42 protein-coding genes and 1 pseudogene (1 of these 43 cut by a window edge) are annotated in these 42581 nt (G+C 65.5%); 27 read left to right on the forward strand and 16 right to left on the reverse strand.

Annotation, left to right across the window (positions count from 1 at the left end):
• The 12 genes from BR47_RS0117310 to BR47_RS0117365 all read left to right on the forward strand — a co-directional run.
• Positions 1 to 343, forward strand: partial view of an MlaD family protein gene (locus BR47_RS0117310; RefSeq protein WP_020103080.1) — the final stretch only. It extends 1175 nt beyond the left edge of the window; only the last 343 of its 1518 coding nucleotides appear in the window; the start codon falls outside the window, past its left edge; it ends in the stop codon at positions 341 to 343.
• Complete coding sequence (locus BR47_RS0117315; RefSeq protein ID WP_020103081.1) at positions 340 to 1389, forward strand: MlaD family protein; 1050 nt, start codon at positions 340 to 342, stop codon at positions 1387 to 1389. Before BR47_RS0117310 ends, BR47_RS0117315 begins: the two co-directional genes overlap by 4 nt.
• Positions 1386 to 2450 (forward strand): MCE family protein, encoded by a 1065-nt coding sequence (locus BR47_RS0117320; protein ID WP_020103082.1) that lies wholly within the window; start codon positions 1386 to 1388, stop codon positions 2448 to 2450. The genes BR47_RS0117315 and BR47_RS0117320 overlap by 4 nt, the downstream gene beginning before the upstream one ends.
• Entirely contained in the window at positions 2447 to 3649 is a 1203-nt protein-coding gene (locus BR47_RS0117325) for an MCE family protein (RefSeq protein WP_020103083.1), read from the forward strand. Before BR47_RS0117320 ends, BR47_RS0117325 begins: the two co-directional genes overlap by 4 nt.
• Complete coding sequence (locus BR47_RS0117330) at positions 3646 to 4782, forward strand: MlaD family protein (RefSeq protein WP_029120279.1); 1137 nt, start codon at positions 3646 to 3648, stop codon at positions 4780 to 4782. Before BR47_RS0117325 ends, BR47_RS0117330 begins: the two co-directional genes overlap by 4 nt.
• Before the next feature lie 47 nt (positions 4783 to 4829).
• On the forward strand, positions 4830 to 6038 hold the full coding sequence (locus BR47_RS0117335) for an MlaD family protein (RefSeq protein WP_231506730.1): 1209 nt from the start codon (positions 4830 to 4832) through the stop codon (positions 6036 to 6038).
• A 25-nt stretch (positions 6039 to 6063) separates the two neighbouring features.
• Positions 6064 to 6690 carry an Rv1363c family protein gene (locus BR47_RS0117340; protein ID WP_036427511.1) on the forward strand — a complete coding sequence of 209 codons (627 nt, stop codon included), beginning with the start codon at positions 6064 to 6066 and terminating at the stop codon, positions 6688 to 6690.
• Complete coding sequence (locus BR47_RS0117345) at positions 6687 to 7289, forward strand: Rv1363c family protein (RefSeq protein ID WP_029120282.1); 603 nt, start codon at positions 6687 to 6689, stop codon at positions 7287 to 7289. Before BR47_RS0117340 ends, BR47_RS0117345 begins: the two co-directional genes overlap by 4 nt.
• Complete coding sequence (locus BR47_RS0117350) at positions 7258 to 8085, forward strand: hypothetical protein (protein WP_138158475.1); 828 nt, start codon at positions 7258 to 7260, stop codon at positions 8083 to 8085. Before BR47_RS0117345 ends, BR47_RS0117350 begins: the two co-directional genes overlap by 32 nt.
• A 287-nt stretch (positions 8086 to 8372) precedes the next feature.
• A complete protein-coding gene (locus BR47_RS0117355; protein ID WP_029120283.1) occupies positions 8373 to 9122 on the forward strand; it encodes a TetR/AcrR family transcriptional regulator in 750 nt (249 codons plus the stop codon).
• A 154-nt stretch (positions 9123 to 9276) separates the two neighbouring features.
• On the forward strand, positions 9277 to 10512 hold the full coding sequence (locus tag BR47_RS0117360; RefSeq protein ID WP_404822193.1) for an MFS transporter: 1236 nt from the start codon (positions 9277 to 9279) through the stop codon (positions 10510 to 10512).
• Between the two features lie 91 nt (positions 10513 to 10603).
• Complete coding sequence (locus BR47_RS0117365) at positions 10604 to 10957, forward strand: DoxX family protein (protein WP_029120285.1); 354 nt, start codon at positions 10604 to 10606, stop codon at positions 10955 to 10957.
• Between the two features lie 71 nt (positions 10958 to 11028).
• Here BR47_RS0117365 and BR47_RS0117370 read toward each other — a convergent pair whose 3' ends face one another.
• The 4 genes from BR47_RS0117370 to BR47_RS0117385 are packed head-to-tail and all read right to left on the reverse strand — an operon-like array spanning position 11029 to position 15223.
• Positions 11029 to 11880, reverse strand: coding sequence for a hypothetical protein (locus BR47_RS0117370; RefSeq protein ID WP_177127318.1), 852 nt, complete (start codon positions 11878 to 11880; stop codon positions 11029 to 11031).
• 39 nt (positions 11881 to 11919) lie between these two features.
• A complete protein-coding gene (locus tag BR47_RS0117375) occupies positions 11920 to 13509 on the reverse strand; it encodes an FAD-dependent monooxygenase (RefSeq protein ID WP_029120287.1) in 1590 nt (529 codons plus the stop codon).
• Entirely contained in the window at positions 13506 to 14402 is an 897-nt protein-coding gene (locus BR47_RS0117380; protein ID WP_020103094.1) for an alpha/beta fold hydrolase, read from the reverse strand. The genes BR47_RS0117375 and BR47_RS0117380 overlap by 4 nt, the downstream gene beginning before the upstream one ends.
• A gap of 2 nt (positions 14403 to 14404) precedes the next feature.
• Positions 14405 to 15223, reverse strand: a complete 819-nt coding sequence (locus BR47_RS0117385; RefSeq protein ID WP_020103095.1) for an alpha/beta fold hydrolase — start codon at positions 15221 to 15223, stop codon at positions 14405 to 14407.
• 165 nt (positions 15224 to 15388) lie between these two features.
• Here BR47_RS0117385 and BR47_RS0117390 point away from each other — a divergent pair, with 165 nt between their 5' ends.
• Positions 15389 to 16015: a cutinase family protein gene (locus BR47_RS0117390; protein WP_020103096.1), complete on the forward strand. Its 627-nt coding sequence runs from the start codon at positions 15389 to 15391 to the stop codon at positions 16013 to 16015.
• A gap of 48 nt (positions 16016 to 16063) precedes the next feature.
• On the opposite strand, the gene BR47_RS0117395 is transcribed toward BR47_RS0117390, so the two are convergent.
• The 4 genes from BR47_RS0117395 to BR47_RS0117410 all read right to left on the reverse strand — a co-directional run bounded on the left by BR47_RS0117395 (position 16064) and on the right by BR47_RS0117410 (position 21857).
• The gene (locus BR47_RS0117395) at positions 16064 to 17458 is read right to left on the reverse strand and encodes an amidohydrolase family protein (RefSeq protein ID WP_036427513.1); all 1395 of its coding nucleotides are present in this window, start codon (positions 17456 to 17458) and stop codon (positions 16064 to 16066) included.
• Between the two features lie 193 nt (positions 17459 to 17651).
• Positions 17652 to 18851, reverse strand: coding sequence for a BTAD domain-containing putative transcriptional regulator (locus BR47_RS30810; protein WP_081831327.1), 1200 nt, complete (start codon positions 18849 to 18851; stop codon positions 17652 to 17654).
• 88 nt (positions 18852 to 18939) lie between these two features.
• Positions 18940 to 20079, reverse strand: coding sequence for an acyl-CoA dehydrogenase family protein (locus BR47_RS0117405; RefSeq protein ID WP_029120289.1), 1140 nt, complete (start codon positions 20077 to 20079; stop codon positions 18940 to 18942).
• Positions 20080 to 20096: 17 nt separating this feature from the next.
• Entirely contained in the window at positions 20097 to 21857 is a 1761-nt protein-coding gene (locus tag BR47_RS0117410) for an AMP-dependent synthetase/ligase (protein WP_029120290.1), read from the reverse strand.
• A gap of 186 nt (positions 21858 to 22043) precedes the next feature.
• Here BR47_RS0117410 and BR47_RS34135 point away from each other — a divergent pair.
• Both BR47_RS34135 and BR47_RS33800 read left to right on the forward strand, forming a co-directional pair.
• Positions 22044 to 22286, forward strand: a pseudogene (locus BR47_RS34135) (TetR/AcrR family transcriptional regulator); the annotation flags it as partial.
• 15 nt (positions 22287 to 22301) lie between these two features.
• Positions 22302 to 22727 carry a hypothetical protein gene (locus tag BR47_RS33800; protein ID WP_225433625.1) on the forward strand — a complete coding sequence of 142 codons (426 nt, stop codon included), beginning with the start codon at positions 22302 to 22304 and terminating at the stop codon, positions 22725 to 22727.
• A gap of 16 nt (positions 22728 to 22743) precedes the next feature.
• Here BR47_RS33800 and BR47_RS30815 read toward each other — a convergent pair whose 3' ends face one another.
• From BR47_RS30815 to BR47_RS0117440, 5 genes are all read right to left on the reverse strand, one after another.
• Entirely contained in the window at positions 22744 to 23433 is a 690-nt protein-coding gene (locus BR47_RS30815; RefSeq protein WP_051634863.1) for an Abi-alpha family protein, read from the reverse strand.
• Between the two features lie 78 nt (positions 23434 to 23511).
• The gene (locus BR47_RS0117425; protein ID WP_036427515.1) at positions 23512 to 24351 is read right to left on the reverse strand and encodes a short-chain dehydrogenase/reductase; all 840 of its coding nucleotides are present in this window, start codon (positions 24349 to 24351) and stop codon (positions 23512 to 23514) included.
• Complete coding sequence (locus tag BR47_RS0117430; protein ID WP_029120292.1) at positions 24348 to 25865, reverse strand: flavin-containing monooxygenase; 1518 nt, start codon at positions 25863 to 25865, stop codon at positions 24348 to 24350. The genes BR47_RS0117425 and BR47_RS0117430 overlap by 4 nt, the downstream gene beginning before the upstream one ends.
• Positions 25866 to 25896: 31 nt before the next feature.
• Positions 25897 to 26979, reverse strand: a complete 1083-nt coding sequence (locus tag BR47_RS0117435; protein ID WP_029120293.1) for a PDR/VanB family oxidoreductase — start codon at positions 26977 to 26979, stop codon at positions 25897 to 25899.
• Positions 26976 to 27872, reverse strand: a complete 897-nt coding sequence (locus BR47_RS0117440) for a metal-dependent hydrolase (RefSeq protein ID WP_081633504.1) — start codon at positions 27870 to 27872, stop codon at positions 26976 to 26978. The genes BR47_RS0117435 and BR47_RS0117440 overlap by 4 nt, the downstream gene beginning before the upstream one ends.
• Positions 27873 to 27966: 94 nt before the next feature.
• Here BR47_RS0117440 and BR47_RS0117445 point away from each other — a divergent pair, with 94 nt between their 5' ends.
• Positions 27967 to 28575 carry a TetR/AcrR family transcriptional regulator gene (locus BR47_RS0117445; RefSeq protein WP_020103107.1) on the forward strand — a complete coding sequence of 203 codons (609 nt, stop codon included), beginning with the start codon at positions 27967 to 27969 and terminating at the stop codon, positions 28573 to 28575.
• Between the two features lie 17 nt (positions 28576 to 28592).
• Here the strand turns inward: BR47_RS0117445 and BR47_RS33165 are convergent, their stop codons facing one another.
• A complete protein-coding gene (locus BR47_RS33165; RefSeq protein ID WP_155987073.1) occupies positions 28593 to 29027 on the reverse strand; it encodes a hypothetical protein in 435 nt (144 codons plus the stop codon).
• Positions 29028 to 29118: 91 nt separating this feature from the next.
• On the opposite strand from BR47_RS33165, the gene BR47_RS0117460 reads away from it, so the two are divergent.
• The 6 genes from BR47_RS0117460 (at position 29119) to BR47_RS0117485 (ending at position 34582) form a co-directional block, all read left to right on the forward strand.
• Complete coding sequence (locus BR47_RS0117460; RefSeq protein ID WP_029120295.1) at positions 29119 to 29547, forward strand: nitroreductase family deazaflavin-dependent oxidoreductase; 429 nt, start codon at positions 29119 to 29121, stop codon at positions 29545 to 29547.
• Between the two features lie 356 nt (positions 29548 to 29903).
• Positions 29904 to 30650: an ABC transporter permease gene (locus BR47_RS30820; protein WP_167542199.1), complete on the forward strand. Its 747-nt coding sequence runs from the start codon at positions 29904 to 29906 to the stop codon at positions 30648 to 30650.
• Positions 30647 to 31435, forward strand: coding sequence for an ABC transporter ATP-binding protein (locus BR47_RS0117470; RefSeq protein ID WP_020103113.1), 789 nt, complete (start codon positions 30647 to 30649; stop codon positions 31433 to 31435). The genes BR47_RS30820 and BR47_RS0117470 overlap by 4 nt, the downstream gene beginning before the upstream one ends.
• Positions 31432 to 32403: an ABC transporter substrate-binding protein gene (locus BR47_RS30825; RefSeq protein WP_051634865.1), complete on the forward strand. Its 972-nt coding sequence runs from the start codon at positions 31432 to 31434 to the stop codon at positions 32401 to 32403. The genes BR47_RS0117470 and BR47_RS30825 overlap by 4 nt, the downstream gene beginning before the upstream one ends.
• The gene (locus BR47_RS0117480) at positions 32400 to 33356 is read left to right on the forward strand and encodes an asparaginase (protein WP_020103115.1); all 957 of its coding nucleotides are present in this window, start codon (positions 32400 to 32402) and stop codon (positions 33354 to 33356) included. Before BR47_RS30825 ends, BR47_RS0117480 begins: the two co-directional genes overlap by 4 nt.
• The gene (locus tag BR47_RS0117485) at positions 33353 to 34582 is read left to right on the forward strand and encodes a M20 family metallopeptidase (protein ID WP_029120296.1); all 1230 of its coding nucleotides are present in this window, start codon (positions 33353 to 33355) and stop codon (positions 34580 to 34582) included. The genes BR47_RS0117480 and BR47_RS0117485 overlap by 4 nt, the downstream gene beginning before the upstream one ends.
• Here BR47_RS0117485 and BR47_RS0117490 read toward each other — a convergent pair.
• Positions 34579 to 35475 carry a LysR family transcriptional regulator gene (locus tag BR47_RS0117490; RefSeq protein WP_020103117.1) on the reverse strand — a complete coding sequence of 299 codons (897 nt, stop codon included), beginning with the start codon at positions 35473 to 35475 and terminating at the stop codon, positions 34579 to 34581. The genes BR47_RS0117485 and BR47_RS0117490 overlap by 4 nt on opposite strands.
• Before the next feature lie 77 nt (positions 35476 to 35552).
• Here BR47_RS0117490 and BR47_RS0117495 point away from each other — a divergent pair, with 77 nt between their 5' ends.
• The 5 genes from BR47_RS0117495 to BR47_RS0117515 all read left to right on the forward strand — a co-directional run bounded on the left by BR47_RS0117495 (position 35553) and on the right by BR47_RS0117515 (position 41686).
• Positions 35553 to 37889, forward strand: coding sequence for a CehA/McbA family metallohydrolase domain-containing protein (locus BR47_RS0117495; protein WP_029120297.1), 2337 nt, complete (start codon positions 35553 to 35555; stop codon positions 37887 to 37889).
• A 39-nt stretch (positions 37890 to 37928) separates the two neighbouring features.
• Positions 37929 to 38957 (forward strand): ABC transporter substrate-binding protein, encoded by a 1029-nt coding sequence (locus BR47_RS0117500; RefSeq protein ID WP_029120298.1) that lies wholly within the window; start codon positions 37929 to 37931, stop codon positions 38955 to 38957.
• Positions 38958 to 39025: 68 nt separating this feature from the next.
• A complete protein-coding gene (locus BR47_RS0117505) occupies positions 39026 to 39757 on the forward strand; it encodes an ABC transporter ATP-binding protein (protein ID WP_029120299.1) in 732 nt (243 codons plus the stop codon).
• The gene (locus BR47_RS0117510; protein ID WP_231506732.1) at positions 39747 to 40589 is read left to right on the forward strand and encodes an ABC transporter permease; all 843 of its coding nucleotides are present in this window, start codon (positions 39747 to 39749) and stop codon (positions 40587 to 40589) included. Before BR47_RS0117505 ends, BR47_RS0117510 begins: the two co-directional genes overlap by 11 nt.
• Positions 40586 to 41686, forward strand: coding sequence for a hypothetical protein (locus tag BR47_RS0117515; protein WP_029120301.1), 1101 nt, complete (start codon positions 40586 to 40588; stop codon positions 41684 to 41686). The genes BR47_RS0117510 and BR47_RS0117515 overlap by 4 nt, the downstream gene beginning before the upstream one ends.
• A 1-nt stretch (position 41687) precedes the next feature.
• On the opposite strand, the gene gap is transcribed toward BR47_RS0117515, so the two are convergent.
• The coding region (gene gap, locus BR47_RS0117520; RefSeq protein ID WP_029120302.1) for a type I glyceraldehyde-3-phosphate dehydrogenase at positions 41688 to 42581 on the reverse strand (894 nt) is incomplete at its 5' end.

Consider the following 42581-nt stretch of genomic DNA (forward strand, 5'->3'; position numbering starts at 1 on the left):
TGCGCCGCCGCGCTTTTCGGTTCCGATCGTGCCGGAATTTCCGGGTCCGCCGGACCCCAACGCGCCACCCGCGCCGCAGGCCGCGCCCGCGCCTGGCCCGCCGGTTGCGCCCGCACCTCCCGGCCCGCCGCTGCCCGCCGAAGCCGGCGCACCCGGCCAGGTTCAGCAGCAGTCCGCGCCGCTCTACGGCGGCACCGTCGGGCCCGTCGGTAGCCAGAACGAGAAGGACCAGTTGAGCCAGATCGTCGGTGGCCCAGCCACATCCGCCACTCAGTTACTGTTGGGCCCGGTGGCCCGGGGGCAGGACGTGCACGTCGCTCCGATCCCGGAGGGACAGCCATGAAATTGAAGCGCAGCACCGTCGTGTTCCTCACGCTGTTCCTGGTCTTCTCCGTGGCCGTCACCTGGATGGTCTTCGCGACCTTGCAGCGCAACGTCGCCGGCCCCACCTCGAGCTATTCGGCGATCTTCAGTGATGTGTCGGGATTGGCTGAAGGCGACGATGTCCGGGTGGCCGGCGTGCGGGTTGGCCGGGTCGACAAGATCGAGCTGACGCCGGACAACCAGGCCAAGGTCTCGTTCCAGGTACGCAGCAACCAGACGCTGTACACCAACACGCTGGCCTCGGTGACCTACCAGAACATCATCGGGCAGCGGTACCTCGGCCTGAGCCAGGGTGAGGGCGACAAGCGCAAACTGGCTGTCGGAGCGCAGATTCCGGAGAGCCGGACCAATCCGTCGTTCGACATCTCCTATATGCTCAACGGTTTCGAGCCGCTGTTCACCGAGCTCGACCCGCAGCAGGTGGACAACTTGACCAACGCCATCATCAAGGCGTTCCAGGGCAACGAGGGCTCGATCCTGACCCTGACGACCCAGGCCTCGGTGCTGACGCAGACGCTGGCGGGTCCCGATGCGGCACTTGGGGATTTGATTGCGAACCTGGACCGGCTGATGACGACACTGGCCGCGCAGAGCACCAACCTGCAGACGATGCTGCACGAAACCTCGGCGTCGATCGCCGCCCTGAACAGCCGGCGCGACGAACTGGTCTCCTCGGTGGGGTCCATCACCGCCAACGTGACGCGACTCTCGGCGATCGTCAACGCGATCACCCCGCAAATGCAGCAGTTCATCGACCGCGATCCGGGCTTCCTGAAGTACAGCGTGACCGACGGCAAGGCCCGCCTGGCGTACGCAGTGGCCAATGTGCCGTTGCTGCTCAAGGGACTTGCGCGCGCGGGCCAGGAGGGCACCTACATCGACGTCTACGTCTGCGACCTCGATTTCGGCCTGTGGCGCGGCCTGCTCAACTGGTTCCGCCGGTTCGTCGTCGCGGCCACGCCGGGCAACGGCAACGAGACCTGGCACACGGCGGTGTGCCGATGAGCAGCCTGTTCGGTGGCCCGCTCCGCCCGAAGAACATCCCGGGTGGGCGCAAGCGAGTCCTGGAGGACTACAACAAATTCTGGCTCGGCGTCATCGGCCTGACGGTCATCATCGTCATGGTCGCCGCCGTGGTGCTGGTCAGCATCCTGGACATCGGCAAGAAGCAATACACCGCCGAGTTCGCTCAGGCCGCCGCGATCAAATCCGGCAACGCGGTGACCATCGCGGGCATCAACGTCGGTGAGGTGCAGAACGTCGAGCTGGCCGGCGACCACGTGGTGGTGACGTTCAAAGCCGACAAGAACGTCCGGCTGGGCACAGAAACGCATGCGGCCATCAAGCTCACGACCATCTTGGGCTCGCGGTACCTGGAGATCAGCCCGGCCGGTGCGGGCCATCTCCCCGGCAACACCATCAAATTGAGTCATACCGAGGTGCCGTATGACCTGCAGAAGACGCTCGAGGGTGCGACCAGCACCCTGTCGCCGCTCGATGCGGACAAGATCGCGGAGTCGGTGCGCGTGATGAGCGGCAGTCTGCAGGGTGTGCCCGACGCCCTGCCGGAGGCGCTCACCAACCTCAAGTCACTGGCCGGGGTCATCCAGTCGCGCCGCGACCAGCTCGGCACGCTGATCACCAACGCCGACACAATCGCCGCGCTGTTGCATAGGCAGAAGGCCGACCTCGGCGCACTTGTGTTGCAGGGCAATCAGATTCTCGGTGAGATCACCACCCGGCGAGCTGCGATGCAACGGCTGTTCGACGGTGTGACACTGCTTGCCGACCGCGCGCATACGCTTCTGGCCAACGAGCCGCAACTCGACGCACTGATCGCCAACCTGCACGAGTTCGCCAAGCTGCTTGCCGATCACGACGCTTTGGTCCGCAGCATCCTGCAGGTCGCGCCGGTCACCGCACGCAACATCGCCAATCTGACCGGTAGCGGCAACGGTGCCGACATCACCCTGCCCGCGGGCATCATGGTCGACTCCTGGATGTGCGCGATCAGCGGCCGGGCCCGCCAGTTCAACATCGTCGAATACTTCAAGGACTGCAAATGAGTAAGCGCGCCTTGATGATCGGGGCGATCGCTGTTATCGCGATCGTCGCCCTGGTGACGACCGCGGCCGCCGTGGCGCCGCGCATGTGGCACCGCAACATCACCGTGACGGCGCACTTCCAGGATGCCGTTGGGTTGTATCCCGGCAACGCGGTGTCGGTGCTCGGCATGCAAGTGGGCAAGGTCGACTCGGTGGTGAACAAGGGTGGCTACATCGAGGTCACCATGGACATCGACAAGAAGGTCCCGATCCCCAGCGACGTCACGGCCGCCACGGTCTCCGCCTCGATCCTCACCGACCGGCACGTCGAGCTGACCCCGCCCTACCGCGGCGGAAACAAACTGCGCGACGGTGACCTGATCGCGTTGGGCCACACCAGGACTCCGGTGGAGTTCGACAAGACGCTGTCGATGATCGACAAACTGGGTACCGCTCTGAAGGGCAACCCGCAGGGCGGTGGGCCGCTGGGCGATCTGGTGGACTTGGGGTCTCGGATCAGTTCCGAGAACAGCACCCAGATCAAGTCGACGCTGACCAAGTTGTCGGAGGCCCTCAAGGTGGGTCCCGATGGTGGCGCCAAGACCGAGAAGAACCTGCAGGAAATCATTCGCAGTGTCTCCGATCTGACCCAGTCCGCGGCCGAGAACGATGACGCCATCCGCAAGTTCGGCGGCAACGTTCATCAGCTGAGCGATATCCTCGCCGACCAGAATCTCGGCTCGGGGCGCACCGGAGCCAAGGCCAACGAGATCCTCGAAGAGGTCAGCGGGTTGCTCGAGCGCCACCGCGATCAACTCAAAGGCTCGTTCGGTGATCTGAACACCGTGGTCCGGTCGCTGTCGGACAACAAGCGTGAGCTGGAAGAGACGCTGGACGTTCTGCCGCTGACCCTGGACAACGTCTACAACGTCCTGGATCCGGTGGGCGGTAGCATCCGCGGACACCTGGTTACCGACAAGCTGTTGGCGTACAACCAACTGAACAAAGAACTCTGCAACCTGATGGGCCTGAAGCAATTGGGCTGTGCCACCGGCACATTGCAGGACTACGGCCCCGACTTCGGCTTGACCTCGATGATGGATCTGATGGCCAACGGTATTGGCCCGTCCGGTCAGGGCGAACCGCCCAAGCCAGGTGCTGCCGCGGCCACGCCGTCGCCCGCGCCGGCCGCGCCCGCGCCGGGAGGACCGACGCGATGAGCGTGAAATCTGTTGTGCGGGGCGCACGCTGGACAGGAGTCCTCGGCAGTGTCCTGTTGATGACCGGCTGCGCCGCGGGCCTGGACAGCGTACCGTTGCCGTCCCCGGGATCCAGGGGCGGGACCTACGAACTCAATGCGGTGTTCACAGACGCTCTGAACCTGCCGTCGAAGGCGAAGGTGCGCTTATACGGGGCGGACATCGGCGAGGTCACGTCGATCGATGCCGTGGACTTCACCGCGAAGGTGTCCATGCGGATCCGTCAGGATGTGCCGCTGCCGGTGGGCAGTACTGCCGAATTGCGTTCGGCCACACCGCTGGGCGACGTGTTCCTCCAGATTCGCCCGCCCGAAGATCAAGCGCCGGGCAAGCCCGCGACAGAGCCTCGCGGGTTGCTGCGGGGCGGCGACACCATCCCGCTGGGGTCGACGGCGGCGGCCCCGACAGTCGAGGAACTCCTCAATTCCCTGGCGATGCTGGTCAACGGAGGTGCCATCCGCGCCCTGACCACCGATGTCAACGGCGCCGGTCGGGTTGTCGGTGGCCGCGGCGACAAGCTGGCCAGCCTGATATCGGAGACCAACCAGTTCCTGGCGAAGATGACGGCGCGGACGGCGCAGTTGGACGCGACGTTGCGCAGCACGTCGAACATGGCGGCCGAGGTGTCCCGGCACCAGCAGAGCATCGACACGGCGCTCTCCGCCGGTGCCCCCGCCCTGGCGGTCATCTCCGACAACACCACTCGGATCATGGACGTGGTCGACAACGTCGGCCGGATCACGCGGCAGCTGTCCAAGTTCCCGTCGATGCAGGGCACCGACACCCGCAGCGTCGCGGCCGACGTGAACAAGCTGTCGGCGGTGTTCAACGAGATCGCCATGGACCCGAACATCTCGCTGACCGCCTTCAACCGGCTGATCGGCATCCTGGTCAAGGCCACCACTTCCACCGCGGTGCACGTGGAGGCGGAGATCTCGAAAATTGCGATCGGTGCGCTGCCCGACAAGAACTACGCGGGCGACCCCGGCATCCACGGACCCGACGGCACCGACTGGCACCTGATGATCGGCAGCCTGCGTTACGAGTGGAACATGCTGCTCGGCCGCATCTACGGATCGGACCGCACCCGATGAACGCGCTGAACAGCCTGGTGGCGTTTATCATTCGGATCGTCAAAGCGGTGGCGAGCCGCAAGGTCGTGCTGGCCCTGTTCGGCCTGCTGCTCACCGCGGTGATCGCATTCGGCTACATCGCCATCGACGGCCTGCGGTTCAACCCGTTCCACCGGACCATCGCCATCCGGATCATGCTGCCCGAATCCGGTGGCCTGCTGGCCAATCAGGACGTCACGTTGCGCGGCATCCCGATCGGTCACGTCGCGGCGGTCAACCTGACCAAGAACGGCGTCGAGGCGGTCGCCTCGGTGGACTCATCGGCCCACATCCCGACCGACAGCCCGGTGCGGGTCTCCGGCCTGTCGGCGGCGGGGGAGCAGTACCTCGACTTCCGGCCGGAGCACGGCGGCGGACCGTATCTCACCGACGGTGCGGTCATTTCGGGCAAGCAGGCCAGCATCCCGGTGACCCTGCCGCACATCATCGACCACAGCCGCGGCGCGCTGGCGCAGCTCGATGCCGAGAAGCTCGGCAAGATGTTCAACGAGTTGCACGTCACGAAGGACGGCCCGCGCAAGCTGGCCGCGATCCTGGACGGCGCGAGCTTGTTGGCCAACACCGTGGATTCGGTGCTGCCGGAGACCGTGAGCATGATTCGCACCACCCGCGTCGTGTTCAGCACCGTCGCCGATGTCCGTCCGGGCCTGGCGGCCACGACCAACGACCTGACCAAAGTGCTCGACGGCGTGAACAAGATGGACGGCGGTTTCCGCACCCTCGTCGAGCGCGGAGAGTCACAGCTGGCGACGCTGGACAACCTGATCGCCGACAACCGGCAGAACGTGGTGCAGATCCTCGGCAACCTGACCACGACGTCGCAGGTGATCTACCAACGCATTCCGGGCCTGGAGTACATCTGGCGGCCCGACCGGGACCCGTTCATCGATCGGTTCGCCTCGGTCGTTCACGATGGCGGCGTCTGGGCGATCGGTGACATCTACCCGAAGTACCGGTGCGACTACAACCTGCCGCGGCACGCCCCGTCGGACGCGAGTTTCCCCGAGCCGTACAAGTACACCTACTGTGAGGATCAGGATCCATCGCTGTTGGTTCGCGGCGCCCGCAACGCGCCACGGCCGCCGGGTGACGACACCGCCGGTCCGCCGCCGGGATATGACCCCCACGCGGTGACCGACAAGACGCCGCACTACCCGGGCTACACGATCGACACCCCATACGGCGGTGCGGCGTACCCGTATCCGACGCCGAATTGACGGTCCACGAGACACGCGAGAAGTGATGAGTAAACGAACTGCAAGTACCGACGTGTTCGATCAGGTGCACGACACCGAAAGCGAAGCGGCCGAACCGTCGGTCGAGTCCGATGCCGCCGATGTGACGGAGACGAATTCGGCCGTGGAGAGCGCGGAACCTGCCGCGGCATCGAAGCGGCGGGTCGGTCTGGCCGCAGTGGTGTGCGCGTTGCTGTTCACGATTCTGGTGGCAGCACTGGGCTTCCTGGGCTGGCGGCAGTACGAGCAGTACCGCGTCAACGCCGCGAGTGACGCGGCACTGCAGGCAGCCAAGGACTACGCCGTGGTGCTGACGACGTTGGACGCCAAGAACATCGACGAGAACTACCGCAAGTCGCTCGACGGTTCCACCGGTGAGTTCAAGGACGCCTACAGCCAGGGCGCCACACAGCTGCGGCAGGTGCTGATCGACAACAAGGCCTCCGGCACGGGCATCGTGGTCGCGGCGGCGGTCAAGTCGGCAACGCCCGACAAAGTCGAGGTGCTGCTGTTCGTCGACCAGTCGATCACCAACGCCAACAACCCGAGCCCACGCATCGACCGCAACCGCATCGACATGACCATGGAGAAGGTCGGCGACCGCTGGCTGGCCAGCAGGGTCGAAATCCTGTGACCCACAAGGAGACCGAGGTCACCGACGTCGACGAGGCCCTCGAGGCCGACCCATCCACGCCGCCGGATGCCGCCGAGCCCAAGGCCCCGAAGACGTATACCATCCGGCGCAGCCTCTGCTGGGCCGTGGCCGTCGTGATCATCGCGCTGTCGGCCGCGGCGGGCACCGCGTGGGCACTGGTATACACCCAGCATCAACGAGACGCCGAGGCGGCAGAAGCGCTCACAGCAGCGCGCGCATACGCCGTCACGTTGACCACCACCGACCAGAACACGATCGACAAGAACTTCGCCGATGTGCTGGGTGGGGCGACGGGCGAGTTCAAGGACGCTTACAGCAAGGCCGCGGCGACCATGCGAAAGATGTTGATCGACAACAAGGTCAGCACGACGGGTGTGGTCGAGGACGCGGCAGTCAAGGACGTGCGGGGCGACGACGTCGACGTGCTGCTGTCGGTGAAGCAGGACGTCACCAGTGCCGGCGCGAAAGAGAAGCGGACCGACTACGTCAGCGTGTCGATGACGATGCGCAAGGTCGGCGACAGATGGCTGGCGGCCGACGTGCTGCTTGCCGGAGCGGACGGTAAACGTGGCAAGTAGAGTCCGGGCGGCCCTGGCTGCCTTGGGTGCAACAGTGGTTGCTACGACGTCTTTGACCGGTGCGCCCGCCGCCGAGGCGGCGATCGACAGTTTCTGCTCCGGGCTCGGCGCAGTCTGGGACGGCAATGCGTGCACCGCCGTCGTCAAATCCCAGCGGGAAGCGGAAATGCTTCTGACGCTGCGGGTTCCGGCCGAACTGATCGACAACCCGACCGCCGGGCCTGTGTTGCGCGACTACTACACCCGACTGTTCAACGGCTGGCGTGCTACCGGTAACACCACGCCTCGTGACAGCAGTGCGCGTGCCGACTACGAGATCATTCCGGGTCCCGGCGGTCTGCAATCGGTGGTGGTGCACGAGACGTTCGAGCCCTTCGGTATCCAGTCCAACAATGCCTACCGATCTTTTCTCTTCGACATGAACAGCGGCCGCCGGCTGTACCTTCCCGATCTGTTCCGGCCGGGAGTCAATGCGAACCAGGCGGTTTCGGCCGCGGCCGCGCCGGTCCTGCCGCCGGTACTCGACGCCGCCGCGCCGCCGCACGCCCCCGGCACCTATCCGTTCACGGTGGAGGAGTTCCAGCCCGACGGAGACGGCCCCGGGTACTCGGGCAACTACCGCGCCTTCGCGCTCACCGGTGATTCACTGCGTCTCTACATGCCGGACCAGCCGATGTCCCGCGAAAGCCCAAGTCCACGAGACCGTTTCAGTTGGTCCATGGATGGGGGCACTGTCGTCGCCAACGTCCCGCTGGCCTCGTTGGCTGGTCAGCTGAAGCCGCAGTACGGCGGCTGAGGCTGGGCGCGGATCAAGGCTGCCATGACGTGTGTGCGAGTCGGTCCCATAGGCCAGTTCGATTCCGGCGCTCAGGGATGCAACCCGGGCGACCCATCGACCGCCGGAGGCGTTGATCCGGGTCGCGGGCCGAGGGGTGAACGCGGCAACCCTGCCGAGGTCGGGGTGAAAATGATGATCGGGCATGGCATTGCACCCATCCTGATTGGCCCTCGCAGGCTGACACGGTAGTGGCCACAGTGTTTCCATTATTGGGGTGCGCTGTCAAGTACGGTCATACTGCCTGTATGGCACGAACATCGCGCACGCCCGTCGACGCGGCGGCAACTCCCGCAGTCCGCTCGCCCGGCCGCCCCAAAGTTCCGTTTGATCGGATCGTCGCGACCGCACTGCAAATCGTCGACGACGAGGGCGCCGACGCGTTGTCGATGCGCGTCTTGGCTCAGCGGCTCGACTCGGGAACCGCGACCCTGTATCGACACGTCTCGAACCGGGCCGAGTTGATCGCGCATGTCATTGATCGCGTTCTCGGTGAGATCGAATACCCGCCGGATGATTCTGGTGGTCGGACGTGGCAGGAAGACTGCGCCGCCGGCGCGCACGCCATGTTCGACGCGCTCAGTCGGCACAAGAACGTCGCACCCCTGCTGGCCGACCATGTGCCGATAGGGCCGAACGCGATGTTGCATCGCGAACGGGTGTTGTCGCGATTGCTCGCGAGTGGCTTTACGCCAGAATTGGCGGCCAAAACGCATGCGACGGTCGCGCGATACGTCTTGGGTTTCGCGGTGCAGCTGCGAGGAGACGACGCCTCCAACGCGCAGGAATCTGCGGACCTGTCGGCGCACTTCCACTATCTGGACCCGGAGTCGTTTCCCTCGACGTATGCGGTCGCCGATGTGCTGCCGATTCCACTGCACGACGAGTTCGAATTCGGCTTGCGGATGATCATTTCCGGCGTGACGGACCTGTACGACGGCCGCGATCGCCACGCGCGCGGCGGCAAGGCAGTCCGAAGCCGCAAGAAGCCGGAGTAAGCCACGCGGAGCCCCGGCGGGCTCTATCGCGCTACTGCACCCAGATTCGCTGATCCGAATAGGCTCGCGGCGGCCCTGTCTGCCGGGCCCGAATCCGCCGTGAATGTGGCGGACGTGCTGGAGGGTTGTGGCGGCGCCCCTTGGTCCTGTAATAATGGTAACTGTGTTGCCAAAATTAGCGGGTCGCGCACCCGCCGCACCGCCGGACCGCGAAACCGGTTCCCGCCGAGCAGTTCCGGCGTTCCTGTTGGCTTACGCTTTCGCGGCGATCATGGCCGGCACGACCCTGCCGACGCCGATGTACTCGCTCTACGCCCAGCAGATTCATTTTTCGGTGTTGACGACCACCGTTGTCTATGCCGTGTACGCGGGCGGTGTTCTGTTCGCGCTGCTGGCTTTTGGTCGTTGGTCCGATGTCATCGGGCGTAGGCCGGTGTTGATCGCCGGAGTTGCTGCAGCCATTGTCAGTGCGGGAGTGTTTCTTGACGCTGATACCGTGCCGCTGCTCCTGGTCGGTCGCGCGTTGTCGGGATTGTCCGCCGGATTGTTCACTGGCGCCGCGACGGCCGCGATCATCGAAGCCGCACCATCACGCTGGCGTTCCCACAGTTCAGCGATTGCGACTATCGCAAACATCGGCGGCTTGGGAGTCGGGCCGGTACTGTCCGGCATTCTGGTCGAATATGCACCCGCGCCATTGCATCTGACTTTCGTCGTTCACATTGCCTTCGCACTGCTGGCTGGACTGGCGGTGCTGGTGGTGCCGGAAACCTCCACGCGTACTGGTCAACTCAGATTCCAGCCGCCTTCCGTGCCCCCACGGCTGCGACGCGTGTTTGCCATTTCGGCGGCCGCGGGGTTTTGCGGTTTCGCCGTGATGGGGTTGTTCACCGCCGTCGCTCCAACATTCCTCACGAGCCTGATCGGTGTCACCAATCACGCGGTCGCCGGGCTGATCGTCGCGTCGATCTACAGCGCTTCGGCTCTGGCCCAGATTGCCACGGCTCGAGCAGCGCCGCAGCGCGCGATCATGTTCGGTTGCGCCGCCCTGGTCCTGGGCATGCTGATTCTCGCTCTGGCCCTGCAATTTTCGTCCGTGATGGCCCTCATTGCCGCGGCGCTGATGTGCGGCGCAGGCCAGGGCATCAGCTTCAGCAGGGGATTGGCAATGGTTACCGCAGAGGCTCTACCTGAACAGCGAGCCGGGGTCAGCTCGACATATTTCGTTGTGGCCTACGTTGCGATCTCGATACCAGTGATAGGCGAGGGCTTCGCCGCGCACGTATGGGGCTTGCGCACCGCCGGAATGTGTTTCGCTGCGGCGGTCGCCGCTCTTGCATGCCTGTGCCTGTTGATGAGTATCACGGAAAGCCGGCGCGCTACGCACTGAAGATTCCGCTGTCGGGTGAGCAAGCCGTGGGGAAGCCATCGGGCGACCGACAATTGGGCAGCGCCGCTGCCTCGAGGTGAATGGAATAGGTATGAATGTCGAACTGGTCCGGACCATCGTGGCTGTCACCTTCGCCGTGGTGTGCGCCGGCTCCGCTGTGCCAACCCTGGCCGGTGCGCCGCCGATGCGGGATGCTGCACAGCATTTCGGCATCCCTTGGTCGCGCTATCGCTTGACCGGTGTCGCACTGCTCGCGGCCGCAGTGGGCATCGCCGCTGGGTTCCGTTGGCCCGTATGTGGGTTTTTCGCCGCATCGGGCATGGTGCTCTTGCTCTTCGGCGCCGTGTACTTTCATTTCAGGGCGCGCGACCCTCTGGTGAAACTGCTTCCGGCGGTGGTGACCTTGGCCATCGCCACCGCCTACCTTGCCGGCTTCGCGGCCTAGAGGCAGCTCGCGAGCAGCGAATCCTTCTCTGCTGGACCAGGATCTGCACCGGTCCCCGGCGCTGCGCGGCCCTAGCCGCCGTTGATGAAATCCAGAAGGGCACTGGCAGGCTCCAAGGCCGAATCCACACTGGCTGCGACGACCACAAGGACTGCGGCGACAACGACAACAGCGGCGATACCGAAGCCAAGGGCAGTGAACTTGCGCCTGAGATCTGCCCTGTCGATGCTGACGAACGCCCTCCATGCGAACACGCCCGCGCCGGCCATCACTGCAGCGACGACAGAGCCGGCTAGGACCAGCGTCCAGAGATATCGGGCATAGCTACCCACCATCACCGCCAGAGCAGGCCTGTCACCCTCAGGGCTGCCCGGGTCGGCAAGACCCTGCCGAATCTGGCCCAACGTGTGCTCGAGCTCTCCACGTGGCGGATCCACGGGGAGCAACCCGAGCAACGCCGACAGCGGCTCCACCGTCGACTGCACGTTCGCCACCAACACGGCGACCCCGAACAGTGCCAGCACGGTGACCACCGCAGCGGTGACTATGCAACCCACCGCCGAACGGCTGGTACCAGCGCGAAGAAAGCGCTGCCACAACACCGTCGCAAGCAGCGCGAGAACACAAGTCAACGATACCGAAATCAGGACCTTGACGAGGTGCCAGCGGCGCCAATAGTCAACGAGGTCAGCCATCCCGGGAGTCAGGGCCCCGTTACCGCTGTTCCAGTATGCGACCAGGTTGACACCCAGTGCGTGGGTCAAAGGCGCCGCGTCATCGAAGCCGCCGTACCCGCCACCGGCCACCGTGGCAGGGGCAACCCTGAACGCCGCCACGAGCACGACGACGGCACCAACGAGCCACACAATGGCAAAACGGGACCTCACAGGCCCAGACCATATCCCGCGCGAACCGACTATCACACCGGGTCGGTATCCACCCCAGACGCTGCGCTTCCGTGGTCAGCGCATGGTTCGCCTGATGGTGGGTTTGTGGGCCGGGGGAGCAAGCGCGGTGACCGCGGCGGCCGTGACGGCAGCGCTGCCGTCACGGGTCGCGATGCTGGCGATGTAGCCATCGGGCCGGATGAGAATCAGTGTGTCACTGTTGATTCCGTATGCCTTGCGCAGCTTTCCGGCGGTGTCACGCAGATTCTGGGTGTTGTCGTCGAGTCGGGAAGGCGCGTCGACGGTGATGCGTCGCAGTGGGGCGCCACGGTCCGGCCAGGCAAGTTCTGCGAGTTCGCCGGCCGCCTCGGCCCCAACGGCCAGCGCGGTGAAATGCGGCCCGCGATAGAGATCGAACAACCTGACCGATGCGCCTTTGTCATCATGCAGGGACGCGTCGGGGGCGCGGTCGCCGACGTGCAGCGTAGCGGTGTGTTGAGCAGTCGACGGTGCCAGCGGGCCGCAGCGGTAGCTCAGGGCGATCTGTTGTTCGTCCTTGCCCCGGGTCAGGCTCGAGGGGTCGAGTTTCGTCATGCCGTCGTACTTTTTCGTGGCCAGACCCAGCACTGCCGACGCGATCGGTTGGCGTTCGGCTTCGTAGGTATCGAGCAGCTGTGCATCAGCTCCGGCGAGTACCTGCGCGAGCTTCCAGCCCAGGTTGTACGCGTCCTGGACACCGGTGTTGAGGCCCTGGGCGCCAGTGGGGGGATGAACGTGGGCGGCGTCACCGGCCAGGAAAATCCTTCCGCGGCGGTAGTTTTCGGCAAGCCGGATGTTCGGTCGGAACACCGACGTCCACGTGATGCTGTGCACCGCAAGGCGTTTGTTGCCGGTGCGAGCGCGCACGAACGCGGTAGTCGCGTCCTCGCCTACCGGCGGTGCTTCGTTGGGCTCCAATTTGATCATCCATTGGAACTGGTCACCGTGGGGCAGCGGGCAGGCGCCGGTGAATTGGCTGAGATTGGGGAAGCGTCCCGGCCAGACATGCCAGCGGTTCCGGGAAAGACCTCCACTGACGTCGGCATCGAAGATGAACATCCGGTCGGCCTCGTCGGTGGAGCCGAGGAATTCGATTCCGGCGATCTTGCGTACCGCGCTTGCACCGCCGTCGGCGCCCACCAGGTAGCGGGCGGTGAGCGTTTCGGTGCCTGACGGCGTCGTGATCGAAGCGGTCACGCCGTCGGATGTTTCGGTGACGGTGGTCAATTCGTGGCCGTAGTCGATGTCGACGCCGAGAGTCCGCAAGCGATCGTGCAGGGCTCGGTCGGTGCTGAATTGTGGGCTCAGCAAGGTATGCGGGTACGGGACGGTGTCGTCGCCGGCGTACGGGCTACGCAGCATGCGCAGCGGCACCGTGAACGGCCCCAGGTGGAATCCTATCAGCGGGTAGGACGATCCTCTGGTGACGACATCGTCGAGGACACCGAGGTCGTCGAAGACTTCCAGAGTGCGTGGCTGCACACCCTTGGCGCGCGAGCCGTCAAAACTGTGCGTGGCTTTATCGATGATGCGCACGGCCACGCCGCGGCGGATCAGATCGATCGCAAGGGCGCTGCCTACCGGGCCGGCGCCGACGATCAGGACATCGACGGTTTGTTGTTTCATGTGGTGCTCCGATCGGATTGGGCGGCGAGAAATGCCACCAGATGATCAGCGGCTTCGATGGGCCGCTCGTAGGGCGCCATGTGGCCGCAGTCCAGGACGTGTGTTTGTTTGGGGCGCAGGGTTTCCTGCGCGGTATCCCAGCCGGTGATGGGGGTGACGTGATCGTCGGCGCCCCACATCAGCAAGGTCGGGATCTCGCGTCGGCCGGCGGTACGGAACAGTGCGGTGCGGTTCGACAGCGGGAAGTTCTGCAGTGTGGAGAAGAACCCGTACATCGAGCCTTCGTAGCGGTACGCATCGGCGATCATGGCGGTCAGCGGCGCGGTAAGGGCGGGGTCGGCGACGTTGTGCCCGAGATGCCCGAGAAGGATTCGCCGACCGAACAACTGGGCGACGATACGGGCGATCACATCGTTGCGCAGCAGTCGTTGTACACGTGCGTTGTCGGCGCCCAATCCCGCAGGACCTACCAGCGTCAGACTCGCGACGCCGGCGGGGTGATTGACGACGTGGCCCAGCGCGACCAGGGCCCCCATCGAGGTGCCCACGAGGTGCACGTGCTCCGGGATATCAAGAGCCGCAAGTAATTCTTGCAACTGACGACCGAACAGGGCCTCGTCGTAGGCGGTGGCTACGCGGTCGGAGTAGCCGCGCCCGTAGGCGCTGAAGGCCAATGTCTGCAAACCGCGGGCGTGCAGTTCTCCGGCGAAGGTATCCCAATAGGACAAGGGGATGGTCAGCCCCGGCACGAGGACCACCAGCGGTCCGTCGGTGGGTCCGCGTAGTTCGTGGTGGGTGACGCCGTCGGTGAGTCTGATGAAGCTGCCGCGCAGCCCGGTGCGGGTTCCGGCGTTGAGCTTGCGGTCCTCGGAGGCCACGGTGAAGTACTTCATGGTCAGTTCCTTGGGAGGGTCGACAGGAACCCGATGACCTGTTCGGTGAACCAGTCGGGGTCTTCTTCGGGCAACAGGTGACCGGTGTCGGGGTTGACGGCCTGGCGGGCATGGGGGATGTCGCGGGCGAAATGTTGCCCGTCGATGCTTGCGCTGCGCAGCACGAGGGTGGGTACCTGGATGCGGCCGAGTTCGCAAGTGCGGTCGGGTTGGTCGGTGTTGACGAAATCAACGAATGCCCCGCGGTTGCCGTTGTGGTTCCACAACCGGTACACGCGATCGACCATCGCGTCATCGACGATGGTGGACTGCGGACCCACCGCCTGTCGCAGGCCGCCTTCGACCATGCGCCGCGGCATGGCCCTCCGCATCAGCTGTGCCACCGCGGGGTTGCGCGCGAGCCGCATGCCAAGAGGCAACGCCTTCTCGGGGTAGCCGGTTGCGTTGACCAGCACCAGCGCTCGCACCCGGTCGGGGTAGTCCAACGCAAGGTTCCAGGCGACGTTGCCGCCCAACGAATTACCCGCAATCGCGTACCGATCGATACCCAGCTGCGCCATGAATCCAGCGACCGTTCTTGCATAGGTCCGGATCCGGTAGTCGCGGTCGTTCCGTGCCCCGGTGAGGCCGAAACCGGGCAGGTCGGGACGGATCACGTCGAAGTGCCTGTCCAAGATGTCCGTCGCCCGATCGAAGTGCTCGAGCGAGGACGTGCTGCCATGCAACAGGAGCAGGGGCTGCCCGTCGCCTGAGCGCTGGTAGTGAACTCTTACGCCGTCCACGGTCTCGTACAGCGGCTGCTGCGAGTCTCCGTTTTTCATAATGGATACAGTGTGTCCGTAATTAGTGTTGGTGTCAACAGTCCGCTGGTGGGGCGTCGGACACACCTGTCGGGAGTCGGCGATGGCCGCTAACAAATACGCTGTATCCATTGGCCATCCGCGCGCCAATCGGTCTCGGCGACGGACAGACGAATTGGGAGACCTTTGAAGAGCTACATCTCCATTGCCGTGGTCGCGGCGGCATGCGCACTGTCGGTGGCCGACATTCCCGCACCGTCCGCCTCCGCTGCCGAATGCCCGGATATCGAGGTGGTGTTCGCCCGCGGGACAACACAACCGCCGGGGCTCGGCGAAGTGGGACAGGCTTTCGTTGATTCGCTCGCCTCGCACGTGGGCACACGCTCGGTCGAGGCCTACGCCGTCGACTACCCGGCCACGTGGGATTTCGACACCGGGATGCCCGCCGGATCCGCTGATGCGAGCGGTCACATTCAATCCGTCGTCACGACCTGCCCCAAAACCCGGATGGTGCTGGGCGGCTACTCACAAGGCGCGGGCGTCATCAGTATGGCCACCGCGGGGATGCCCCCGCAGATCGCGGACCACGTTGCCGCGGTGGTGCTGTTCGGCAATCTCCGGAGCGCCTACGCGGCCACGCTCATGCATGCCCAGTTGCCCACCGTCGGCACGGCGTATACCGGCAAGACCCTCGACCTCTGTCTGCCCGACGACTTGATCTGCTCTGACGGCCAGGACTGGGGCGCGCACACCGCCTATGTCCGCACCGGCATGGCCGACCAGGCAGCCGGTTTCGCTGCGAGTCGACTCTGAGTGGTCGGTCGAGCTTGTGACTCTCGATCGTGTCGTCGGGCCGCGTTGCTAGCTCTCGGAGCGAGCTTGGTGCCGAAGGTGTCGGCGCACGATCGTGCGGACGACGCGGCGTCGGGTTCGGGCAAGCGGGCCGGTCGCGCGGATCTTGTGGGCGAACCGTTCTCCCGACTCCTGTAGCCGGTCCTTGACTTCATCGATGTCGGTTTCGATCAAGGTGTGGTGCCGCTTGCGCCAGCGCCCGGCGACCATGACCGCTTCGATGTTGGCGATGCTGGCGTGCAGCGCCGCGGTGACCGGGTCATGGGCCGGCCACAGGTTCAGTGCCCGGGCGTCGATGACGACGATGTCGGCTTGCATCCCGGGGGAGAGGTGGCCGACCTTGTCGGCCAGGCCGAGGGCGCGTGCGCCATGGACGGTTGCCCACGACAGCGCCTGTTTGCTGGTGAGCCCCGCGGTGGCCGCGCCCATGCCGGTGCGGTGGAATTCCTGCTCGTGTGCCAGGCCTCGTTGGCGGGCCAGGGTGATGCGGGCAGCGGTGAGGACTTCACCCGATACGGCCGTTTCGGTGTCGGTGCCGAGCGACGGCGCTCCGCCGGCACGCACGAGTTGTTCGGTGATTGCCGTGCAATGTCCTTGACCCAGTTCGTTTTCCGGCGTGGTCGTGAACGTGACTCCGGCGTCGGTGAGCTTCTTCACCCAGTCGTCGGTCAGTCCGGTGCCGTGCACGATGTTGGCGTGTGGACCCCACAGTCCGGTAGCGCCGACCGCGCTCCAGCCGGGTCCGGGCGTTCCGGCGCTCTGGTGCATCGATGCGGTCACGCCGCGTTCGACGGCGGCCCGGAGGTCCGCGATCACCACGTCGGAAGCGGACAATTGCGGACCCTTGATCGCCATTCCCGCGGCAAGCAGCGTGCTGTGGGCGATGGGACCGTTGATGAGGCGGTCGACCTCGGACACGTCATGGGGTTTGGTGGGGCCGCCGTGGGGTGTGCCGTGAAAGAAGACCGCGCGGATGCCGGCAACGTTCAGTGCGTCGATGGCGGCATCGGCGTGCTCCGGAGTCAGGCAGTTGTGGCACCAGTCGCCCACAGTAGTTGTGCCGCAATTGATTTGGTTCAACGCGCCGGCCAGCGTCCCGATGTGCATGTCGTCGGGGCCGTATCTGCGGGCGACGTGACCGTGAGTGTGGGCCAGGTATTCCAGCAGCGACCAGTCACCGCCGACGAACCGTAGTGCGGACTGCCACGTGTGCAGGTGGGCGTTGACGAGTCCGGGGATGACGATGTGGTTCTTGAGGTCGACAACGTCGGCGCCGGTCGGATCGAGGTGGTCGCCCATCGCCGCGATGCGATCGTCCTCGACGAGGATGTCGATGCGTTCGGTGTCGGGGCGATGCGGGGCCATGGTGATGACCTGTGCACCGCGTAGCAATATTCGGCTCACCGTTGTCTCCGATTCTGCGGCTGGGAGTCTCGTCACAGACTGCGCCCTCACGTCGTAGGTGAATCGGGGGCAGCGCGGCGCAACCAGTTGTGGATACACTGTATCCATTAATCTGTCGATGCGTCAACCACTGCTTGGGCTGGCCGCTACCGTCACGTCGGAGTCGTGCCGGCTATCGGCTTGTCAGGCCTTGTCAGGCCTTGTCACCGTCCGGCCCCGTGGCGGGCGGGTAGGTCTGGAAGACGAACACCTGTGCACCGACTCGAATGGTGTCGCCGTCGTGGAGTTCAGCCGTGGCGCGGATGCGCTCGCCGTTGACATGGACTCCGTTGGCAGATCCGAGGTCGGTGATGATGTGGGTGGAGCCGGCATTGTTGATGACGGCGTGGTGCCGGCTGACCTTGTCGTCGGCCACGACAAGGTCATTGTCGGGGCTGCGCCCGATGCGGGTGGCCGCACCCTTGAGCCGATGAAGGCGATCGTGCACGTCGCGCAGGGCCGCGGTGACAGGGTCGATCAGGGTCGTCACAGCGGGTTCGAAGGCGATGATCGTCTGGGCCGCGGCCTGGGCATTGCGCTGTACGTCGAGTGGTTCCTGACGCAGGATTTGCTCGTACAGGGTGCGCAGCGCCGGCGCGGGGTCGATTCCGAGGTCATCGGACAACGTTGTCTTGAGCCGGTGATAGGTGTCGAGTGCATCGGATTGGCGGTCGGTGAGGTAATACGCCGTGATCAGTTGTGCCCAGAGGGGTTCGCGGTAGGGATGTTCGCCGACCAGAGTTTCGAGCTCACGAACGACGGTATGGGCTCGGCCACAAGCGATCTCGGCGTGGGCGCGTGCGGTCTGCGCAACGATTTTGTCCTCGGCTAACGCGTTGCTCAGCGCCTCTGTGAAGGCGAAGTCGCGCAGGTCGTCGAGGACGGCGCCGCGCCACTGACGCAGTGCCGTCGTGAGGTGAGTGCTGGCGGCTTCGAAGCGTCCGGCGGCCGCGGCGTTGATCCCGGCTTGCTGTTCGGTGGCAAACCGGGCCAGATCGCTTTGTTCGGGGGTGATTTCGAGTCGGTAGCCGTGGGGTGCGGTCGATACGACGGCATGGGCGTCGATGCCTGCCTCGGTGAGGATGCGGCGCAGATTCGACACGTACGCACTCACGGAGATGCGCGCGGCGGCGGGTGGCTCGTCTTCCCAAATTGCGGTGATCAAGTCAGCGGCACTGACGGCGCGGTTGGCGTTCGCGACCAACATGGCAAGTACCGCGCGCTGTTTCGGCGTCCCGACCTGAATCGGCCTCGACGCGACGGTCACCTGCAGCGGGCCCAGCACCCCGAATTGGATGTCGTGTGCGGCGCCACCGCGCTGAGGTGCGGGCGCCATCGGTGTGTGGCCACCCATCACCTGCTCCTTGCCTGGCCGTACCTACCCGATCGCACGGGTAGAGGGTTGCACACCCAGCTCGCTCAGGACGGCCGAATCATCCCGGCTAGAGGTGGCGCGCGATGAGGTCCTTCATGACTTCGTTGGCGCCGGCATAGATCCGTGAGATCCGACTGTCGACGAACAGTCGGGAGATGGGGTATTCCTCCATGTAGCCATAGCCGCCATGTAGCTGCAGGCAGCGGTCGACGATTTGTGTCTGTTGGTCGGAGCACCAGAGTTTGACCTGCGCGGCTCGTTTGACGTCGAGGTCGCCGCGGACGTGACGCTGGATCGCGTCGTCGACGAACGTACGCATGACGTCGACCACGGTGGCGATCTCGGCCAGTTCGAAACGGGTGTTCTGCAGGGCGAAAAGCGGCTTCCCGAACACGTGGCGCTCCTTGACGTACGCCAGCGTGTGGTCGTACGCGGCCTCGACCGCGCCCAGCGCGGCGACGCCCACGATCAGGCGCTCCTGCGGCAACTGCTGCATCAGCTGGACGAAGCCGCGACCTTCGACGCCGCCGAGCAGGTTCTCCGCGGGGACGCGAAGTTCATCGAAGAACAGTTCGGTGGTGTCCTGCCCTTTCTGGCCGATCTTCTTCAGCTTGCGGCCGCGCTGGAATCCCGGAGTGTCGTCGCGAACTTCGGCAGCGAACAGCGACAACCCGGCCGCACCCTGCTGCGGATCGGTCTTGGCCGCGATGATGATGAGGTCGCACGTCGCGCCGTTCGAAATGAACGTCTTGGCGCCGGAGATCACGTACTCGTCTCCCACGCGAACGGCTCGCGTCGAAATGGCCTGCAGATCCGATCCGGTACCGGGCTCGGTCATGGCAATCGCGCCGATCCAGTCACCGGCAGCGAGTTTGGGCAGCCAGCGCAGCTTCTGCTCGGGGGTGGCGTAGGCGTTCAGGTAGTGCGGGACGATGCCCGTGTGGACACCCAACTGCATGGACAGATCGCCTGCATAGGCCTGCTCCCGGAACAGAACCGCCTCGTGTGCGAAAGTTGCACCACCGCCGCCGAATTCCTCCGGGATCGACATCAGTAGCAACCCGAGGTCGCCGGCACGGCGATACAACGCACGGTCGGGCTCTCCGGCAGCGGCGAATTCCTCGTGACGCGGAGCGACTTCCTTGGTGAAGAAGTCGCGGGCCAAACCGGACAGGTCGGCAAGTTCGGTTGTCGATGCGGGGGTCACTGTCTTTTTCCTCTCCTTCAACGCGTGTAGAGCGCGTCGATCTCTGCGGCGTATTTTTCGGCGATGGGTGCGCGGCGCAGCTTGAGCGTCGGCGTCAGTTCATCCCCGCCGGGAATCCAGTACTGCGGCAGGACTTTCCAGCTCCGAATCTGCTCTACCCGGGATAGCCGGGTATTCGCCGACGCCACCGCATCAGACACAGCCTGCTGTGTCGCCTCGTGGTCGACCATCTCGTCGACGGTGGCGCCGGCGAATCCATGCCGGGAGGCGAAGTCAGCGGCCGCATCGGGGTCGAGCGTGATCAGCGCGGCGATGTGCGGACGGTTGTCACCAATGGCAGCGACAGCGCCGATCAGCGGGCTGGCCGCTTTCAGTGCTCCCTCGATGTTGCTGGGGGACATGTTCTTTCCGCCGGAGTTGATGATCAACTCCTTCTTACGGTCGACGATACGCAGATACCCGTCGGCATCGAGCGAGCCGATGTCGCCCGTGTGGATCCAGCCGTCGACATCGAGGATTTCCGCGGTGCGACCGGGATCGCGGTGGTATCCGCGCATCACCCCACATCCGCGGACCAGAATCTCGCCGTCGGTAGCCAGTTTGATTTGTGTGCCGGGGATTGGTCTACCCACCGTGCCGAGCTTGAGCCGGTCTCTGGGATTGACGGTCGTGACCGCGGAGGTCTCCGACATGCCCCATGCCTCCAACACGGGAACACCGATCGCAAGCATGAACTCGAGTACGGAGACATCGATGGGCGCAGCGCCCGACACGGCCGCGCTCAGTTGGTCCATTCCTAGGCGTGCGCGAATCTTGGATAACACCAACACGTCTGCCGCGGCGGCGGCTGCTTCGTCGAGTAGTCCCAACCGGCCTCCCACCAGGGTGGCTCCCGCCTTCTTCTTGCCGGCTGCCAGAGCCCACCGCGCGAGCGCGCCTGCTGGTCCAGTCTGCACCGCGATGAGTGCCTCGACACGAGCCCGAATCTTGTACCAGAGCATCGGTACCGCGACGAAGAACGTCGGATGCACGCGGCCCAGTATGTCGATCAGTATCTTCGGGTCATCGACGTCGGTGACCGTGATACCGAAGTACATCGGCGCGTATTGGCCGATCCAACGATTGATCAGGTGCGCATCCGGCAGATAGGACAGCACTCGACCCCCAGTGAGATTGCCGACCACACTCGGGATCACCTCCAGCTGGTACAGCAGGTTGCCGTGCGTCAGCTCTACACCTTTGGGATGCCCTGTGGTCCCACTGGTGTAAATGAGGGTCAGGATGTCGTCGCGCTGAATGGCTTTCCAAGCGGCGTCGAAGTCGAAATCCTCAGCACCACCATCTACTAACTCATCGAGGGTGAGCACACCGTGGTTCGGCTCGTCGACCGAGATGACTTGGCGCACAGCGGTGCCCGATGAGGCAGCGAGCACCTTCTCCAGATATTGCGCCTCACTGACCACGACTGCCGGCTGGGCGTTGTCGAACAGGTACGTGATCTGCGCCGCGGCGCTGGTGTTGTAGACCGAAAAGCCGATCGCACCGAGATGCATCACCGCGGCGTCGACAACGTGGAACTCGGGGCGATTGGTGAGCATCATCGCCACCACATCGCCCCGCCGCACGCCCAGCGCGGCCAGACCCGCTGCCACCCGTCGAACTTGATTGCCGTACTCCGACCAGGTCAACGCCACCGTGCCGTCGGCGCGGCAAATCGCCGCGATGTCACCGAGCTCGGCAACGCGCCGCTGGAAGTGCGCGCACAGACTTTCGCTCATCACAACCCTTCTCACAGCAGTGCCGTGCGGCGTCCGGACCGGGTGCGGCCGCAACGGCTCAGGCTGAAACAGTAGAACATATTGCGTATGATTGTTTCAATCGCAAAAGATGGGGCGATCCCGCGCGCGTCGTCCGATGCCTGCTGTGTTTCGTGAAATACCTTGCCCGACAGAAGGAGAGCCGTGATGTTGGCAACCCGACGTCAACCGAACGGCACGTGCTGCCAGGCGAGTCCGACTGCCACCGACAGTCCGAGCGCTACCGGTCGTGATCGAACGACGATCACCAATCGTGGTGATCACGCCCGTACGGCAATTTTGACAGCGCTACGCGAATTGTTGGATCGAAACCCGATTACGGAGGTTTCAGTACAGGCGATCACTCGGCAGGCCGGTGTCACGCGAACCGCGTTCTATTTCTATTTCGAATCCAAGTACTCCGCCTTGGCGGAACTGTTGCATGGACGCACCACTGCCGCGATGCTCGATCAGTCGTTCGCGTTGCGGACACCGGGGGAGTCCACTCCGGCATTGATCGCACGTGTCATCGCCGGTATCCGTGCCGCCCTGGCTGCCGACGACCCGGTGTGGGCCTCGTGTCGCGCATCAGCAGGCTACGAACCGGAGATCGCCGAGATCGTCGCGGCCGTGGAGGACGCGATCACTCGCCGCATCGTGGAGATTGTGTCGGCCGAGGTCTATCAAGGCGCCCAACCGATCTCGACCGACCTCCCCGCTCTGGTGCGTGTCCTGACCACCGCGACGGTCGTCGGCAGCGCACCCGCGGGTGTCGGTGCGCAATCCGGCCACCTCGATCGCACTACCGATGCGGTGTCAGCCCTGTGGCGGAACGCATTGTGGCCCAGGTAGTTCGAGAATTTGTGCCTTACCGGGACCTGCCGCACGTCGTTGTCGTCCACAGCTCGCGTCCCAGGTCGGACAGGCGCAGACTGAGCCGTTCCACTCGAGTGGACTGCCGCGCCTTCTGCGCATCGGCGACGGCGCGCCTGACGCTTGGTTCGGCCATGAGCACCTCGTAGCCGGGCTCGGATCCGTCTGCGTGGGGTCCGATTTCAACCAGACCGAGCCGCAACAGGTTCGCGACGTAGATCGGCACCATGGTCGGCAGCGTCGCGCCCGCGGTGCGGCCGATCAGCGAGGTGTTGGTAAGGACGGCTCGAGGCAAGGACCACCGCCGAGACTGCGCATAGACGTTGACCAGGGGAGAGGTGGTGCCGTCCGAAAGTGCACGGAGAATCCTCGCCTCGTCGGCAACAAGCTGGTCGACGATGCGGTCGTAGAGCTCCAGCCGCGTCTCGCCCGTGCTCTGGTCCAGTGAGCGGTCCAACAACTCGGCCATTTTGGTGCGCAACGATTCCTTCGACTGCGACGAATCATTCTGTGTCGCGACGCCGGTATCGGCCGGCCGCGATGGCGCGTGCGGCGGCCCGCCGGCCTGCTCGCACGACGGCACCTCCCGCACGGGGATGTCGGCTCGCCCCGCCACGGATAGGCCGCGCCGGGCGAATGTCGTGGCGGTCGCGATCAGGCCGTGCACGTCGGAGGTGGTGACCATCGTTTCATCTCTCTTCTGGAGGGCGGTTCTTTCGGCTGGTGCGGGTTGATAATCTGGCTTCTGTTGCGAGACAGCGTGTTATCGCTCCAGTTGCCGGATGATGGCGGCTACCGTCTGGTTGGCCGCGAGTTGCTGATCGAGGATCAGGTTGATGACACCGCGAAGCCAGGCGTAGGGGATCCATGCGCGCGGCACGGTGCTGCTGGCTCTGCGCCGGCCGACTGCGTCGACAATGCTGGCGGCGGCGTGGCCGGCGTCGATGCGCTTGTTCAACGGCCAGGGCAACAGTTCGCCGATGCGTTGGCCCATCGGATCGTCATCGAGTGTGGTGCGGGCCAGCGCCGTGTCGACGATTCCGAAGTAGGAGATTCCGACCGTCACCTGGTGGGTCGCGAGCTCGATCCGCAACGCTCGCCCGAGCTGTTCGACACCGGCTTTGCTGATCATGTACGCCGCACCGCCCATGCCCGGTGCGAACGCGGCGCATGACCCGACCAGCTGAATGTGTCCGCTACTGGAGATGATGTGCTCGGTGGTCGCGCGCACGGTATGCACCGCGCCGAGCAGATTGATGTCGATAACCCGTTGGAACGCATCGGGTTCGATGGTGCGCAGGGTTGCCGGCGGCGGTGTGACGCCGGCGTTGGCGACCACCACATCGATGCGTCCCCAGGTGTGCACCGCCTGGTCGGCCGCGGCGGTCAACGCGGCGGCATCGCGCACATCGGCGACGATGCCGATGGTGTCGATCCCCAGCTGTTCCTGTGCTTTCCCGAGTTTCTCTTCGTCGACGTCGACGAGGACCACTCGCGATCCGGCCGCCACGAAACGGGAGGCCGCTTCGAACCCGATGCCCTGTGCCGCGCCGGTGATGAAAACCACTGCACCAGCAAGAGGCATCGCTGCACGTGCGGTCATCGTCCGACCAGCAACTCGGCGTGGGCGGATTCGGGCGGCACTGTCGCGTAACGGATATCGAACTCCGCGAGGCGAATTCGGCGCATCTGGCGTCGGAATGTGAAGACGAAGCCAGGCCAGAAGGTGAAGTTGCGGCCAGACGGACTCAAGTAGTAGCTGTGACAACCACCGGAGTTCCACACCGAGTGCGCAAGACGCCGGTCGACGTGCGCGACAAAATTGTCGAGAGTGTCGTTCGAAACCTCGATACTGCGGATCTGACGGCGCTGCATCTGCGCGATGGCGTCGAGTACGAAGTCGAGCTGCGCCTCGATCGTCACGATCTGCGACGTGTACACCACCGAGTTCGGGCCGAGGATCATGAACAGATTCGGAAAGCCCGGAATGACGGTGCCCAAGTGCGCCTTCATCTCTCCGCCGGCCCACACCTCCGCGAGGCTGCGGCCATCTCGGCCGTGGATTCGGGTGAATCCTTCGTTATGGGCCAGTTTGAACCCGGTTCCGAAAACGATGGCGTCGAGGCGATGGTGGTGCCCGTCGGCGGTTTCGATCCCGTCTCTGGTGACCCGCCGGATCGCGGTGGTTTCCACGACGGTGTTGTCCGCGGCCAGCGCGGGGTAATACGTGTTGGAGAACGTCGGTCGTTTGCATCCGAACGCATACCGCGGTGTCAGCTTTTCCCGCAGGTTCTCGTCGCGGACCTGCCTGCGGAGATGCCACGTGCCGACGGCCGCCATCGGCTGGAGCAGCGCCGGGAGATGGACCAGGCCAGGCACCATCGCTTCCTGGACGAGGCTGACCGCCGAACGGGCTGCGCGCTGGACGAGCGGGGCCGTGCGGAACACCGAACGCACCGCGGGCCCGACCGGGCGGTCCGGATGGGGCAAGATCCACGTCGGAGTTCGTTGAAACACAACCAGTTCGGCGGCGTCAGGCTGAATCCGGGGGATGAACTGCACGGCCGAAGCGCCGGTGCCGATGACACCGACCGCCTTTCCGCGCAGGTCGACGTCATGACGCCACCCCGCCGAGTGAAAGGCCGGACCCGAGAAGTCTTCGAGGCCCGGAAGATTCGGGATCGACGGCTCACTGAATGGTCCGGTGGCGAGGACCACGACGGTGGCGGTGAAATGTTGGCCACCTGCGATGATCTGCCACACCTGGGCCAGGTCGTCCCATGAGGCGTCGGTGACGTCGTGCCCCAGCCGAATGCGCGACCGGATGCCGCTGTCATCGACACATCTTTCGATGTAGGCCTTTAGTTCTCGCTGCAGCGGATACAGGCGCGTCCAATCGGGGTTCGGGGCAAACGAGTACGAGTACAGCACCGACGGGATGTCGCACTGCGCTCCCGGATAGGTGTTCGCCTGCCATGTTCCGCCGATGTCGCTGGCCCGCTCGAATACGAGGAAGTCGTTGTCGCCGGAATCCTTGAGTCGCATCGCCGCGCCGATCCCGCCGAAGCCGGCACCGATGATCGCGGTATGGACATGTGTGGGAGTGGGTTTGGTCATGGGTGTGTCCTTGGTGAGTGCCGGTGGCTGGCTAGAGCGCGACGGAGATCGAGTCACCCTGGGCGCGGGAAACGCAGATCATCATCGAGTCGTCGTGCTGGTCGGGCGTCAGCACCCGATCTCGGTGCTCGACAACGCCGTCCACCAGTCGCACGCGACAAGCGCCACAGAAACCCTGCTGGCACGAATACTGCACGTCCGGTTTGACCCGGCGGATCGCAGCGAGGGCCGACTCATCGGCTGCGACGTCGACAGTGAGCCCCGATTCGGTCAGCTGCACAGTGAACGCTCTGCCGTCGACGATCGGTGCGGCGGTGAAACGTTCGCTGTGGAATTCTGCGGTACGGCCCGGCGCAGTCGCGGCGGCGACATCGCGAGCCCGTTCGATCATGGCGGGAGGGCCACACACATAGAACGCCGCGCGGGATGAAGCGGCCGTACACAATTCGGCCAGATCCGGTGTGCCGTAATGGTCGTCGGGCCGGATGAGCACCCGGTCGTGCCCGAGTTCGGTGAGCTCGTCGATGAAGGGCATCGATGCGCGCGAACGCCCGGTGTACACCAGGCGCCAGGGGGCCGGGCCGGATGCCGCCGCACGCACCATCGGCAGGATCGGCGTGATGCCGATCCCACCGGCGATGAACACGTACTCGTCAGCGGGGGCCATGCTGAACGCGTTGCGGGGACCCCGGATACGCAGCGTATCGCCGACCCGGACGCGGTGCAGCTCGGCCGAACCCGAGCCGTCGGGGATCCGCCGCACGGCGATTCGATAGTGGAGGGGGTCGAATTGGTCACCGACCAGCGAGTAGTGCCGTTGCCGGCCGGCCGGGGTGAACACGTCGATGTGCGCGCCCGGCGTCCAGCGCGGGAGCGGTGAACGGTCGGCCCGGCTCAAGGTCAGGCTGACGACGTCGTCGGCTACGCGTTCCGCCGCAACAACTTCGAGGCGCGCGTCGTATCCGGCCCGGCGTACCGGACGGCCCGGTGACAAGCGGTCCGCGATCCGGCTCTCGGTGAACAACCGCGAATAGCCGCGGGCCAACTGCCCCATGGCCCTGAGCGCTGGCGTCGGGTCATCGACAGATGTGGGTTGGTCGAGTAGTTCGTTCATGCGTGTGCCGCCTGCGCCGCGGGCGATACCGCCAGGTACCGCACTGCCTTGCTGATGTCGCCCATCGTCGACGGGTGAAAACCCGGTCGTAGGTAGAAGTACATCTGCGAGAAAAGGAAAGACACCCCCGGCACCAATCCATGATGGGCGGCGCGGATGTACTCGAAGGGCCACGGACGACGACGCTGCACCGTCGCGTCGTTGCGGTACAGATGCGATGCCGTCGAAAACCAGAGCAGCGCAAGGCCCGAACATGCGATGAGGGCCGTGCGCGCACGGCGGGCATAGCCACCGTCGACGTACTGGTAGGCATCGAACGCGACATTGCGATGTTCGAGTTCTTCAGCGCCGTGCCATCGCAGCAAGTCGAGCATCGTCGGGTCGATGCCGGCGCGATCGAAGGCCTCGTTGTCCAACAGCCATTCGCCGATGACGGCGGTGAAATGCTCTGCCGCTGCGTAGACCCCGAGGCGCTCGCTCAGCCACGCCTTGCGCGCGGGACCGGTGATCCCGTGGTCGCCGAAAATCTTCTCTACCGCGAACTCGATGCGCCGCAGGACCACACCGACGTCGACACCGTGTGCGCGCAGGTAGTTGCGGAAGCCCTCGTGCGACGCCGCGTGCGTCGCCTCCTGTCCAACGAATCCGATGACTTCCTCTTTGAGGCGCTCGTCGTCGATGTACGGCAATGCCTGACTGAAGACGTCGGCCATGGCCCGCTCACCTTCTGGCAAGACCAGGTGCATGACGTTCCAGAAATGGGTGGCATAGGCCTCGCCAGGGATGTATTCCAACGGGACGCCGGACCAATCGAAGTGGACGTGGCGGGCGTTGATCGCCAGCGCCTCGTCGTTGTACTCGCGCACCACTCGTCCCGGTTTTTTGCTCGCCATCACACGCCTTCCTCGGCTCTGAGTCCTTCGTGCTACAGTGAAACACAATACATACAATTGTTTCAATGTTGCAGCGTCGACTATGGTCAGGTGCGTGCATACCGATCTGTTCGCGCTCGACACGGCCCGTGATGAGGGTGTCGAAGAGATCCTCGACGCCGCGTTGGACGTCTTCGCCAAGATCGGGATCCGGCGGGCGACCGTCGATGAAATTGCTCAACGCGCGGGGCTCGGCCGCGTCACGATCTATCGACGGGTCGGAGGGAAGAACGAGATCGTCTCGGCGGTGCTCATCCGCGAATCCCAGAAGCTGTTCGAAGCGGTGCGCGCCGCGGCGGCGCGTACGGACAATTTCGCGGATCGCGTGGTCCACAGTTTTGCCACGACGATCGAGACGGTGCGCACGAACGCGGTCTGGAACCGGCTTCTCGACATCGAGCCCGACACCGTGCTGCCTCGACTGACCCTCGAAGCCTCACCGCTGCTGGCCGGCGCCGTCGCGGCGACCGCCGAAGTGCTCCGTGGCCCTGACGTGGCGGCAGTCCCGGAACCCGAGCTGCTCGCACGAGCCGAAATCCTCGTCCGCATCACCCATTCGATCCTGCTCACGCCTGCGGTGCTGGCGCCATTGGAGACCTATGAACAGGTCGAACAATTCGCGCGGCAAAGTCTGCTGCCGATCGCGTCAACGCCGAAACCGTAGTTGCCGCAAGGCGGGCTTCAGCCTGCGGTTGTGCAGGCGAGCGACACCGCCCGGGCGTGGGGCGTGAGGAACGCCATCAACGTATCGGTGTCCGCGACGCGGTGCGAGGGCGCCGACGCTGCCAAGACGGCGATGAGACTGTCGTCGGCGCTCCGGATCGGGAGAGCCAGGCAGCCATGTCCGGGCACCAGAATCCCTCGCTGGGTGGAGAACGCCGGGCGTTCACCGCGGGCGTCTGCGGCGACGATCCGTCCGATGGCGGCGGCGGGAGCGGCTGTATGGGCGTCGTACCACCTGTTGCGGACCCGACTCGGGGGTGTGGTCGGCAACCAGCCTTTCGAATGGCCGCGACTCGCTGTCTGGATCGTGGTGTGCAGCAGCATGATTCCTGCCGGCGGATTGATCGGACTCGCGTTGGTCGTGCTGAGCATCCTGGCGCTTGCCGAGTTCATGCCGGGTTTGTGAAACTCTTGCCGACAAGTAGACCGATCGGTATATTCAGCGTATCGGGTTCAACGCCATGGCCGGAAAGGAGGATGTTTCGTGGGGACAGCGCATACTCGCGCCGAACAACGACAGTTCCGGGTGTTCCGCGCAATCGGGCGTTACCTGCTCAATCCGACGGTGCGGGGTCTGGCTCGACTCGGCGCCGTCCGCCCAACGCAGGTAAGCGAATTGGAGACCCTCGGCCGCAAAACTGGGCAGCTGCGACGGGTACCGGTTTCGCCGATCTTCGATGAAACCGGGGCCTGGGTCATCTGCGGTCACGGTACGTTGTCTGGCTGGGGCGCCAACATCGAGGCCAACCCGAATGTTCGCATCCAGCAAGGAGATCGCTGGCGTGCCGGCATCGCGACGTTCGTTCCGGACGACGATGTGCGTGCCCGGGTGCGGCAATCCGGCGCGGCCGGACCGAAAATCGCGTCCTACGGAACCGCGCCGGTGTCTGTGCGCATCGTATTCACCGACTAGACCGTTCGCAGTGCCGGGCAGAAGCCTGGAACTCAAACCATCGGATCAGACGGATCGAAACGCATCGCGTCGGCGCGACCGTTGCCGAATTACTGCAGGTCTGCGGCGATTCGGGTGGTGATCTTGATGCGGAGCTGACGACGCGGTGACGCCCTTGGCCTGCCGGATCCCCTCTGTACCGGTGTTACGTTGCGGCCGTTACGCAGGTCTGCAAGGGAAGATGGATGGTATCGGCACCCGCACGCGGTTCTGGCGCGCTCAGCTCGAGCGGCGTGCCCACAGCAGTTCGACCGAGCAGTACGGCCGGAGCCGAACGACGCCGACGCGACCGCGGTGAGCTTGCCCGGGTGGCGCTGTTGTCCGCTTTGCCGATCCTGAGCCTCGTCGCCGTCATCATCGGCTGGGACGCCGCGGTGCGGTTCGAACTCTTCTCCGCCCGGCTCTTGCCCGCGCCCGCACAGGTTGTGCACGCCGCGCGTGAGATGTACAGCGACGGAACGCTGTTCGCCGACTCGGCCGCGAGCTTTCGACGGGCTCTCCAAGGGTTTGTCGTCGGATCGCTGATCGCCATCGTGGTGGGCACCCTCACCGGCCGCTCACGTATTGCCCGGGGCCTGTTGGAACCCACCATCCAGATCGTTCGGCCCATCCCGGCCATTGCGCTGGTGCCGTTGGCGATCCTGTGGTTCGGCATCGGTGAAGAGTCCAAACTGTTCCTCACCAGCCTCGGCGTCTTCTTCCCGGTCTGGGTCAACACGCACGCCGGGATCGCCGCGACGCGCGACGACTATCTGCGGGTCGCGGCATCGCTGGGCTCGTCAAAGTTGTTGACGTTCACCAACGTCGTCCTGCCGGGCGCCCTGCCATCGGTGCTCACCGGCCTGCGCCAGGGGATCGCGACATCCCTCATCCTGATCGTGGCATCCGAGCAATCCGGTGTCACCGAGGGACTCGGCTTCCGGCTCGACCAGGCGCGCCTGTTCAGCCAACCCGACCGGTTGTTCGTCTGTCTCGCTGCGCTGGGCATCGTCGGTGCCCTCGCCGATCAGCTGTTCCACCAGGCCACGCGTCACACCGTGCGCTGGGCGAAGGAACAATCGTGACCGCCGGCGACATCGCGGTCGAGTCGCTGACAGTGCGGTACCCCGGAGCGGACCGTTCGGTCGTCGACGGCCTCGACCTCACCATCGAGTCCGGAGCGTTCCTGACGATCCTCGGACCGTCGGGTTGCGGCAAGTCGACCCTGCTGAACGTCATCGCCGGATTCGTCCGGCCGACAACAGGTTCGGTGACGTTCGGAGGCGAGCCGGTGACCGGACCGGGGCGTGAGCGGGGCGTCGTGTTCCAGCGCGACGTGCTGTTCCCGTGGGCCTCTGTCGGGAGCAACATCGGCTTCGCGCTACGCGCGGCGAAGGTGCCCCGAACACAGCGGCGCGACCGGATCGCCGAGTTGATCAGTGCGGTCGGTCTGGCAGCGGACGTCGTGCACAAGCGGCCACACGAGCTGTCGGGTGGCATGCGGCAACGCGTCGGCATCGCGCGTGCCCTGGCGAACAGCCCGCGAGTGTTGTTGATGGACGAGCCATTCGGTGCACTGGACGCCTTGACCCGCCAGCAGATGCAGGACCTGGTGGTCGAACTGTGGGAGCGCAGCCGGCCGACCGTCGTCTTCGTCACGCACGATGTCGACGAGGCAATCCGCATCGCGTCCTCGATCGTCGTGATGGATCACACCGGCGCCATCGCCGATCACCTCGGCAACCCGCTGCCGCGGCCGCGGCCCGCCAGCCGCCTCGGCGAATTCGACGATTACGCGGCACTGCGCCGCCGACTGCACGACCTGTTGCACGGACAGCAACCGGCCCTCACATCGGGAGACCACGGATGAATACACATCGGAAGATTGCCGCGATAGTCGTTGCCGCGCTTGCGGTTCTGGGGGTTGTCGGCTGCAGTAGTTCGAGCAGCAAGGACAGCGCGGCCGACTCGCTCACCGTGGCGTGGGTGGTCGACCCGTCGTGGGCGCAGGTGCCCGTCGCCAATGACCTCGGATACTTCAAACAGCATGGGGTCAACGTCAAGATCGTTCCGTTCCCGACGGGCGCCGCAGCGCTCGAGGCGCTGGCGGGCGGCGCCGTGGATGTCGCCAATGGCGGTGATGTGCCCACATCCGCTGCGGCACTGAAGAATCCGAATCTTCGGATCTTCGCCGACGGCGCCATCTGGCCGGAGGGGCGATTCGTCGCGCGCCGCTCAGCCGGGATCAACTCGGTCGCCGACTTGGCCGGCCGCAAGATCGCGGTGCCCTTGGGCAGCAGCGCTCACTACTTCGCGAGCCGGTTCCTGACCGAAGCGAACGTGAAGGCGGACCTGATCCAGACCGGACCGGCGGAGATCGTCACGGCGATCACCAATCACAACGTCGACGCGATCGCCGTCTTCCAGCCGGCACTGGCGAAAGCGGTTGCGGCACTGGGCAGCGACGCGATCGAGCTGCAGGGCAAGCAGAAGTACAACCAGCACAGCCTCTACCTGGCCAACCAGAACGTCCTCGACTCGAAGAAGCAGGCTGTTGGAAAGTTTGTCGGGGCGATCCGCAATGCCGATGGTCCGCTGTCCGGCAAGGACCCGGCCGCCCTCGCCGCGGTCGCGAAAGCAACAGGGCTGGACAACAACCTGATCAGCCAGGTCACCTCGGAGTTCAAGTACCAGACGCACCTCGGGCCGGAACTCGCCGGCGACCTCGCCGACCGCGCCCGCTGGGCGCAGAGCATCGGTCGCATCCCTGCCGACCAGCACATCCCCGACTACCAGAACATCATCGCCGGATCGTTTGTGACGGAGAGCAATTCATGAGCGGGGCATACCTGATCGGCTTGGGCGGCACCATCTCCATGCACCAGACCGCGCAGGGCGCGGTACCCGTCACCGGAGCGCAGGAGCTGGCGGAGACGGTCGCCGGGTTCGCCGGTGCGGAGAGCCTTGCGTTGGTCGGTGGGTCCGAGGTCGACTTCGACCTGCTGGAACGCCTGGTCGTCCGGGCTCGCGAACTGGTCGCCGACGGCGCCGACGGCATCGTCGTGACGACGGGCACGGACTCCATCGAGGAGGTGGCGGCCTGGCTGGCCTACCGGGAGAACTGGTCGGTGCCGGTCGTGGTCACCGGTTCGATGATCCTCGGCACCCGGCATGACAGCGACGGCCGCGCCAACCTCGCGGACGCGCTCGCGGTGGCGTCGTCTGGAGCGGACATCGATCCGGTGGTGGTGTTCGCCGGCAAGATCTTCGACGGCCGTGAGGCCGTGAAGGTTTCGGGAGTCGTGCGTGATGCGTTCGACGCGCCGGGACGCGGGCCCATCGGCTATGTCGTCGGCGGCCAGGTCCAGTGGCACCGGACTCAGAAACGCCGCACGAGTCATGGCGATCCCACCGGTCCGATCCGGCCGGTACCCGTGCTGCTGGCTGCGCTGGGTGACGACGGCACGGTGTTCCGAGCCGCCGGGGACGCCCAGCCGGCCATCGTGGTGGCGGCGAACGGGGCCGGTAATCTGCCTCCGAAACAGGCTGCGGCAGTGGAGGAACTCATCGACGGCGGCAGGTTCGTCGTGCTCACCACTCGCGCTGCGGACGGTCGCGTCGCTCCGGTGTACGGATACCCCGGTGGAGTGGCCGGTCTCGTCGAACACGGTGCACAACTGGCTGCCGGCATTTCACCCCACCGCGCACGCCTCTTGGTGACGCTCGGGCTGGCACAGGGCCGGGACAACGACGGCTTGCGGGCGTTGATCGACAGCGAGATTCGCGCATGACCCACGCTGCGGTCGGCGCCGCGGTGGACCGGCGCGAACTCGTCGAACTCACCACTCGTCTGGTGGCCGCCGGCCAGCCGTGGTGCGAGAACAGCCTTGACGGCCCGAGTCGCCCGCCAGAGGAAGAGCGCATCGCCCGCCCGGTGGGTGACCTGTTGCGCGAGTGGGGATTCACCGTCGAGCTGGTGGGCCGCACCCCGCAGCGGCCGAATGTGGTGGCCACGAAGCGCTTCGGCGCCGGTCCGTCCCTCATGCTCAACGATCACCTCGACACCTACCCGTCGGGGCCGCCGAGCCGCTGGCGCGTATGCGCCGGAAACCCTTATTCGGCAGTCGAATTGGACGGCCGGATCTATGCGCGCGGCACCTCGGATACGCGCGCCAACCTGGCGGCACTCTTGACCGCCGCCAAACGCATTGTCGACGACCCGCCGGAGTACGGGACCCTGCTGGTGGTCCTGACCGTCGACGAGGAACGCAACGGCATCGAAGGATCCAAGTACCTGGTCGACGAACATGGTTTGCGCCCCGACGCCTCCATCACGGTCGAACCGACCGCGTGGACCGACGATGGCCGCAGCGGTATCGCCCTCGCCGTCGCGCAGACCGGTCACGCACTGCTGGACATCACTGCCCGCGGGCGGTCCAGCCATATTTGGTGGCCTGATACCGGTGTCAACCCGGCGCTGTTCCTCGCCGAGTTCCTGGCCGACATTGCCGCCGATCCCGTTGGCGATTGGCCGGTTTCGGTGGTGGGACTGCACGCGGGGGAGACCGGCATGGCGCAGTTCACGCCGTTGGAGGCGAGCGCACGCGTTGCGGCCGTCAACATCGGTCCGGATGTCGTCGCCGGCCGGCTGCTCGAGGAGTTTCACCGCCGCCTGACCGCGGCCCGGCCCGAAGGTATCGAGGTCGACGTCGAGTTCGCGCCCGGTCCGACGTTCGTCGCGGGCACCGTGCCGTTGACGGACGTCGATCCGCTTGTCGCCGCGATCCGGAGCGCGTACCGCGGTGTCACGGGCGAGGACGTCCGCACCTACACGAAGCCTGCGTTCAACGACACCATCCGCTTCCGTCACGTGGGCATTCCGGCCGTCACGTTCGGCCCGGGCGACGACGGGTGGGCCGTGTACGACGAGAGCATCAGCATCGACAGAATGGCCACCGCCGTACAGGTCATCGAAGCCGCTGTGCGGCAGTATTTTTCGGCTGCCGGCCCTACCTAGGGTGTCGCCAGGTGGTCATGGACACAGGCGATGAACGCCTGGCAGGCCGCCGAGCGCAGGTGGGGTCTGGGTGCCACCAGGTGCACCTGGCGGTGCATCTGGACGCCGGTGACAGGGCGGAGCGCCAGGGTGCTGTCGCTGTCGGCGCGGGTTCGCGCAACCGATTCCGGCAGCAGCGCCACCCCGAGGTTCTGCCGCACGAAGTGCACGACCTCGTCGACACGGGTGACCTCGAAGGCCACCCGTCGCGGCACGCCCGCGAAGCCGCGGTCGGTTTCGTGCCGAAGGCCGTAACCGAGCGGAAAGTCGATGAACGGCAACGCCGCCAGTTCGGTCAGCGACACCGCCCGCTGTCTGGTCAGCGGATGGTCGCGCGGCATGACCGCGATCAACGACTCGGTGAACAAGTGGGTGAAATCCAACTGGTCGCTGGCCGGGGAGACATTGGAGCCGACAATGGCGGCATCGAGCTTGCGGTCGCGGGTCGCGGTCAGCAGGATGTCGCTGCCACCGCTGCGCAGGGTCACGCTCACGTCCGGGTAGCGGGAGTGGAATGTCGCCATCAGTGTTGCGACGTCGAGGCTTTCGGACGGCACCTCCATCATGCCGACGGTCAGGCGGCCGGTCACGGTCCCGCTGAGCGCCTGGGCGTCGACTTTGAGCTGGTCGATGCCGGCGACCACCTGGTGCACCAGCGGCAGGAGCGCCTCACCTGCCGGGGTGAGCGAGACGGCCCGGGTGGTGCGCTCGAAGAGCGTCACGCCGAGCTCTTCTTCGAACTTCCGCACCTGCTGGCTGAGCGCCGACTGCACGACAAACGAGGTCTCGGCCGCCTTGGTGAAGCTCTTCGCTTCGGCCAGGGCGACCACGTAATGGAGCTGCTGCAGGTTCATCGTTCTTCACTTTCAATGATGAATCGGATCATATCTATTAACTGGACTCCTAGGTGCATTGCCGAAAGGATGGGTTGATGTCCCGCGCGATTCCCGTCCGTCCGCAGAACCCGTTGAGCAGCAACGACTGCTCGGTGGCTGCGGTGCGCGACGCCATCACCGCGGAATTCGACGCGATTCCCTTCCTCGGCGAGCTGTGGTGCTCGCACACGTCGGTGGTGGCCGGAGCCGTGGAGGAGATCGTCTACACCTACACGGTCGGCCGCTCGGGTATCGCCGACAGCGGCTGGCTCAAGTTGTGCTTCCGCTACTACTCCGACTGGGACCTGCAGACCGCCGATCCCGCCGGGCGCGACTACGCCAGCGCGCGGCTGGTCAGCCGATCGCTGGTGGGGCGTGCGTCCGAAGCCGGCGGGGCCACCGTCCAGCAGCTGGCCGTCCGTTATGACGTCAAGGGCGGCGAGCGGCCGTTCCAGAAATCGCTGCTCATCCACGCGGTCGACGGCTACCTCCGGCCCGGCGATGTGATCGAAATCCGATTGGGGGACCGCCGATTCGGCGGTCCGGGTACCCGGGTTCAGACTTTCGTCGAGGACGCGTTCGAGGTGCATCTGTTCGTCGACCCGTTGGGCACCTCCCGGATGGCCCGGGCCGGCGTCAATCACCTCGCGATCCGGCCCGGGCCGCCTGAGCAGGTGGTGGTCCGCGGACCGCGACTGGTGCGCAGTGACGCCGGTGCCGTCACGCTCCGCGCTCACCTGCAGGATCGGTGGGGCAACGCCTGCGCGGATACCGCTGTCACATTGCGCGCGCACATCGACGACGCAGTCGTGGCCGAGGCGCAGACGCCGTCCGCTGGTTGGGCCAGTGTGTCGCTGGAAGTGCCGGCGCGCGCCGCGCACATCCGGGTCGTCGACGAAACGCACGCGGAGGTGCGGGCCGCCGAGACCATCGTCGACGTGATCGACGACCTGCCCGCCCCGCGCGCGTTCTTCACCGACCTGCACGTACATTCCAACGACACCGTCGGCACTCAGGACACGGCGTGGAACCTGCGCTATGCGCGCGACATCGGCGCGCTCGACGTTGTCGGATACACCGCCAACGACTTTCAGATCACCGACGAGGCCTGGATCGACGTCGTCGCCGCCTGCCGGGCCATCTCGGACGACGGCAGCCTGGTCTGCTACCCGGGTGTCGAATGGTGTGGCACCGCTGGTGTCGGTGGCGATCACAACGTCGTCTTTATCGGCGACGACACCACGCTGGCGCGTTCGCTGGAGTGGCACCAGGGCATGGCCAGCACCGTGCCGACGCCCCAAACCTGGCCCATCACAGCGCTTTACGCCGCCTACGAAAAGGACCCGGATTCGTACCTGCTGATCCCGCACGTGGGTGGCCGCCGCGCGATCCTGGACTGGCACCACCCCGAGCTGGAACGGCTGATCGAAGTGCACTCGTCGTGGGGGAGCAGTCCCTGGTTCCTGGAAGATGCGCTGGCCCGCGGTCTTCGTCTGGGCGCCAGCGCCGCCAGTGACGAGCACCGTGGCCGCCCCGGAGGCGGGGCGCCGGGAGCGAACATCTTCGGCGGATTCGGCGGTCTGACAGGCATTCTCGCGCCGGAACTCACGAAAGGCGACGTGGGACGCGCGCTGCGCGCCCGCCGGACGTGGGCGACCACCGGAGCGCGTGCCGTCGCGCTGCTGCGCAGTGGCGACGCCTGGATGGGCGATGAAATCGATACTGAAGAAACCCAATTGACCGTTGACTACGCGCTGTACGGCACGTCCGGCTGGGACGAGATCGCCGTTCATGACAGCACGGGGCGGCTGTGGCAGCGCAACCTGCACATCGAGGCCGGACTGTCCGACGAGCTCGTGCGCATCCGGTGGGGTGGTGCCCGGCACCGCGACCGCTACCGGTGGGCGACGTGGTCCGGCGAATTGCGGCTGGCCGGAACCGACTTGCTCGACGTGACACCCTGGGCCGCAGCGCATCCGGAACAAAGGTTCGATGTTGCCGGCGACACCGTGCGCTGGCGGACCACCACGTACGGTTCGGACACGGGCATCGTGGTGCGGTTGGCGGACCTCGCGGCGGCCGAGTTCCGCATCCAAGCGTCGGTGCACGAGGACGGTCTGCGCATGGAACGCGAGTTCTCGGGTGCCGAGTTGATCCGCGCCGGTCACGTCGAAACGGCAGTGGGTGGACTGAATCTGCGGTTGCGTGCCGAACGGGTGGCCGAGTTCTCCGCGCTGCCCACCACGGTGACCGGTGACCTCGAGCTCGGCCTGCCCCACGGCACCAGCGCCACGTACGTGCGCGCCACCCAGTCCGACGGCCATCAGGTGTGGACCAGCCCGCTGTTCGTCACGCGTTCGAGCGGCCAGACGCGATGTCCCGAGCAGGCCTGACCTCGCGTCTCATCCGCTCGATCGACATCAAGGAAAACCGTGTTCTCTCATCGTCATTTCACCAGGCTGCTCGCTCTGGGCGCGGCCATCACCGCCATCGCCGCGATGGCCGGATGCTCGTCGTCGACCAAGTCGGCGTCGTCGTCTCCGGTACCGTTGCGGCTGGGCTATCTGACTCGTGTCACTCACGCGCCGGCGCTCATCGGAGTCAATGACGGGCTGTTCGCAAAGCAGCTCGGATCTGACGTCACCTTCGCGGCGCAACCGTTCAGCACCGGCACCGAAGAGATCACTGCGCTGTTGTCGGGACATCTCGACGCCGCGTACGTGGGACCCAACCCCGCATTCAACGCCTGGCAGAAATCGAATGGCAAAGCCATCAAGATCATTTCGGGCGCGGCCAGCGGCGGCACCTCGTTCGTCGTCCAACCCGGCATCACGTCTGCCCAGGGCCTCAGGGGCAAGACGGTGGCCGATCCCGCCCTCGGCGGCAACCAGGACGTCAGCCTCCGCGACTGGCTTGCCAAGAACGGCTTGAAGACCGATACCCAAGGTGGCGGCGATGTTTCGGTCAAGCCGACCAACCCTGAATCGGCGATCGTCCAGCAGTTCGTGAGCAAGCAGATCGCCGGTGCACTGGATTCCGCACCGTTCGACGTGCAGATGATCAAAGCTGGTGGCGTCCGATTGTGGTCGGACCCGAACACCATCACCGTGCTGGTCGTGCGCCAGGACTTCCTCGCCGCACATCCCGATGCGGTGGCCGGGCTGCTGCGTGGCCAGGTGCAGGCGAACGACAAGATCGGTGCCGACCCCACGGCCGCGGCGCAGTCCGCCAACGCCGCACTCGCGAAAACGCTTGGGAAGGGACTGGATCCGGAGGTCCTCGCTGAGTCGTTCAAGGAGACCACGTTCACCAACGATCCGGGGATCGCATCGCTGCGCGACCAGGTCGGCAAGGCCGTGGCCGTCGGCTTGTTGCAGCCGCTGAACATCGACGGACTCTTCGATCCGGCCCCGCTCAACGCGGTGCTGGCGGCATCGGGCAAACCGGCGGTTGCGGCGTGACCCGCTGTGCGGACGCCGGTGAGATCACCGTGACCGTTCCGACGCCGCCTCCGGTACCGCAGCCGGCGTTGGAACTGTTCGGGGTGACCAAGCGCTATGGCAAGGGCCCGGCCGCGGTAGCGGCCTTGGAGCCGATCAGCCTGACTGTCGCCGACGGTGAATTCGTCTGTCTGGTCGGTAGTTCCGGCTGTGGCAAGAGCACGCTGTTGTCGATCATCGCCGGACTGGACGCGCCGTCGAACGGAACGGTCGAGACGTTCGGTCGGCGGGTGGCGCTGATGTTTCAGGAGCCGGCGCTGTTTCCCTGGCTGACCGCCGCCGCCAACGTCGATCTGGCACTGCGGGCGCGGGCGGTGCCGCGGGACGTGCGCCGCGAGCGGGTGGCGCGCCTGCTGGCCACCGTCGGACTCACCGATTTCGCCGGCAAGCGTCCACACCAGTTGTCCGGCGGAATGCGGCAGCGGGTTGCGCTGGCCCGTGCGCTCGCTCAGGACGCCGACGTGCTGTTGATGGACGAACCTTTTGGCGCGCTGGACGCGCTGACCCGTGATCTGCTCCACGAGGAACTCGAGCGCATCGTCGAATCACGCGGACTCACAGTTGTTTTCGTCACCCACAACGTGCGGGAGGCGGTTCGGCTAGCCGACCGGGTGGTTCTCCTGGGCGCCCGACCCGGTCGGGTGGTCGAGGAGTTCCAGGTGCCCGCGTCCCGTCCTCGCCAGATCAATACCACCGACGTCGCGGAGTTGGCGGCGCACATCACGGCGCGACTGCACGAGGAAGGCAACCGTGGTCGATAGTGGAGTCGCCGATCTGGCGCCGTCGTCGCGGCAGAACACAGGTCGGCTGCAGTCGGTGCTGGCACCGATGTGGACGAAGGCGCTGGCCTTGCTGGTGGTGTTGGGTGCGTGGCAGCTGCTTTGTCTGAGCGGCTGGAAATCGTCCGTGATCCTGCCCGGCCCCGTGGCGGTCGGTGCCACCCTGTGGCAGCAGCTGCACGATCCGGTGTTGTGGCAGGCGGTTTCGACGACGATGGCGCGGGCCCTCATCGGTTTTGGGCTGTCGCTGCTCATCGGCACGGTCATCGGCAGTGTTCTGTCCCGGAACAAACTGCTGCGCAGTACTTTCGGTCCGCTCATCACCGGATTGCAGACGATGCCGGCGATCGCATGGTTTCCCTTCGCGATCATCTTCTTCGGCCTCGACACCTCGGCCATCCTGTTCGTCATTGTCATCGGCGCCGCGCCGTCGGTGGCGCTCGGCGTCATCTCGGGTGCCGACCACATTCCACCTCTGCAGTTACGTGCGGCAAAGACCATGGGGCTGCGGCGGTTTGCGTTGTACCGGCATGTCATCCTCCCGGCGTCGCTGCCGACATTCGTCAGCGGACTGCGTCAGGGCTGGGCGTTCGCATGGCGGAGCCTGATGGCCGGCGAACTGGTGGTGATGGTCGCCGGCACCGCATCGATCGGGGTCCTGCTGGAGAACGCGCAGAACATGAGTGACATGCCGCTGGCCATCGCCGTCATGATCGTCGTGCTGGTGATCGGCATCATCATCGACTCGGTGTTCGCCGCGGCGGACAGGCAGATTCGCCGGTACTGGGGGCTGGTCGACGGTGACCACGAATGACGTACGGCGTGAACTCCTTTCGCCTGTGGGCCTTCGGCGACGCACATGTGGGCACCGACCGGCGGTTCGGTAGAGACAGCCTGGCCGAGGCGATTTCGCAGTCTGAGTTCGGCGGGTCCGACGGCGGCACGGCGTTCGACTGGGACATCGCACTCGATGTCGGCGACATGTCCGGCGCGCACCACCATCTGCCGGACGACGCCGAGGGCCGTGAGCTGCGGCGGCAGTTCGCCAGCCTGCGTCGCCACCGGCGCGAGGACATCTACAGCGTGTGCGGCAACCATGACCGCAGTGGCTTGGACGAACCCGAGGCCTGGTGGTGGCAGAAATGGGTCGATCCGCTCGGCCGGCACACCGCATTTTCCGGCGTCGACGGCGCTCGCCGACCTTTCCCGGTCGACGGCGTGTGGCAGCACTACTCGTTCCGGGTGGGGAACCTGTTGTTTCTCATGCTCAGTGACCGCAACGAACCAACGCAGTCTGTCGGTCGCGGCCCGTTGGGCGGCAACCCCGGGGGAGTCGTCAGCGGCGAGACGTTCCGATGGTGGAAAGCCATGGTGCTGGCCAATCCCGACGCGATCATCGTGACGGTGCACCACTACGTTCTCAAGGACACCACGGTCGCTTCGGGAGAGTGGGAAGGCGTCCGCCGCGACGCCGACGGCCGGTTGGTGGAGCACTACCACCGGCCGTTCGACGCAGGCACACCGCAAGGTGCGTCATACCTCTACTGGGTGGACAGCCGGCCGGACTCCGGTGCGTTCGAACAGTTCCTGGCTGCGCACCCGGGCCGGGTGCAGCTGTGGATCGCCGGACACACCCATACTCATCCCGATGACAATTTCGGGGGCAAGAGCCATATCGAACAGCGCTGGGGCACATGGTTTCTCAACGTCGCCTCGCTGAGCCGGCACCACATGCCGATCACCACGCTGCCGCTGAGCCGATTGTTGACGTTCACGCCGGGCAGTGCGGAAGTGCGCGTGCAGTGCTACCTGCACACCAGCCAGCACGCACCGCAGGGTTGGTATGACAAGGCGGAGAAGGTGATTGGGCTCCGGACGCCGTTTCGCTGGACCGGTTCGCAGTCGGAATGATCTACAGCGACTTGCCGACCAGTGCGGCCAGATCGGCGATCCGGTTGGAGTAGCCCCACTCGTTGTCATACCAGGACACGACCTTGGCTTGGTTGTCGATCACCTTGGTCAGTCCCGCATCGAACAGTGAACTGTGCGGGTCGGTGACGATATCGGACGACACGATGGGCGCGTCGTAGTACTTCAAAATCCCCTTCAACGGGCCCTCGGCCGCGGCCTGCATCGCCGCATTGATCTGCGCCGCCGTCGCGGACTTGCCCAGGTCCGCGGTCAGATCGGTCACCGACCCGGTCGGCACCGGCACCCGCAACGCATACCCGTCCAACTTGCCCTTGAGCTCGGGCAGCACCAGCCCGATGGCCTTGGCCGCCCCGGTCGAGGTCGGCACGATGTTGATCGCCGCCGCCCGCGCCCGCCGCAGATCCTTGTGCGGCCCGTCCTGCAGGTTCTGATCCTGGGTGTAGGCGTGGATCGTGGTCATCAGCCCGCGCACGATCCCGAACTCGTCATTGAGCACTTTGGCGATCGGGCCCAGACAGTTCGTGGTGCACGAGGCATTCGAGATGATGTTCTGGCTGCCGTCGTACTTGTCGTCGTTGACACCCATCACGATGGTGATGTCCTCACCGGTCGCCGGCGCCGAGATGACCACCTTCTTGGCCCCGGCCTCCAGATGCCCCCGGGCTTTGGCCGCGTCGGTGAAAATCCCGGTCGACTCCACCACGATGTCCACCCCCAGATCCCCCCAGGGCAGCGCCGCCGGACCCTCCTTGACCGCCAGCGCCTTGATCTTGGTCTCACCCACGATCAGGGTGTCCCCGTCCGCGCGCACGTCATAGGGCAACCGGCCCAGGATCGAATCGAACTTCAACAGATGCGCCAACGCATCGGTGGA

The sequence above is a fragment of the Mycobacterium sp. UNC410CL29Cvi84 genome, from assembly GCF_000686745.1.
Taxonomy (GTDB): Bacteria; Actinomycetota; Actinomycetes; order Mycobacteriales; family Mycobacteriaceae; genus Mycobacterium; species Mycobacterium mucogenicum_B.

Bases quoted from the DNA above. Each gene is read 5' to 3' on its own strand.
- BR47_RS0117315 (WP_020103081.1), top strand. From the start codon at position 340: ATGAAATTGAAGCGCAGCACCGTCGTGTTCCTCACGCTGTTCCTGGTC.
- BR47_RS0117320 (WP_020103082.1), top strand. From the start codon at position 1,386: ATGAGCAGCCTGTTCGGTGGCCCGCTCCGCCCGAAGAACATCCCGGGT.
- BR47_RS0117325 (WP_020103083.1), top strand. From the start codon at position 2,447: ATGAGTAAGCGCGCCTTGATGATCGGGGCGATCGCTGTTATCGCGATC.
- BR47_RS0117330 (WP_029120279.1), top strand. From the start codon at position 3,646: ATGAGCGTGAAATCTGTTGTGCGGGGCGCACGCTGGACAGGAGTCCTC.
- BR47_RS0117340 (WP_036427511.1), top strand. From the start codon at position 6,064: ATGAGTAAACGAACTGCAAGTACCGACGTGTTCGATCAGGTGCACGAC.
- BR47_RS0117355 (WP_029120283.1), top strand. From the start codon at position 8,373: ATGGCACGAACATCGCGCACGCCCGTCGACGCGGCGGCAACTCCCGCA.
- BR47_RS0117360 (WP_404822193.1), top strand. From the start codon at position 9,277: ATGGTAACTGTGTTGCCAAAATTAGCGGGTCGCGCACCCGCCGCACCG.
- BR47_RS0117365 (WP_029120285.1), top strand. From the start codon at position 10,604: ATGAATGTCGAACTGGTCCGGACCATCGTGGCTGTCACCTTCGCCGTG.
- BR47_RS0117375 (WP_029120287.1), bottom strand. From the start codon at position 13,509: ATGAAACAACAAACCGTCGATGTCCTGATCGTCGGCGCCGGCCCGGTA.
- BR47_RS0117380 (WP_020103094.1), bottom strand. From the start codon at position 14,402: ATGAAGTACTTCACCGTGGCCTCCGAGGACCGCAAGCTCAACGCCGGA.
- BR47_RS0117385 (WP_020103095.1), bottom strand. From the start codon at position 15,223: ATGAAAAACGGAGACTCGCAGCAGCCGCTGTACGAGACCGTGGACGGC.
- BR47_RS30810 (WP_081831327.1), bottom strand. From the start codon at position 18,851: ATGGGTGGCCACACACCGATGGCGCCCGCACCTCAGCGCGGTGGCGCC.
- BR47_RS0117410 (WP_029120290.1), bottom strand. From the start codon at position 21,857: ATGAGCGAAAGTCTGTGCGCGCACTTCCAGCGGCGCGTTGCCGAGCTC.
- BR47_RS30815 (WP_051634863.1), bottom strand. From the start codon at position 23,433: ATGGTCACCACCTCCGACGTGCACGGCCTGATCGCGACCGCCACGACA.
- BR47_RS0117425 (WP_036427515.1), bottom strand. From the start codon at position 24,351: ATGACCGCACGTGCAGCGATGCCTCTTGCTGGTGCAGTGGTTTTCATC.
- BR47_RS0117430 (WP_029120292.1), bottom strand. From the start codon at position 25,865: ATGACCAAACCCACTCCCACACATGTCCATACCGCGATCATCGGTGCC.
- BR47_RS0117435 (WP_029120293.1), bottom strand. From the start codon at position 26,979: ATGAACGAACTACTCGACCAACCCACATCTGTCGATGACCCGACGCCA.
- BR47_RS0117440 (WP_081633504.1), bottom strand. From the start codon at position 27,872: ATGGCGAGCAAAAAACCGGGACGAGTGGTGCGCGAGTACAACGACGAG.
- BR47_RS33165 (WP_155987073.1), bottom strand. From the start codon at position 29,027: ATGAACTCGGCAAGCGCCAGGATGCTCAGCACGACCAACGCGAGTCCG.
- BR47_RS30825 (WP_051634865.1), top strand. From the start codon at position 31,432: ATGAATACACATCGGAAGATTGCCGCGATAGTCGTTGCCGCGCTTGCG.
- BR47_RS0117480 (WP_020103115.1), top strand. From the start codon at position 32,400: ATGAGCGGGGCATACCTGATCGGCTTGGGCGGCACCATCTCCATGCAC.
- BR47_RS0117485 (WP_029120296.1), top strand. From the start codon at position 33,353: ATGACCCACGCTGCGGTCGGCGCCGCGGTGGACCGGCGCGAACTCGTC.
- BR47_RS0117490 (WP_020103117.1), bottom strand. From the start codon at position 35,475: ATGAACCTGCAGCAGCTCCATTACGTGGTCGCCCTGGCCGAAGCGAAG.
- BR47_RS0117495 (WP_029120297.1), top strand. From the start codon at position 35,553: ATGTCCCGCGCGATTCCCGTCCGTCCGCAGAACCCGTTGAGCAGCAAC.
- BR47_RS0117515 (WP_029120301.1), top strand. From the start codon at position 40,586: ATGACGTACGGCGTGAACTCCTTTCGCCTGTGGGCCTTCGGCGACGCA.